Here is a 57,671-nt window from a genome sequence, read left to right on the forward strand (position 1 = left end):
GCATCGACCTGCGCTGGATCATGATGACCGGCCTTGGGTTGTTCGCCTTGTCGATGTGGGATTTCAGCCCGATCACCCATGACTGGGGAGCTAAACCACGTGGTGCTGGTGGAATCTCGGCCAGGTCGAACTTGCCCAGGGACTTGTTCTGTGCGGCTTGCTTACGCTCACCTTGCAGTACGTGAATGGTCACTGCGCCCTGATTGTCGTCGGCAGTCGAGAACACTTGCGATTTCTTGGTAGGAATCGTGGTGTTTTTCTCGATCAGCGCGGTCATTACGCCGCCCATGGTTTCGATACCCAGAGTCAGCGGGCTGACGTCGAGCAGCAGAACGTCTTTCACGTCACCAGCCAATACCGCGCCCTGGATAGCAGCACCCATGGCAACAGCTTCGTCAGGGTTGACGTCTTTACGTGCTTCTTTACCGAAGAAATCGGTTACCAGCTTCTGAACCAGTGGCATACGGGTCTGACCGCCGACCAGGATCACGTCGTTGATCGAACCAACATCGATACCGGCGTCTTTCATCGCGATGCGGCAAGGTTCGATGGTGCGCTGAACCAGGTCTTCAACCAGCGCTTCGAGCTTGGCGCGGGAGATTTTCACGTTCAAGTGCTTAGGACCGGTAGCGTCTGCAGTGATGTATGGCAGGTTCACGTCGGTCGACTGGCTCGAGGACAGTTCGATCTTGGCTTTCTCAGCGGCTTCTTTCAGGCGCTGCATGGCCAGCGGGTCACCCTTGAGGTTCATGCCGCTTTCTTTCTTGAACTCGTCAACGAGGTAGTCGATCAGACGAATGTCAAAGTCTTCACCGCCCAGGAAAGTGTCACCGTTGGTGGCCAACACTTCGAACTGGTGCTCGCCATCGACTTCAGCGATTTCGATCACGGAAACGTCGAAAGTACCGCCGCCCAAGTCGTAAACGATCACGGTGTGATCGCCTTTGGCCTTGTCCATACCGTAGGCCAGTGCGGCTGCGGTTGGTTCGTTGATGATACGTTTAACGTCCAGACCTGCGATGCGGCCAGCGTCTTTGGTGGCTTGACGCTGGCTGTCGTTGAAGTAGGCCGGAACGGTGATCACCGCTTCGGTCACTGGCTCGCCGAGGTAGTCTTCGGCGGTCTTCTTCATCTTCTTCAGAATTTCAGCCGAGATTTGTGGCGGCGCCATTTTCTGGCCATTCACTTCAACCCAGGCGTCGTTGTTGTCAGCCTTGACGATCTTGTAAGGGACCATCTGGATGTCTTTCTGTACGACTTCTTCGTCGAAACGACGACCGATCAGACGCTTCACCGCGTACAGGGTGTTATGCGGATTGGTCACTGCCTGACGCTTGGCCGACTGGCCAACCAGGATTTCACCGTCGTTGGCATAAGCGATGATCGACGGCGTGGTACGCGCGCCTTCAGCGTTTTCAATAACTTTGGCTTTGCCGTTTTCCAGCACGGAGACGCAGGAGTTGGTAGTCCCCAGGTCGATACCGATAATTTTGCCCATGTTCACTCTCCCGAAACTTTGGATTTGGATGCCGCAGTAGTGGTGGCTGACTGCGGTAGCACTTAAACGCTTGACTTCTAAATGGGGGCCTTGCGGCTAATTTCAAGCCTGCTCGTCAATCGAAGGCGAAACCGGTGCAGGTGCCTTGCTGACCACGACCATGGCCGGGCGCAGCAAGCGACCGTGAAGCTGGTAGCCCTTCTGAAACACCTTGAGCACGCTGTTTGGCTCGACGTCGGCGCTTTCCTGCATGGCCATCGCCTGATGATGCGAAGCATTGAAGGGCTCGCCTTCAGGATCGATCGCTTCCAGGTGATAGCGCTTCAGGGTGTCCTGGAACATTTTCAGGGTCAGCTCGATCCCTTCGCGCATCGGACGAATGTTTTCGTCGTCAGGGTTGGACAGCTCCAGGCCGCGCTCCAGGCTGTCGATGATCGGCAGCAGGTCGCCAGCGAACTTTTCCAGGGCGAATTTGTGAGCCTTTTCAACGTCCTGCTCGGCACGGCGGCGGACGTTCTGCAGATCGGCGGCTACACGCAAAGCCTGATCCTGCGCACCAGCCAATTGCTCTTCGAGCACTTGTACACGAGCCGCCAGGTCTTCACCCGAAGCCTCGGGGCCCTGGTTGGCGTCTAGATTTTGCGTATCCACTGTCTGTTCGTCAGCCATAGATTTCTCCTTCCAATATCGTCCGCGAGCTCAACTCGCGCTTCTGCCCCGGTATATGGGGCCGCAAAATTCAGCTTCAAGGGCTATTTGATGATTACCCCTACAAAAAACAGCTGCATTGTCATTCCTCATTGCGCTAAGGATTTTCGCAAATCAAGCAAATCGACCTAAGAGAGGGCATTGTCAGCCTGAAACAAAACACTGTATAAATAACCAGACCTAAAGCCTGGGAGCGGCCTTTATGCTGGTGCACCTGTCCGTACATAACTACGCCATCGTTGAACATCTCGATCTCGAACTCGATCGCGGGATGAGCGTGATCACAGGGGAAACCGGCGCCGGCAAGTCGATCATGCTCGACGCCCTGGGCCTGACCCTGGGCGATCGCGCCGACAGCGGCGTGGTCCGCCCGGGCGCCGACAAGGCCGATATCCTGGCCACCTTCGACCTGATCGACATCCCGGAAGCCAGCGCCTGGCTGGCCGAGCGCGACCTCGAGAACGACGGCCCGTGCATTCTGCGTCGAGTGATCACCGCTGAAGGGCGATCCCGCGGCTACATCAACGGCACTCCCTGCCCCCTCGGTGACCTGAAGGCCCTGGGCGAGTTGCTGATCGATATCCACAGCCAGCACGAACACCAATCCCTGCTCAAAACCGATACCCATCGCCGCCTGCTCGACGAATACGCCGGCGCCACAGACCTGGCCCGCCAGGTGCAATTGGCCGCCCAACGCTGGCGCCAGACCCGCCAGGAACTGGAACGCCTTTCCAACTCCGGCGACGAACAGCGCGCCCGCCATCAGTTGCTCAGCTATCAACTCGAAGAACTGGAAAACCTCGGCCTCGGCGAAACCGAGCTGGAGCAGCTGGAACAGGAACACAAGAACCTGACCAACGCCGAAACCCTGCTGGGCATTTGCCGGCAAGTGGTCGAACAATGCAGCGAAAGTGATTCCGGCAACGTACTGAACGCGCTCACCGCCAGCCTTAATCGCCTATCGAGCGTGAACAATTCGATCGGCGCCTTGGGCGAAGCCAGCAGCCTGCTGACCAGCGCGCAGATTCAGGTTGAAGAAGCTGTAGGCGAGCTGAACCGTTTCCTCGACAACTTCGACGCCGACCCGGCCCGCCTTCAATACCTGGAAGAGCGCCTCGATGCCATCTACACCCTGGCGCGCAAACACCGTATCCAGCCGACCGAGGTCGCCGAGATGCAGCAGAAGCTACTCGATGAGATCGAAACCCTGAATGCCAACGACGAATCCATCGAACGACTGAGCGATGAGCTGGCCTCCTACGCCCGCCATTACCAGGAGAAGGCGCGGGAGCTGAGCGACCTGCGGCATCAAGCCTCAAGTAGCCTGGCCAGTGCCGTAGAACAGGAAATCCAGCGTCTGGGCATGCCCGGCGGCCGCTTCACCATCGAGCTGCGCCCCAACAGCAGCGACGAACTGATGCCCAATGGACTCGAACAAGTAGAACTGCTGGTAAGCGCCAACCCGGGGCAACCATTGAAAGCCCTGGCAAAAGTGGCGTCGGGGGGCGAACTGTCGCGTATCAGCCTGGCGATTCAGGTGATCACTGCACAGACCTCCCGCGTACCGACCCTGGTGTTCGATGAAGTGGACGTGGGTATCGGCGGCCCGACCGCCGAGATTGTCGGCCAGTTGCTGCGACGCCTCGGGGAGCGTGGGCAGGTTCTGACCGTGACTCACTTGCCGCAAGTGGCGGCGCAGGGGCATCAACATCTATTTGTACACAAGGTCCGCGGTGAAGACGCCACACATACGGCCGTCTCAAAACTGAGCAAGACCGATCGCGTTGAAGAAGTGGCACGGATGCTGGGCGGCATCGACCTCACCAAGGAATCACTGGCTCACGCGAAAAAAATGGTCGTTACAGCGAGAATTTGAGAACAGCAGAAAGCACGAAGGCGACCCTGGGGTCGCCTTCGTTCGTTTCGCGAACCTGAAGTTCGCGCGACATGCTTACTTTTTCTTGCGTACGTACAGCACAAGATTGTGATCAACCATCTCGAAGCCATACTTGTCGACGATTGCTTTCTGCAGCCGCTCGATTTCTTCGTCGAAGAATTCGATCACTTCACTGGTCTCGACGTTGACCATATGGTCGTGATGCTTGCCGTCGTCCAGCTCGAAGACCGCATGGCCTCCGTCGAAGTTGTGCCGCACCACAAGGCCAGCTGCCTCGAACTGGGTCAGAACACGGTAAACCGTGGCCAGACCGACGTCCTCACCAGCCTCCATCAGCGCCTTGTAGACATCCTCGGCACTCATGTGGCGTTGCTCGGCGGAATCGAGCATTTGCAGAATTTTGACCCGTGGAAGGGTCACTTTGAGGCCGGCTTTGCGTAGTTCGCTATTTTCAACCATGGTCAGCTTTCTCGCGATGCTGCTTCGCAGCTTCTCTTAATGCGGGTATGATCGGCGTTTACGTTGTCCCAGCCAAGATAGTGGAAGTCGCCCACCGATGCAAAACACCAAGCTCTTGCTAACCAGTTTCACCTTTGTGGGACTGCTCGCACTCGCCGGTTGTTCATTCCCCGGGGTTTACAAAATCGACATCCAGCAGGGCAATGTCGTCACGCAGGACATGATAGACCAGTTACGCCCGGGAATGACCCGCCGGCAAGTACGGTTTATCATGGGTAACCCTCTGCTGACCGACACGTTCCATGCCGATCGCTGGGATTATCTCTACAGCCTGCAACCGGGTGGCGGTGAACGCCAACAGGAACGCATTAGCGTTATCTTCAACCCAAATGATCAACTTGTCAGCCTCTCTGGCGATTTCATGCCGGGCGTGAGCCGCGACGAAGCCATTCTCGGCAAGGACAGTGGCACTACCGTGACCGCGCCTGCAGAAAACGCCGAGAAACCGAAGCCAGAAAAACCGGTCAAGCCAGGTTCGTTGCTGGACCAGATCCAGAAGGACGTGGACAACGTGGAAACCGTTCCAGTCCCGACGCCAGAACCGCTGGAAACTTCGCCGCAATAATTTGCGACGCAATAAAAAACCCGGCATGTCCGGGTTTTTTATCGCCTGGCGTTTAACCGGATCACTGATTCCGGGCTTTGGCCTCGGCCGCTTTGGCTGCACGCAACCGGCGAACCTCTTTTGGATCGGCGAGCAACGGTCGGTAAATCTCGAGGCGATCCCCCGCCTGAACCGGACGATTGGCCGGCTCAGCGATCACTTTGCCAAAGATCCCAACCGGACAACTGGCCAGATCCAGCTCAGGGAATTCGCTGTTCAGGCCGGATTTGAGCAACGCATCTCGCACCGTTGCGCCCACCGGCACCGTTACGATCAGCAATACCTGACGATCAACAGCGGCATACACCACTTCAACCTTGATCACGGCCTCAACCATGCATCTGTTTCGCACGCTGGCAAAACGCGTCCATCAGCGTATTCGCCGCCTGATTGAACAAAGGCCCCAACGTCGCACGTACCAGCGGTCCCGAGTAGTCGAACGACAAGTCCAGACTGATCTTGCAGGCCTTCTCGCCCAACGGCTTGAACACCCATACACCGTGCAACTGGCTGAACGGGCCTTCCTCGAGGTTCATCTCGATCGAACGCCCGGGCACCAGGGTATTACGCGTCACGAAATGCTGACTCAGCCCCCCCTTGGCCACGCCGACGCTGGCGCGCATGAGCTCAGGAGTACTTTCCAGAACTTCGGCCGACGAGCACCACGGCAGGAATTCCGGATAGCGGGCCACATCGTTGACCAGGTCATACAGCGCTTGTGCCGGATACGGCAGCAGGGCCGAACGTTGAATGTGTGTCGTCATGTCAGCGTTACTTCCACAGCTGGGCGGCAAACACTACAAGAATGCCGATGGGCGCCACATAGCGCATCAAGAACAGGGACAGGGCGAACAGCACCGGACGGCGGATCGACAATTCGTCGCGCACCGCTTCACGCCCCATCACCCAGCCCGCAAACACCACGAAACACAAACCACCGAGTGGCAACATGATCCGCGAGGTGAAGAAATCGATCACACCGAAGAAATCCAGACCACCGGCTGCTCCCCATTGATAGAGGTGGAACATCCCGCCTTCGTTCACGAAAAACTTGGCTTGCTTCCAGATATTGAAGGAAAACACCGTGCCCAGACCGACGAACCAGCAGATGAATGCCAACCAGAAGGTAACCCAGGCACGACTGATCTTCGTGCGCTCAACCAGGTAAGCCACCATTGGCTCGAGCAGGGAAATCGCCGAACTCCAGGCCGCAATCGCTACCAGCACGAAGAACACTACGCCCATCAATTGGCCGAACGCTACGTTGCCAAAGGCAAATGGCAGGCTGACGAACATCAGGCCAGGGCCTTCGCTCGGGTTCAGGCCGGCAGCGAACACAATCGGAAACAATGCCAGACCGGCCACCAGGGAAACGAAAGTATCGAGCAGCGCCACACCGACAATGGTGCCGGAAATCGACGAGCTCTTCGGCATATAAGCACCGTAGATCATGATCGAACCGACGCCCACGCTCAGGGAGAAGAACGCGTGCCCCATGGCCGGCAGCAAGCCGTCGAGCACTTTTTCCGGGTGGAAGTCGAACATGAAATGCACGCCCTCCATGAAGTGGCCGGTGGTCATGCTGTAGCCCAGCAGGACAATCACCATCACGAACAGCAGCGGCATCATGATCCGCAGGCTGCGCTCCAGCCCGGCGACCACGCCTTTGGCGATCACCACGGCGGAGAGGAGCATGAAAATCGTGTGCCAAAGTGTCAGGCGCCATGGGTCGGCGATCACATTGCCGAAGTAGGCGCCGACCTGATCAGGTGTCGCGCCCTGGAAGTCGCCACGCCCCATGTCGATGATGTAATCCAGCGACCAGCCGCCGACCACACTATAGAAAGACAGAATCAGCAGTGCCGTGATCATCCCGGCGAACGCCCCCCAGGACCACTTCGCCGAATGCCCCGCTTCCAGCGCCAGGACCTTCAAGGCATTGGCCGGGCTCTGCCGTGCGCGCCGGCCGATCAGGGTTTCGGCCAGCATCACGGGCACACCGATCAGCGCGATACAGGCCAGGAACATCAGCACGAAGGCTCCGCCACCGTAGACGCCGACCATGTAAGGGAATTTCCAGATACTACCCAAACCCACGGCCGAACCGGTCGCGGCGAGTATGAAGACCCAGCGGCTAGCCCAACTGCCGTGGACAGAAACCTTGTCTGTCGACATCGTTATCACGCCCAAGCGTTCAAAAAAGAGGCCGCATTGTCCGGGATTCAATCAACCTGCTCAAGCACGTAGCGTCACCGTAGCCGACTCGCTTGCAACTCCCTATAATGCCGCCCCTATGGCTAAACAGAAGAAACACCCAACAGGGACCATCGCGCAGAACAAAAAGGCGCGACACGATTACTTCATCGAGCATAAGTTCGAGGCTGGTCTGGTCCTGGCCGGCTGGGAAGTAAAAAGTTTGCGGGCAAGCAAGCTACAACTGGTTGACAGTTACGTGCTGCTCAAAGATGGCGAAGCCTGGTTGCTCGGCAGCCACATTACGCCGCTGATGACTGCCAGCACCCACGTCATCGCAGATCCGACCCGCACCCGAAAATTGCTGCTCAACCGGCGGGAGCTGGAAAAGCTGGCCGCTGCCGTGCAGCAAAAAGGTTACGCCTGCGTATGCCTGTCCTGGTACTGGAGCAAGCACATGGTCAAGTGCGAGATCGCTTTAGGCAAGGGCAAGAAGGAATACGACAAGCGTGATACCGAACGCGAACGCGACGCCGGTCGTGAATTGCAGCGTGCGGTGCGAAACAAGGGCAAGGAAGAGTAATTTCCCTGCCTGATCGCGGCTTTTGTGGCGAGGGAGCTTGCTCCCGCTCGGCTGCGAAGCAGTCGTAAACGATCTGCTTAACGGTGCTGGCCTGGGGGCCGCTTCGCGCCCCAGCGGGAGCAAGCTCCCTCGCCACAGAGAAGCTGACTACATCCCCTTGCGCCGCTCCGCCCGAGCCACGCGTTGCACTTCCTGACGCACCTCTTCCAGCACTTCCTGCACATACAAAATGTGCCGACTGGAAACCTCCCGCGCCTGCTCTGCCCGTCCTTCGATAATCGCCAGATACAATTCTCTGTGCTGCGCGATCAGCATGTCGCGGGTTTCTGAACGCTGTTTGTACATGCCGCCAATGTTGGTCACCACGTTGCGCTTGAGTAGGTCGAACAGCCCACGAATGGTGTGCAGCAACACCGCGTTATGACTGGCTTCGGCGATCGCCAAGTGAAATTTTGCGTCCGCCGCGCCCTCTTCTAGCCGACTCACTTCGTCATGACGCGAATAGCAGTCCTGCAACTCGTCGAATGCCGCCGTCAGCCGCTCGCGATCCACATCAGTCGCGCGCAATGCCGCGTAGTAAGCACAGGAGGCCTCCAGCGTATGACGAAACTCCAGCAAATCGCGCTGGGCCTCGGGGTTGCTTTCCAGCAGGTGCAACAGCGGGTCACTGAACGTCGAGCCCAGGGATTCCACCACATAGTTGCCGCCGCCCTGACGACTGACCAGCAGCCCTTTGGCCGTCAGTTTCTGAATCGCTTCGCGCAACGAAGGACGTGATACGCCGAACTGCTCGGCCAGCGTGCGCTCTGCCGGCAAGCGTTCGCCAGCCTTCAATGTGCCCTCGAGGATCATCCCCTCGAGTTGCTCGACAATATCGTCAGACAAACGGCGCTGCCGAATCTGATCAAACCCCATCACTCAATTCTCCACGATCCCGGCGGCTCGCCGGGCTCTCTATTCTGGCCTATTGGCGCTGCGCCAGCACCTACCAGACGACGTTTGATCGAACAGATCAGATGCGTTCTGCACCGCTCATTCGACAAAAGTTTTAGGGCGGCAAATTGACACACCGCCTACAAGGCTTTTACCCTAGCCAACAGCGATTGTAAATTGGTATTACCAATTAACCAAGAACGCTGACCAGTGCCTGACCAACAACAATTAGGGGCCACCCCATATGCAAACCTGGCAACAGCTCTACAGCCCGCTCGGCAGTCTCGGCGTGTCCGCACTCGCGGCCGTCATCCCCATCGTATTTTTCTTCCTGGCTTTGGCCGTGTTCCGCCTCAAAGGCCACGTGGCCGGCAGCATTACCCTGGCGCTGTCGATTGCGGTGGCAATCTTCGCGTTCCAGATGCCGGTCGATATGGCCTTCGCGGCTGCCGGATATGGCTTCGCCTACGGCTTGTGGCCGATTGCCTGGATCATCGTGGCAGCGGTGTTCCTCTACAAACTGACGGTCAAGAGTGGCCAGTTCGAAGTGATCCGCAGCTCAGTGCTGTCGATCACCGACGACCAACGCCTGCAAGTGCTGCTGATCGGCTTCTGCTTCGGCGCCTTCCTGGAAGGTGCCGCCGGTTTCGGCGCACCGGTAGCGATTACCGCCGCGCTGCTGGTGGGACTGGGCTTCAACCCGCTGTACGCCGCGGGGCTGTGCCTGATCGCCAACACCGCGCCGGTAGCCTTCGGTGCCTTGGGGATTCCGATCATCGTCGCCGGGCAAGTCACCGGCATCGACGCGTTCAAGATTGGCGCCATGACCGGTCGCCAGCTGCCATTGCTGTCACTGTTCGTGCCGTTCTGGCTGGTGTTCATGATGGATGGCCTGCGCGGCGTTCGGGAAACCTGGCCGGCGGCGCTGGTAGCTGGTTTAAGCTTTGCCATCACCCAATACTTCACCTCGAACTTCATCGGCCCGGAGCTGCCGGACATCACCTCGGCGCTGGCCAGTCTGATTTCCCTGACGTTATTCCTGAAAATCTGGCAGCCGAAACGCGCCGCCGGCCAACACATCGTCGGCGCCGTCTCGGCTTCCGTGGTGGCCAGCGCCGGTGGTTTCGGCCAACCGCGCACCACCGTGGCTTCGCCTTACAGCCTGGGGGAAATTTTCAAAGCCTGGTCGCCGTTCCTGATCCTCACCGTACTGGTCACCATCTGGACGCTGAAACCGTTCAAGGCGATGTTCGCTGCGGGTGGCTCGATGTATAGCTGGGTGTTCAACTTCGCGATTCCGCATCTGGATCAAATGGTGATCAAAGTCGCACCGATCGTAACCGCCCCGACGGCGATTCCGGCGGTGTTCAAACTCGATCCGATTTCCGCAACTGGCACGGCGATTTTCTTCTCTGCGCTGATCTCGATGCTGGTGCTGAAGATCAATCTCAAAATTGGTCTTACCACTTTCAAAGAGACCGTCTACGAACTGCGCTGGCCGATTTTGTCCATCGGTATGGTGCTGGCCTTCGCCTTCGTCACCAACTATTCGGGCATGTCATCGACCATGGCTCTGGTACTGGCAGGCACAGGTGCGGCATTCCCGTTCTTCTCGCCATTCCTCGGCTGGCTCGGCGTGTTCCTGACCGGTTCCGATACTTCGTCCAATGCACTGTTCAGTTCACTGCAAGCAACCACCGCGCACCAGATCGGCGTCAACGACACCTTGCTGGTGGCGGCGAATACCAGCGGCGGCGTGACCGGCAAGATGATTTCGCCGCAATCGATCGCCGTGGCCTGTGCCGCGACCGGGTTGGTGGGCAAGGAATCGGATCTGTTCCGCTTCACCCTCAAGCACAGCCTATTCTTTGCAACGATCGTCGGCCTGATCACGTTGGCTCAGGCCTACTGGTTCACCGGCATGCTGGTGCACTAAGAACTACACGCGACACGGAAAAAACCGACGCCGGGTTACACCCCCGGCGTCAGCTATTCACAACCGGGTCTGCAAGGCTGCTGAAAGCTTCCCTCACTATATTCAGCAGCCTCAGCGGACGGATAACCGGGACCACCCGGAGACACGCCTGATGAGCGAGCTTTTTTACAACGCTGTGCCGAATGCGACCCGCGTCGCCCCGCCACTGCCCGAGCCTCGGCAATACCCCAGCGAAAAACCGTCACGGGTCTATCTGTTCGGGACTTGCGTGGTGGATCTGTTCTACCCGGAAGCCGGGATGGACGCGATCCACCTGCTGGAACGCGAAGGCATTCGTGTCGACTACCCGCAAGGGCAAAGCTGCTGCGGGCAACCGGCCTACACCTCGGGTTACACCGAACAGGCCCGGACCGTGGCGCGCTCGCAACTGGCGCTGTTTGCCGGGGATTATCCGGTGGTGGTGCCATCGGGGTCTTGCGCGGGCATGTTGCGCGAACACTACGCCGACTTGTTCAAGGACGAGCCGCAAACGCTGAAGCAGGTCCAGGCCCTGGCCGCCCGGACTTATGAACTGACCGAATTTCTGCTCTTTGTCTGCAAGGTGCAGCTCAAGGACAGCGGCGAACCGGTCAAAGTGGCGTTGCACACGTCGTGCTCGGCACGCCGTGAAATGAACACCCACCTACACGGCCGTGAGTTGTTGGCGCAGCTAAGCAACGTGGAGCGAGTCGACCACAGTCACGAAAGTGAATGCTGTGGCTTTGGTGGGACTTTCAGCGTCCGTATGCCAGATATTTCCGGCGCGATGGTGGCTGACAAGACCCGGTCGTTGAAGGAATCCGGTGCGCAAAAGGTACTCAGTGCCGACTGCGGTTGCCTGATGAACATCAATGGCTCGCTGGAGAAACAGCAGGAAGCGTTGCGCGGTCAGCATCTGGCCAGTTTCCTGTGGCAGCGTACCGGAGGTGCCCAATGAGCACTTCCACGATTATTCCTACGGTTGCCGTAGAAGAAGATTTTCGTGCCCGGGCTCACAAGGCTTTGGCTGACACGCAACTGCGAAACAACTTTCGCAGCGCGATGGATTCACTGATGAGCAAACGGGCAGCGTCCTTCAGCGATGCCTTTGAGCGAGAACATTTGCGAGCGCTGGGCAATGCTGTCCGCGCCCGTGCTTTATCCAAGTTGCCCGATTTGCTCGAGCAGCTTGAACAGAACCTGACCCGCAACGGTGTGACAGTGCACTGGGCGGAAACGGTGGACGAGGCCAATGGCATCGTCTTATCGATCATCCGCGCTCACGAGGCGCGGCAAGTGATCAAGGGCAAATCGATGGTCAGCGAAGAGATGGAAATGAATCACTTCCTCGCTGAACAGGGCATTGAATGCCTGGAATCGGACATGGGCGAGTACATCGTCCAGCTCGACCACGAGAAGCCTTCACACATTATTATGCCGGCGATCCACAAGAATGCCGGTCAGGTCGCGTCCTTGTTCCACGACAAACTTGGCGTGGAATACACCAAGGACGTTGACCAACTCATTCAGATCGGTCGCAAAGTCTTGCGACAGAAATTCTTCGAAGCAGACATCGGCGTCTCCGGCGTCAACTTCGCCGTGGCCGAAACCGGCACCTTGCTGTTGGTGGAAAACGAAGGCAACGGGCGCATGACCACCACCGTGCCGCCCGTACACATTGCCGTCACCGGCATCGAGAAAGTCGTCGAAAACCTGCGGGACGTTGTACCTCTGTTGTCACTGTTAACCCGCTCCGCTCTCGGCCAGCCGATCACCACCTACGTCAACATGATCTCCGGGCCGCGCAAGGAACATGAACTCGACGGCCCGCAGGAAGTGCACCTGGTATTGCTCGACAACGGTCGCAGCCAGGCGTTTGCCGACAGCGAATTGCGCCAGACCCTGAACTGCATCCGCTGCGGCGCCTGTATGAATCATTGCCCGGTCTATACCCGAATCGGCGGTCATGCCTATGGGGAGGTTTACCCTGGGCCTATCGGAAAAATCATCACCCCGCACATGGTCGGCCTGGCGAAAGTCCCCGACCACCCGAGTGCCTCGTCGTTATGCGGCGCTTGCGGTGAAGTCTGCCCGGTAAAAATTCCGATCCCCGCATTGTTGCGTCGCCTACGGGAAGAGAACGTCAAGGCTCCGGACAGCCCCAATCAAGTCATGCGTGGCCAGGGCAGCAAGTACTCGCGCAAAGAACGATTTATCTGGAACGCCTGGGCGAAGCTCAACAGCTCGCCAACGCTCTATCGCCTGTTCGGCTTCTTCGCCACCCGTCTGCGCGCGCTGACGCCGAGCAACGTCGGTCCGTGGACCCAGAACCACAGCGCACCGAAACCCGCCGCCCGCTCACTGCATGACATGGCCCGCGAGCATCTGGCCAAACAGGGAGACCGCTGATGAGCGCCAAGCAAAATATCCTCGCCAAATTGCGCACCAGTCTGACGGGCACAACGCCTGTGGCTGACAACTTCGATGTCGAACTGGTGACCGAGCCCTACACCTACACGCCAGAACAACGCATCCCGCAACTGCGCAAACTGATGGAAGCGGTGCACACCGAAATTCATCTGACGTCCAGAGATGGCTGGCCCGAATTGCTGGCGCAACTGCTGCAGGACCGCCAGTTGCCCAGCCTGTTGATTGCGCCGACGACACCTCACGGTCAACGCATCACTCAGCATTGGGCGAAAAATCCTGGCCTGCCCGCGCTCAAAGCCTACGACCGTCCGGTCGAGGAGTGGAAAGCCGAGTTGTTCAACGACACCCCGGCCAGCCTGACCACCACCCTCGGCGCAATCGCCGCGACAGGTAGTCTGATTCTCTGGCCGACACGGGAAGAACCGCGTCTGATGAGCCTGGTGCCACCGGTGCATTTCGCCCTGCTCAAGGCCAGTGAAATCCGCGACAACTTCTATCAGGTGCAGCAGGAGTTTGAATGGGCCCAAGGCATGCCGACCAACGCCTTGCTGGTGTCCGGCCCATCGAAGACTGCCGACATCGAGCAAGTATTGGCTTACGGTGCCCACGGCCCGAAAGACCTGGTCGTTCTGATCCTGGAGGACCAATGAGTCTACCGGCAGCTTTCCTGCGAGATGCGCAGCAACTGATTCCTCAGGCACGACGTTTCGACGATCCGCTTTCGACCTTGGCCTTCGGCACCGACGCCAGTTTCTACCGGCTGATTCCGAAACTGGTGATCCGCGTCGAGTCCGAAGATGAAGTGGTGGCGCTGCTCAAACTGGCGCAACGGGATAAAGTCCCGGTAACTTTCCGCGCCGCCGGCACCAGCCTGTCTGGCCAGGCCATCAGCGATTCGGTGCTGATCGTGCTGGGAGATAACTGGAACGGTCGCGAGATTCGTGGGCAAGGAACACAGATCCGCCTGCAACCGGGCGTGATCGGCGCCCAAGCCAACGCCTGGCTGGCACCGTTCGGACGCAAGATCGGACCAGACCCGGCATCGATCAACGCCTGCAAAATCGGTGGTATCGTCGCCAACAATGCCAGCGGCATGTGCTGCGGTACGGCGCAGAACACCTATCACACGCTGGCCGGGATTCGTTTGGTACTGACTGACGGCAGCCGTCTCGATACCGAAGATGCCGCCAGTGTGGCGGCCTTCCGAGAGAGCCACGCCGAGTTGCTCGAACAACTGGCGACTTTGGGTCGCGAGACCCGCGCAAATGCTGAACTGGCTGCGAAAATCCGCCACAAATACCGTCTGAAAAATACTACCGGGCTGTCACTCAATGCGCTGGTGGATTTCGACGAGCCTGTGGATATCTTGAGCCACTTGCTGGTGGGCTCCGAAGGCACGCTCGGATTCATCAGCGCAGTGACCTACGACACGGTGATCGACCACCCGAACAAGGCGTCGGCACTGATCGTGTTCCCGGACGTAGAAACCTGCTGCAACGCCGTCACCGTGCTGAAAAGCCAACCGGTGTCGGCGGTGGAGTTGCTGGACCGCCGCAGCCTGCGCTCGGTGCAGGACAAGCCTGGCATGCCGGCTTTCGTACAGCAACTGTCGACCAATGCCTGCGCCCTGCTGATCGAATCCCGTGCCGCTTCGTCCTCTTTGCTTCAGGAACAGCTGACGCAAATCATGGCGTCGCTGACCGGCTTCCCGGTGGAGAAGCAAGTCGACTTCACCGAAGACCCGGTGGAAAACGCCCGGCTCTGGGCGATCCGCAAGGACACCTTCCCTGCCGTCGGCGCGGTGCGCAAAACCGGCACCACGGTGATCATCGAAGACGTCACCTTCCCGGTGGAACAACTGGCCATCGGCGTCAACCGCCTGATCGAGCTGTTCGACAAACATCACTACGACGAAGCGATCCTTTTCGGACACGCCCTGGAAGGCAATCTGCACTTCGTCTTCACCCAAGGCTTCAACAGTGCGGAAGAAGTCGCACGCTACCAGGCGTTCATGGACGACGTGGCGCAATTGGTGGCCGTTGAATTCGGTGGTTCGCTGAAGGCTGAACACGGCACCGGTCGTAACATGGCGCCCTTCGTCGAACTGGAATGGGGCAGCGATGCTTATCAGTTGATGTGGCAGCTCAAACGCCTGCTCGACCCTAACGGCATTCTCAACCCGGACGTGGTGCTCAGCGACGATCCACAGATCCACCTCAAGCACCTGAAACCGTTGCCGGCCGCCGATGAGATTGTGGATAAGTGCATCGAGTGCGGCTTCTGCGAACCGGTCTGCCCGTCGAAAGGCCTGACGTTGAGCCCACGCCAGCGCATCGTGATCTGGCGAGATATCCAGGCCAAGAAGCGCGCAGGCGTCGACACCACCGAACTCGAAGCCGCTTACGAATACCAAGGCATCGACACCTGCGCCGCCACTGGCCTGTGTGCGCAACGTTGCCCTGTAGGAATCAACACCGGTGAGCTGGTGAAAAAGCTCCGTGGCCGTAAGGCAACCCATACGAAAACCGCTAACTGGATTGAAGGAAATTTCGCCACCGCGTTGCAAGGCGCGCGCTTCACCCTGCACGTTGCCAACGGTGCGCGGATGCTGTTGGGAGCGCCACGCCTGGCAAAACTTTCGGCATCGCTGACGCGGTTGTCCAAGGGTCAGGTTCCGCAATGGACCAACGCCATGCCGCAGCCGGAAAGAGCCATCCGTTTCAGCCCGACCGTGTCGGACGAGCGGCCTCGGGTAGTGTACCTGGCGGCCTGCGTGTCGCGGGTCATGGGCCCGGCAGCGGGTGATAAAGAGCAAATGTCGTTGTACGAAAAAACCCGTGGTCTGTTGGAAAAGGCCGGTTATCAGGTGGTCTTCCCGGACAATCAGGACAACCTCTGCTGCGGCCAACCATTCGCCTCCAAAGGCTACGTCGAACAGGCCGAACACAAACGCCAGGAACTGATCGGCGCACTGCTGCACGCCAGTCGTGGCGGGCTCGATCCAATCTACTGCGACACCAGCCCCTGCACCTTGCGGCTGGTTCAGGACCTGGGCGACGTGCGACTGGACTTGTACGACCCCGTGCGCTTCATCCGCACTCACTTGATGGATCGTCTCGATTTCACCCCTCAGGAAGCGCCGATCGCGGTGCATGTCACGTGCAGCACTCAGCATCTCGGCGAGAGCCAGGCGTTGATCGATCTTGCGCGCAAGTGCAGTAAAAACGTGGTCATCCCGGAAGGCATTCACTGCTGCGGTTTTGCCGGCGACAAGGGCTTCACCACCCCGGAACTGAATGCCCATTCGTTACGCACGCTCAAGGACGCGGTACAGCAATGCAGCGAAGGGATTTCCACCAGCCGCACCTGTGAGATTGGTCTGACGCAACACGGCGGAATTGATTATCACGGGCTGGTTTATCTGGTGGATCGGGTCACCCAGGCCAGAGTGGTCTGACACCGAGGCACCAAAAGAAGGGGGCAATAACGCCTAATGCACAATCCCTGTGGGAGCGGGCTTGCTCGCGAAGACGGCGACACATTCAACATTGATGTCGCCTGGCACACCGCTTTCGCGGGCAAGCCCGCTCCCACAGGTTCCGCGTCTTAACTGACTGGTATCAGGCGTTTTTTGTCCCTTTTTCGTACCCGTCCCCCGGAAAAATCTTTCACCCATCGCAAGCGAAAATAGAACCCTTGCACGCCATCACAGTCCATTTGTTAAGCCCCAATCAGCGTGGCCCATCCCCACCCCCGTTCCAGGAGATACCCATGAAGCGTTCCGCCCTGGCTGGACTGCTCATCACTGCAACAATGCTGGCCTCCTCCGCATACGCCTCAAACGATAGCGATCAATGCGTAATGAAGCTCCAGGAAGTCAACAGCAAGCTGTCCAGCACTACCACGCTGGACGCTGCCACCAAAGGTGTCGTGATCACCAAAGCCGAACAAGCCAAGGCCGCCCACGCCGCCAACAATGACAAAGAGTGTGTTTCCCTGACGCAGCAGGCGCTTCAGGACATTCAAAGCCACGCGCACGGTCAGTAGGGCCTGACCAGAGCCAATCCAGCGTTGGCCCTGACACGCAAGCACGGACAGAAGGTCGACTCGCCGCGCGCATTGGCGTACACTGCGCTTGCCTGCTGGTTACACACAGCAGGTTCGGGGCCGTTTAGGATTCGACGCCGGTTGCGAAACTTTAGGTGCATGCCGAGTTGGTAACAGAACTCGTAAATCCACTGTTGCAACTTTCTATAGTTGCCAATGACGAAACCTACGGGGAATACGCTCTCGCTGCGTAAGCAGCCTTAGCCCTTCCCTCCTGGTACCTTCGGGTCCAGCAATCATCAGGGGATGTCTGTAAACCCAAAGTGATTGTCATATAGAACAGAATCGCCGTGCAGTACGTTGTGGACGAAGCGGCTAAAACTTACACAACTCGCCCAAAGCACCCTGCCCGTCGGGTCGCTGAGGGTTAACTTAATAGACACGGCTACGCATGTAGTACCGACAGCGGAGTACTGGCGGACGGGGGTTCAAATCCCCCCGGCTCCACCAACTTTACATCTAAAGACGTCCACGGACGTCTTTTTTTGTACCTGAAATCCAGCAAAATCAAGGATTTAAGCGCTACGGGGCTCCGTAGAGGTTTTCTGAGTTCCAGCCGTTTGGGTATTCCAAATGGTATTCCAAGCCATCCGGTGCTATTTTTTGGAATACCAAAACGGTGTCAGAGGTAGCTCTCATGCCTGCTCCAGCCCTCCGCCTCTCCGACCGCCAGCTCAGGGCAGTCAAGGCAAAAGACAAAGATTACGTCCTCAGCGATGGAGACGGCCTCCAGCTCCGGGTCAGGAGCAACGGCTCGATGTTGTGGAACTTCAACTACCGCGAACCGGTAACCAAAAATCGTATCAATATGGGGCTGGGCACGTACCCAGAGCTCTCACTAGCAAACGCCAGGAAAAGAGTGGTGGAAGCGCGCGAGCTGCTTGCACAAGGCATTGACCCAAAGGTGCGACGCAATGCACAGGACGAAGCCAAACGAGCGGAGACGGAACACACGTTCGAGAACGTGGCCACCGCCTGGTTCGAGCTGAAGAAGGACTCCGTCACGCCAGCGTACGCCGAGGACATTTGGCGATCGCTCACGCTGCACGTATTTCCAGACCTGAAAACAACGCCGCTCTCGAAAATTACCGCACCGATGGTCATCGAACTGCTTCGCCCAATCGAGGCCAAAGGCAGCCTCGAGACAGTGAAGCGACTGAGCCAACGGCTCAACGAGATCATGACTTACGGGGTGAACTCCGGGCTGATTTTCTCTAACCCTCTCAGTGGCATTCGGGCGGTCTTCAAGAAGCCCAAAAAAGAAAACATGGCCGCGCTACGACCAGACGAGCTGTCCGAGCTCATGATCGAAATCGCGAACGCCAGCATCAAGCGAACGACCCGCTGTCTGATCGAATGGCAGCTGCACACCATGACCCGTCCTGCCGAAGCGGCGACCACCCGATGGGCAGACATCGACTTCGACAGACGCATCTGGACCATCCCACCGGAGCGGATGAAGAAGCGCCGCCCGCACAGCATCCCGTTGACCGATCAAGCACTCGCACTGCTGAAGACGCTCAAGTCCCACAGCGGCCATCGGGAATACGTGTTTCCGGCAGACAGAGATCCACGCACCCACGCCAATAGCCAGACCGCCAACATGGCGTTGAAACGCATGGGCTTCCAGGACCGCTTGGTCAGCCACGGCATGCGCTCCATGGCCAGCACCATCCTGAACGAGCATGGGTGGGATCCGGAGCTGATCGAAGTCGCGCTGGCGCATGTCGACAAGGACGAAGTCCGAAGTGCCTACAACCGAGCAGACTACATCGAACGCCGGCGTCCGATGATGGCTTGGTGGAGTGAGCACATCCAGAAAGCGGCCACCGGCAACCTGTCAGCATCTGCGATCAATCAAACCAGGGACCACAACGTCGTGCCGATACGGTGAGCGCTCACCGGACGCCGCCAGTAACCGAGAATGACTCCCCATATGGAGTGATGGTTGATTTGGCGACAGCGGCGACACCGGCGACAACCCGCGTAATACCTGGTCTGCAGCATGGCGACAGAAGTGGCGACTGTCGCCGCTGCAAACCTAGCTCTTTGGGCTTTCTCGGCCAAGCCCACGCGAGCGGGAAGGCTCCGCATTCCCACTCGCATGGGCTCTGCGTAATTGCATCTCACTTGACCACCTAATTGCATTGCCACTGACCAGTCATTTACATTCGCGCTGACCAGCCGTTTGCAGTTGATGGGGGTCAGCGGGTGCCACACAGCGCGAGTGCGTCAGCCAAGCAATGAAGGACTGCAACCGACCGATTCTGTTGAAAAAGTAGCTCCCCTGTCTGGCCTGCGGCAAAATCTCTGCATTGGCCAGCAGGGAAGCACGCAGCATGATGGGACAGTTATCGAGTGGCCAGGAACGGCTGTTTTACTCGTTCAACCTTGAAGATCACATCCCCGCCAATCACCTTCTGCGTAGCATTGATCGGTGTCTCGATCTGAGCGACTTGCGCCATTACCTCGCCGATTTTTACAGCCCGATTGGGCGTCCGTTGATTGATCCCGAACTGATGATCCGCATGCTGATCGTGGGCTATTGCTACGGCATTCGCTCAGAGCGGCGGCTGTGCGAAGAGGCCCATTTGAACCTGGCGTATCGCTGGTTCTGCCGGTTGAGCCTTGAAGATGAAGTCCCCAATCACTCGACCTTTTCCAAAAATAGACACGGCCGTTTTCGGGACAGCGATCTGTTTCGCTGGTTGTTCAATGAAGTGCTGCGTCGCTGCATGGACGCCGGGTTGGTCAAGGGCGAAGGCTTTGCCGTGGACGCCAGCATCATCAAGGCGGATGCCAGCCGGCAGCGCGGTGTACCGGGTGATGAAAAGGTCAACTGGAGCGATCCAGCCCTGAGCACCCGCGCCGTGCGCGAGTACCTTGAAGCCCTCGATGAAGAGGCTCTGGCCGAAACGCTACCGAAGCGCCTATCGCTGACTGATCCTCAAGCCCGCTGGACCGCAGCTCCAGGTGGCCCAGCGTTCTAGGCTTACTCCACGAATTATCTCATCGATACCGAGCACGGCGTGATCATGGATGTGGAACCCACACCGGGTCATCGAACCGCAGAAGTCGAGAGCACCAAGACGATGATTGATCGGATCGAAGCGCAGTTCGACATCAAGCCGGAACGCCTCATTGGCGACACCGCTTACGGTACAGCGCCGATGCTGGCCTGGATGATGGAGGAAAAAGACATCGAACCGCATGTGCCGGTATGGGACAAAACCGAGCGCAAGAACGACAGTTTCTCGAGCAACGATTTCCACTGGAATGAAGAGACTGAGGAATACCGCTGCCCCGCCGGTAACGAATTACGCAGCGAATGGCGTGCCTTCAAGAACGAGCGTTCGCACGTCACAAAAGCCAGCACCATCATCTTCCGATCCAGACAGACCTACTGCGCGACATGTCCGATGAAAGCCAAGTGCTGCCCGAACACTCCGATTCGCAAGTCCGCAGCGTCCCTGAAGCCGCTCGTGATGTGGCTCGACGCATCGCAGCGACGCCGGAGTACGTGCGCTCTCGCCACGAACGTAAGAAGGTCGAAATGTTGTTTGCCCACCTCAAGCGCATCCTGAAACTGGATCGCTTGCGACTACGTGGCATGAGTGGCGCGTCCGATGAGTTCACGCTGGCGGCCGCGGTACAGAACCTGCGACGTCTGGCCAAACTTGCATCTCCAGGGCCACCTTCTACGGATAGGTGCGCCTGCACGAAGCAAAAAACCTCAAACTAACCCATTAACAGAGCAGCAAAGGTCAACGAAGGGCCGAGAAACCACTCAATGTGGTGAGTAGGTTCTCCGGGTGGTGGTCGCGCCTGAGTTCAGGTGAGCTGAAAATCCGACTTTTTCAACAGAATCGGCCAATTTCAGCCTGTCGAGCCCAGCGCACTCTCCTAAGGGCTTAGTGCCGACTAACGGGGCAGGGAGTGCAGCCGGGTCTCCTCTTTTACTAGGACGTCCGGCATGGACCTGCCTAATATGCGAAGACGCCATTATTGTTTTCTGGCGAACAAGGATTGATCAGGTGCACGATTGAACTTCGGGTTGAATACGGAATGGCGGTGTTCCGGATCATTGCCATCCCCATTCTCACTTGCGCAGTGTCACTCACATAATCATTTTCGGTGCCCACTAAGGTTCGTTTTCCAGATTGGAATTGGGTTATTTGCCATATTGTCTTGCCCAGACTATTCGGCAGGTTCGAATATCCTACTGGTTTGGATTAGTTATTTTTCTGAGGTTTTTAATCTAGTTCGAAATAAACAATACACGTGATAATTGAAGGCGTCAGTGACCATTAAAAGCTAAAGCCGGTCTAAGTCATTAATCGCTGGTCGCCGGTATAAAAGGCGATTCATGTCCTTAGGGGCGCCAGGGTCTCGCCCGATAGCCGCACCCTGCAAATGGAGAGAGGTGGGGGTAGGTCAATCGTCAGACACCTCACGTTTTGCTGCTTGGCGACACCGCCAACGTGTTTCCGTAAAAGTCATCTTTACCCACGGCGTACTGGCGTCTATGATTGCTCATTTGGGGAAGGGATTTCGATGAGCATTCAGATTTTTACGCAAGAATATGATGCAGTAATTAAAAGCGTCGTACTAACTGGGCAAACCACTTACGGGTATGCCATTGATCATATTTTTCCTTTGATAAATCGTTTTGCTGCGCAACGCAAAATTCAGAATCCAGCATTCTATGATCGGTTGCGTAATGACTTGCTTAAAGGCTGTTTAATGCCTGCTATTACTCTCGCGCTGGTGGATCCAGACACTTCTGTATTTGATTCAGTACAGAATTCAGAAAACTACGCCAATGAGAATATCGACAAAGGATATGTCCTGGATGGTATGCAGCGGTTGAATACGCTTAATAGCATTAAGGATGACGAAAATTTTCCGGCCGATAAAGCGCTTTACCTAAGCGTTGTCATTTCCGGCAATAAAGATATGCTCTTGTATCGGATGATCACTCTAAATAACGGGCAGCGCCCGATGACTCCTCGACATCAGATTGAAGTGCTCACTGAAGAGTTGTTTGATTTCGAAGCTTTGGATATCGAAGTGCAGTCAGAAAAAGATAGAGGCGAAAAAATCAAGCGAGGAGCCTTCAATCTGGCGGATATTTCCAAAGGTTATTTGGCGTTCTTTACAAATAGCGTTCACAATGAAAACAATAAAATCATCAGCGAAAAAATGGATGAGATCATTGTTGGTAATATCATGGCTACTGCGGTTGTTGAGAACGGGCTTGAGTTTCAGCAGGTGCTCGAGTTAGTGGACAAATTTTCGGCGAACGAAAGTGCGAAGAGCTGGCTAAAAACTCAGAATAATTTCATTGGGTTTTGTGTAGGGGTGAAGTCGTCATATGACGCGCTTACGGAAATTAGCGCTGAAGAGTTTGGTGAAGCTGTCGAAAAGTTTGATGTTGCGTTTAAGTCGATTGATGCGGCAAAAGTAAACCTTGGCAAGTATCGTCGTGAGCTGAGCAAGAAGTATATTGAGAATATCAGTGAACTCAAGGACTCGAGTGATATTGAGCTACTTTCGTATTTCTCGGACGAGACAACAGCGTAGATGAAGACTATTAGCTACGAGTTTTCTGAGTGCGTTGGCTCTCCACTTACGGCTGAATCTCCATTTTTTATTCATCCAGGTGTTGCTGAGTTCCCTGTGATATTTCGTGTTTTGTCGGGAAGTTGTCAAGTCACAAACTTGAACACCGATGAAAGTAGAGTTATTTCAAAGAACTACTTCTACAGTGATGCTCGGCAGAATGATACCGGTGATCTGTCCTTTCTAAATGAGTTTGATGAAGATCTGAGCCTGACTGATTATGAGCGTCTAATAAAAAAGACGGCTTGGACTAATCGTAAGTTCTATAAGCCTTTCTTAAATGAGTTGGCCAGTTGTATTTATCATGAGCAAAACGAACGCCATACAGCTTCTTTCGTGCATTTGTATCGGGCGTACGAGCATCTTTCATATGCTTTTCCGATGATCTATGCGTCGCGGACTCAGGATTACGTTGGTACGTTTGAAAATCTCAGAAAATGGATGAGTCATGATTCAGACGGGAATGTTGGCGAGCTAAAGTTCCATAAGAATTTTATAGTGAGCCTTTTTAAGGATCTTCCTGAACTATCGCGAACCATCGACGTGGAAATTACCACAAGGCAGGAATATAGGGAGCCAATTTTTACGGCTCTAGCGGTGAAAGTTGCCGGTTGGAATGCACCAGATAAATACACGGCCGCGACAATTCGGCCTGATAGACTGGCTATTCCATTCCTTGAGTATCATAGTTTCTTTGTTACACTTAGAAATAGGTTTTTCCATTACTCAAACTCTCGATCCGATAATATTGGGCTCGAGGATATTGTGGACTCTGATTTATTGTTCTCCTTTGTAAATAAGGTGACGCTAAATTACATTGCTACAATATTCCATGGTGTAATGAAACACCAGATTGCTTCGCTTGATTGACTAGTTATATGCCGGCTTTTTTAGAATTCGAAGTCGGCAAATTTAACTATGTGTTGAGGGTGCTAATGATTGTTCTTGGATTTAGTTGGCCAGATTGACGAGCCTGCCCACAGTTTATGATACTGCGCCTTTATGGGTTTTTTAGTCGAGCATTGCTTTCGATGGGAAAAGAACCGGTAGGTGTCGGTCCTGGGCTCTCTACTAGAAGGGGCGGCAGTCATGTGACGTATTTTTTATCGGATGCCACCGCCTTGGAGCATTCTACCTTGAACAACGACATTTAAAATATTAAAATTCGGCTATATTAAGCACTCAGTAGAGTTTAAATAACGGCATTCAAACTTGACTGAGGAGGCGCCCCCTCTTCATCAATGGAGTAAAGTGGAAACTGATCGGGCATCACAAGAGGCGATGGCCTATACAGAATTTTTTCGCCAAGAACTTCTTGATAATAGTAGTTGTTCGCCGGAGACATATAGTCCACAAATAAGTCGAGAGTCGAAATTAATTCAAGTATATCCTTGCTCCACCCCGACTTGATCATGTCGAGTATTTTTTGGTGACCAGGATCTTCGATGTCCTCAAGGTGTCCGAAATGCCCATCGACTAGACCCTTAATACTCCGAACAGCGCGCCGATAATCTTTCGCAAAACAATTAGATTTTGAAAAATGCAGGATCCAACGCTCTACAGCCTCGCTTCGATTTAGACTTATTTCACCTTTGATCGAATCATCCCCATGCTTGTTCTTATCAGATACACCAATGCCAAAGGTGCAATACTTGTCTTTCATTGGTTTATCTTTGTAGTAGGAGGACAGGAATAAGGCTTCACCGTGGTTGCCTTCAACTTCGCCAACAAAACCGATGGTCTCTTCATCGTTTGAAATCAATATAAACAAATCAGAGTTCTTTAACGTTTCATCCAGGCTCAATCCGGGGGTTATGGTTGTTGGGTAAGCCCTCACTCCCCTAGGTAGAAGCATCAAAACTCTTGTTTTGTTATAGTTTCTTTGGGCAAAATGAGACTCAGAATCATTTCCCACCTTAAAGATGTTCATCTTGGTTATGTTGAAGTCTTTGATTTCGTACTCGCTCAATACGTTCGCACATAGTTCTTTGAAGTATGAGATTCCAGTTTTTGTTTTAAGGAAGTCAACCATGACATATTCAAATGCATGATTTAAGACTGTTTTTTCCATTTTTCCGAAGAAGCCACTTTCTCTAAGTGCGCCCTTATAGTCTTGCAAGCTTGAACTATAACCCCAATTAAAAGGAAGGTTTTTCTGATAGCGCACAGTTTTCAATATCGCGCAGTAAAAAGATGCCCAATAAGAGGCAGTATCCCCAATGATGCCTCTCGCAGCTTGAGGTAATAGTACGGTAGTGTCAGTATTCAATTCCCACCTCGCCTTCCTACATTTAGCTTATAGTTTCTTTGAAGAAACGGTTTGCTGACTAACGCTAGGCCCGACGTCAGCTATTCGTATTGCATTTATACGTTTAGCGAAGTTTCGTAAAAGCCGTGATGTCTACCGATGAATTCGGCAGCAGCCTAGGACACGCTACTTATTTGCCATCACGCTGTCTACCGCTACTAATAGCCTGTAGCCGCCTGGGCTGACCGTCACCTCCTGGCCGTTCTCCGCCGGTCGTCACTACGGCGTGTGCTGGTCAGGTCGAATGCAATTCGACTGGTCAGTGACAATGCAAATGGTCAAGTCCATGCGACTACGCAGGCTCACATTAAAAACCGACGAACGACCACCCGACCATGGAAAACCACCGGGCTCCAAGGTCTTCCAGCGCTACCAATTAGCGCAACAGTCGCCCCAAAAATACTGTTGACCACGAGCAGAACGAGCGCTAAACCAGAACCGTACCAGCGCTGTCCTCGACAGCACCCAGGTAGCCAGAACCTTTGAGGCTACGCCACAGCGTGGTGGTTCACCCCAAGTGCGATTAGCGTCCGGCGGCTCGCACGGTCACAGCGATGTGATGGATGCCTACTTCTCAACTTTGCCCACTGCGGCAACTCAGGCCTTCTCCTGGCTGCTCTGCAGCAACTTATCCGCTTGGCCATTTCACTGCACCAACCTGCGCGTGTCTCTTTGCCCCCTAAAGAGACACGCGCATATCACACTGCTGCAGCCCTGCTCGCACGGGCCTTTGCGGCGTTCCCCCTCGTGACAATCGGCGTGACAAACACCGAATGCTCACTCACCACAGCGATGCCGAAGATGGTGCCGCAGCCCAAAAAATGGACTGCACCTGACTGACAGTCAGGCATGCCCCGGTCATCACATCACTGCCTTCACCTGACTCAGGATCTCGCGGCACCGGTCTCGTCAGCCAGTGCAGCCTCCACCCGCCCACTTCTACAGAAGTGTTCAGGAGGCCAGATCATGAGATGCCCAAGCTCTCGGCCGTAAGGAGCCGCCAGTCCCGCGTTAGTGGACCAACCTCACAGGTCGCAGGGGCCTTGATCCCTGGCAACACTCAACAACCGTGGCGGGATGAGTGAGGACGAAGTCGACAATTTCAGGAGAAGTGCGATGCAACTGTGCGAAGCGTTTGAGCCACCACAACCATTGCTGGAATACCAGCAGGCGCCACTGCCCTACCCGGTCGAAGCACTCGGGGAACTGTTGGGCCCTGCGGTCGAACGACTGGCCGAGGTGATCGGCGTGCCCTGCGCCATGGCCGCGCAATCGGTACTGGCTACCACGGCCTTGGTGAGCCAAGGCCATGCCAATGCCCAACTCGACGGTCGAACCTATCCGCTGTCCCTCTACCTACTGACGGTGGCATCCTCGGGTGATCGCAAAAGCGCGGTGGATCACCTGGCTCTGAAGGCGGCGCGCGACTGGGAACGACAGCAGTGGACCCTGTATGAGGAAAAGCTCAAAGCCTATCGCGCCGCTACCAGCCTCATGGCCAAACCCAAAACCTCAAAGACAACCTCCGGGGCAGAAGGCGGCGAGCTGTCCGAACCGGTACCGCCGAGACTGATCATTGCCGAGCCCACTATCGAGGCCCTGGTCAAAAGCCTGTGCCATGGCTTACCCAGCATGGGCTTGTTCAATGATGAAGGTGGCCAATTCTTGGGTAGCAGCACCATGAGCAAAGAGAATCTGCTCAAGGCCATCACCACCTTGTCGATGCTGTGGGAGGGCAGCCCGATCGACCGGGCCCGCTCCACGACCGGAGAAAGCCTACGTGCCTATGATCGCCGCCTCAGCCTGCATCTGATGCTGCAGCCCTACCTGGCCAACCAGATTTTCAAAGACCCGGTGATCAATGGCCAAGGCATCCTGGGCCGTTGCCTGATCAGTTGGCCCGAGCGCCTGGCCGGCCAACGGCTCTACAAGGCGATCGACCTGACCCGAGATGCCAAAGTCCAGCGCTACCAACAGCGGATCACCGCCCTGCTGCAAAAGCCCTGGTCGCTTCACAAGGATGGCTCGCTCAATCCCGCCACGCTGGAGCTGACTCCCCGCGCCCGTCGTGCCTGGATTGATATTCACGACACCATCGAATGTCAGTCTGGCGAGTTCGGCGAGCTGGCCGGCGTCCAGCCTGTCGCGAGCAAGGCCGCGGCGAATGTACTGCGTATCGCGGGCGTGCTGGCCATGGTTGAAGAGGCCAGTGCGTTGGACGAAGCACACATCCAGCGCGCCTCCACGCTGATGGATTACTACCTGGCCGAAATTCAGCGCCTGACCGAACAGGTGCCGGTCAATAGTCGACGCGAGGAAGCGGATCGGCTGCTGCGCTGGCTGATGCAGAAAGGCTGGACCCACTTCACCATCCGCGACGTTAATCGCAACGGTCCTCGTTTTGCCCGCAAGAGCGCTGACCATACCGCCTCTTTATTCGTCGATCTGATCACTCATCGCTGGCTGAGCAGCTGCGACGGCAAAACTTTCGAGGTGCGCCATGTTTCGCCTCAATGACGCGGTGCGCCGCTATCAGGCGCAACATCAATCGCCACCTGAATCGCGGCGTGTCGCCGCGTCTGTCGCCACCTTGTCGCCACGCGCCAGGCCAGAAACGACGCGGGTTGTCGCCACTGTCGCCGCTGTCGCCACACCACCCTTGGACCCTATCCTTCTCGCCCGGCTGATCGAGCAACTGCGTGAGGAAGGGGCACTGCTGCAACACCACGAGAACACCCTCCTGATCCGCCCGACGCACTGGCGGCAGATGGAAAGGCTCAGCCCTCACTGGAAAGCCTTGCTGCTCTTTCTACAAACAAACGAAAACGGTGACGACGATGACCTTGATCAGTCGACGTGATGGTCGCAACTTTGGCTATGGCCGCCAGCTGAGCTATGCCGGCTCACAAGCGCTAAAGGATTTGTTTGCCGGCGGCCACTTCGCCACGGTCAAAGCGCATAGCGATCGCTGGCATGCATTCGTTCGTTGGTGTCGATCAGAGGACGGCCCAGGTTACAACGATGCGCGCAAGATTGATCGACAGACGCTACAAGACTACGCCACGTATCTGCGCCAGCAGATCCAGCAAGGTGAACTCTGCATCGCCACCGCGCAGAACCGCCTGAGCAGCGTCAACCGCACCCTCGCTGCGCTGCGCGGTGATCAGGACGTGAGAATCGCCAGCCCGAGCCAGGCGTTGGGACAGAAGCGCTCGACCGTACGCACCCGCGCGCCGGATGGCCAAGACCACCAACAGGTGCGGCGAGTACTCGAGGAACTTGGCGAACAGCAACACGAGCGGGTGGCCGCGATTATCCGTTTGGCCCGAGAAACCGGCATGCGCCTGCGCGAAGCGATCCTGGCCGACCTACCACGCTTGCACCGCGAAGCCGAACACTTCGGCCGCATCAACATCCAGGACGGCACCAAAGGGGGCCGCTCAGGGGCATCAGCGCCACGATGGGTCGCGGTAAATGAAGCGGTGAAAGCGGCGCTGCAGTTTGCTCGTAAGGTATCGCCGCCCCGCAGCCGCAACTTGCTGGCCCGCGACGAAAGCTACGCCGCGTTCCTGCATCAGACCGTGCTCCCCGCCCGTGAAACACTGCATAAGCACGGGCTGAAGGGTTTCCATGAACTGCGAGCGGCCTACGCCTGCGAACGTTACGAGCAGCTCACTGGACACGCCGCACCGGTCAATGGTGGACAGTGCTATCGCATTGACCGCTACCTTGATCAACAGGCGCGGCAGCAGATCAGCCTTGAACTCGGGCATAACCGGATTGATGTAGTGTCGGCCTACATTGGAGGTCGGGTATGACCAAGCCCTTCGATATGGCGCTATTCCTGAGCGGCGTACTGAATGGCTCAAAGGTCACGCAGCAACGCCACCTACGGCAAGCCCGAATCATGCAAGCTGCCATTCAACAACGATGGCAGCGAGACAATCCCTGGACCTGGCAGCTCAAGCATGTGCGCTGGTTTCTCACTCAGCACCTGAAAGACCATTCAGACGCCACCCGGCATTATTACCGGCTCACCGCCCTATTGATCTGGAAAAGAATAGGGACTGACCGAGAAATGCTGATCTAACGCTCGAGTTTTGGGCAGGTAGCTTTCCAGTCTCGTTTGTTCGCCTTCATGTATCTCAGAGTAGATATTCCCTTCCATATTGACATAGCACGTCCAAGAAGAGCGTATTCACCGCTGAATGCTTGGCTGGCCAACGGGCTACACGGTTGGCATCCTTGAGATCGCGCTCAATTCCATGGGAAACCAAAACTATTCAGATCCGAGGTCGAGTAGATACCGAACCTAACTGTAGCTCTGCCATGATAGAAAATACATCTTCACCTAAATACTCCGCCCTTACAGTAAACACTGTTAGACCCACACCGTTATTAGCTCTACCATAGTTCTTGCTACTAAATTCCGACGCCGGGAATACTAAGAATGCAGTAGAAACAGAAAAGGCTTCAGCATGGGCAAGCACCTGATACACATCCGACTGACTTGGCCCTGAAATCTCCAAAGCTTTATACTTAACATCGCCTACAGCAAGCGGAAGACGTTCTTTATTCTGCAAAACAACGTCTGGCTCACATCTATAATTAGATATTTCTGGAAAAATTTTTACACCACAGCCTTTACCACGCACAGCATAAGCACCGCTCAGATTAAAGCGCTTTAAAATTGCCACCTCGAATAAATACTCCATATCAATGAACATTGAAGAAGTTTGAAAATCAGCATTATCCAGACCGAACAAACCACCCCCAACAAAAATAGGAAATGCCAGTTCAAGGGTATTTTTCAGCTCAGTACCAAAACGTTCCTCTCGAATAGCTTCTGTAATACAATCCACTCGAGAACTCACACTCATCCTTGAGTACTGAGCATATTTAACATCACGAAAAATCAAATATAAAGTTCTGGCTCTTACTAAGACCTCACGCATAAATGATTTGTGACGCGCAAAAACCTCAATTACGACCAAGCAGTATGCAATTATTCTATTCTGAATAATATCTGGCGTTAATACAAATGAGCTGACACAAACAGTTGAGGGATCACCGCGCGAGATGTGCTTAATACTTTTGGCGAAGTCTATTCGCCCTGATGGGCGACTGGTAGGATATGAACAAACCTCATAGTTCTTCACTCGCCCACGGCCCAGATATATCTCCACCGAATCCAGGAAAGAATTGGCAATATGAAAAAATATAGCACCATCGGCACTACTACTTGTGGATGCTTTAGGGATTTTATACCTAGCGCTAGACAACTCTTCAAATAGACCACGAAGAGTTCCGGCAGCCTTTTCAATGATTTCTATAACCCATGAATTTTCGAGACTAGCAGCCCCTAAATAATGCGAAGGATTTAGCTCAAATCTATTTCTTCCGCGCATAACCACGTTTAAAATTTTAAGTTCAATCAGCGAGTTAAATGAGGGCTGACGCTGGAGGACTTGAAAGTCTTCAGCACTTATCTCCTGAGGTTTCCTTTCAGTTAATATGATTCGGCGTGCTGCCGTATGTCCACCACTAAACCACCAATCTGACATATTTCCATTTGCCCGCATCAGCACCACACTCCGGCTGCAATCTCATCAGATCGTCGTCAAGACTATAACTATTCGCCTTCTTGCATTTTAAATTTCGAGACATCATCTGCAACAAGTCTGATCATGCGATACACCTCATCAGCGAGAGGATGTGGCGGAAGTGATGGTCGCTTTACCAAGAATTTTATTTGCTGATCCCATAGCGCTTGAAGCTCACCAATCTCGGTTATATCTTTAAAAACTGCATGCCCAAAAGGAAGGGAAATCGAATCACCCTCAGCCCCATACTTACACAACTCTGAAAAATTCCTTACAAGTGATTCCTTAAACACTTCCTCGAGATTAGTCGTAGGAGAAATCATCGAATCTAATAATTGAGCATCAGGCGGGATATTCTTGATACGAAGCCGCCTTATTACCGCGTCATCTAAATCTAGAGCGCTCCGATCGAGCGGGTTATACGTCACAATAAATACCAAATTTGAAGCTAATGCGATTTGGCGGCCTGAGGGAAGAACAAACGGTTGATTTCTATACTCAATAAAAGTTAATAGCTCCCCCAAGACCGCGGCAATATTGGCCCGGGTAAACTCCTCAATTAAAAGAACATATTTATTCTGAGGATCACGGCGTGCCTGCTGATTCACCTGAAGCAAAACCCCATCTTGAAGCTCAAAGCCACCAGCAACTGGGCGATAACCTTCTATAAAATCTTCATACGAAAATCCGGGGTGAAACTGTACCGTTTTTACAAGCAACTCATGCCCCGTTAGTTCTATAGCAGCCTGAGTAGCTACATATGACTTGCCCGTCCCAGGAACTCCGGCCAAAGCGATTATAGAAGACGAGCCGTTGGTTTGAGCCATTGACACTATATCTTTGACGAGCTGTTTAATTATCATCATAATTATTTACACACAGAGGTCTGAGAATGCCATAGCAAAAGACTTGCTCGATTTAAAAATATCCTTCGCAGGCATTTTCAGTCTTTCAGGTGATTGGCCTCTCAGCCGGCACATTTCATTTCTAAGCAGAGGATGGATTCTGCGGGTAGAGTTTGCTTCCGTCTGTAGCACGAGACCTCCTCCACCGCAGAGAAGGAACCAAGGATTCAGAGCTTTGCGCTGGGAACTTGCTTGAACTGTCCCAAAATCTTCATTTTTATACCAGCGCTGACCGATACTAGCCACATCGTTATGAAAGCGTGATTGTTTAATCTTTATCGCCATTTCCGCCATCAAAGCCTCATGAGGGTAGTCCCACTCAATCATCACTCCTATCGCGCGATTTAGCTCTTCTGGAGAAATATAATTATCGATACTATCTATAAGCATCAATATTGCGCGATACTCCGGAACAGCCATAAGCCCCGGAAGCAGGAGTTTCCCCGCAAGATGTATATTGTTGTTATTAGCAATAGAAGGCACGCCATTTCTGCTACTCAGAAAGCGCAACAAGGTTTTTCCAGTACGAGTCAAGTGAACAGACTCATCCTCCACAAAAGCTAAACCTCCAAGCGCCATAACCTCTACTGTGTTCCTTATTGTTCTATCAGTAGACGCTTTTTTTGATTTACCCTGTAAAGGGATACTACTTGAATCTTCAGTCGCCTCTACGGAGTTTTCCGCCTCGGCCAAGCTTTCTTCAGCGCTTACTAAATCAATGCTCGCTTGCCCATCAAAACTTGATAAAGTCTCAAAAAACAAGTCGGAACTATAACTTTCCCCAGCGCATAAACCCATCGCGGCCAAATTTGGTGCAAGGTTTGGCCACAATGACAAATTCGCCCTCAGTGCATCACGCCACTCCATTTAATACACTCTCTATTTAATTTAATATAGCAGGGGAAAGTAAATTGATATCAATAAAGTCGTTTTCAATAGCGTTGATTTGATTAATTAAGTGCACGCCTATCTCATAAGCTAAAGTCGGCGGAACAGCGTTTCCTACTTGATGAGCAACGTCAACCGTCCCGCCTTCAAATACGAAATCGTCGGGAAAGGATTGAATCCGCGCAGCCTCTCTCATACTTATGTTTCGATTTTCGACTGGGTGAGCAAATCTCCCACGCGTAAAGCTATTACACTTAGTGGTTATCGTCCCAGAAGGTTTGTCCCAATCAAGTCGACCATAGACCCCACGATGCCCTGCTGTTTCAACCGAAACCGAATGACAAGGGAGACGAAGATGCACTGGAATATCGCTTCGCCCTCCACCTGGGGGAACATGCGATATTCGCTCTCTGTTCAGTTCAGAAATATTATCCGGCACATGATTCGGTATTGTCTTACCCAGTTCTGACCGAGGTTCTGGAAGCCCCCCGATGGCATCTTCGACCGTCTTCCAAGTAGCTTGCTGATACTTTCCATCCGGCAAAGAAAGTGGCTTAGAGAAGTCCTTTCTAGTACCAAGTATAAAGAGTCGCTTCCGTACTTGAGCGACACCGAAGTCAGCAGCATTTAAAACTTTTGCTTCAATACTATATCCTGCCACTTCAGCCATTTCGACTATTTTATTATAATGCAGGGCGTTTCTGGGGGAAGCTAACGCAGCTACATTCTCCATCAAAAAGATTTTAGGTCTCAAGTCTGAAACTATTCGTATAAACTCGAAAACCAAGTCGTTTCTTGCGTCATTCGCGCTGCCCCGTCTCTGTACAGAAAAGCCTTGGCAAGGTGGGCCACCTGCGAATAGCGTTACGCCTTCATAATTATCGAGCAACTCACGACCGACACTTTTGGCGTCCAGTACATCGGCATGATTACCTAAATTGCGTCTATACGTCTTTATTGCACGCTCGTTACTATCGAACGCAAAGCTAATATTAAATCCGGCTTTATTCAGTCCAAGTGACAGACCGCCAGCCCCGCAAAACGCATCAACTGCGGTCAATGCTTCTCGTATTTTAATTGGTCTGATATTTGTCACTTGGATCTCGACGTTTATATGCGAAAATAGAGCTAGAAAATGAGTTTTTAATTGGCGCTAGTATTTCCTTTTTACTAGGAATACCTTGAGCGATATCATTTTTCTGACCATCTTTTTTTACGATCAAGCTACGCATTATAAATCCCGCAAGCGCGTAAGAAAAAACAGGTGGAACTGCATTCCCTATCTGAAGAAATTTCTCATCGAAAGCTCCTTCAAAAAAATAACTTAATGGAAACCCTTGGAGTAGAGCGGCTTCTCGAACTGTAAGCCCCCTATTTTGCTCAGGATGAGAAAAGCGCCCGCTTGCAGGATTTCGAGCCGAAGCAGTAATTGTAACGGCTGGCTTATCCCAGGATAAACGGCCGTATACATCTCGATATCCATCAACTTTGTCCAAACATTTTGGACCAATACCCTGAGGCCTATTCCCACCGTCGACAGGAACTTTCTTTATAATTTCAACAGTTGATAATCTATGTGACGCGCAGAAATGCATTTCATCTTCAGACCGTGCGCCAGGGAGCACAGGAGGGAGCGCTCCTATAGCTTCGCGCACAGTTACATATTCATTTGGTGCGTGAGTTGCTGCTATTGAAGGTAGCGCTGTACGAGATGCGATTACCAATGTCCGAAAGCGTTCTTGTGGAACACCAAACTCGGCCAAATTATGAACTTTGGCGGAAACATGCATTCCATCCGATTCAAAAATCTTTAGCATAGGTTCGAAAAATGGCCAATTTTTCTTGGTCATGACTTCCGGCACATTTTCGAAAATTACTACATCAGGCTTGAATGCAAGGGCAATTATTGCGAAATCGTTAACCAATCCATTCCGATTATCGTCACCATTCCTTTGTTTTTTTGAATGAGCGGAGAAGCCTTGGCAAGGTGGCCCCCCGATAATAATCAACGGCAAAGATGGATCGACTTCAAAACTATCAACGAAAGCTCTCAGCGTCTTTCCACAAGATGCAATCACACCTAAGTCAGCTTTAACTGTTTTCGCCCCAATATTCTTCTTGTACGTCTCCAAACTCGCCTGATTAAAATCGACACCACCTAAAATTGAAAACTCGGAGGCTAACGACTTGAATGACGCAAAGCCCCATGATAATCCACCCGCACCACAAAAGAGGTCAATTACCTGGACTTTATCCTTCATATTTCTGCCTTCTAATATTCAAGTATGGATTCTATACGTGGGTGATCTTTTAGTTACCTCACCAGAGCCGCATGCGGAAACACCTACAGCACCCGGTTCGAAAACCGAATCTAGATAATTTTTTACTAGCTTCGCAACCAACGTACTTTTTTTACAGCCGTGCTCATCACAATACTGGCTTAGCCTCGCATGATCAGCTTCAGCCAATAGCACAGTTAACCTTTCAACTCCCGCCATAGCAGCCTCCGACCGTATGCATGCTGAATATAGCAAAGTGCGCACTTGTGCGCATAAATCCACACGATTGTCTCCAATTTGATCTGTATTAGCAAGAAATAAAGACACATTTCACGATAGTTTCGCTGCCAAACGAAACAAGGTTGCAAAACCATTCTCAGCCAGTACGAAGCAGATTGGGGAAAATTACGTACAGCTCCAAAATCGAATATTTCCCCGGAGGCTGATGTAGCTTTGCTGCGTTGTACTGGACGGTGCCCTTGAAACTAAATTGCCTTAAATAGATCAGCGCTTCGACCACAAAACTACTGTATATAAGCACAGCTATCGAGCATCGTCATCAAATTTTTTGCATCCAGCTCGCACAGGCGGAGGCTGGTGGATGCCTTCGCCTCACCCATCCTATTTATGCAGCTATGGAGACACTCAATGGACTCGGGTCTTGAACCAATCCTTGGTAACCTCCAGTGATATGGTTCTGCTTCTGGAGGCGGTTTGTCACGACACACGCCGGCTTACTCGGTAGCCGTTTTCTAAATGCAGGATTGCCCCGCCCAAACAAATCGACCAGCGCTGCAGGAAAAAACCAGCTCACCATCGCGAAAACAGGGGGATCGAATGAGGATCTGAGCGCGTGCTATCGACCGGCACCAGGTGCAGATATTGGCGTTGATCAAGGAGCACTATGAATCGACGGGGACTTAAAAAGACTACCCGGAGTGGCCCAGCTATTCCCGAATTTCGCCCGGTCCCACATGACCAGAAGCATCACTGGGGTGGAGCCGGGCGAGGTTCGGGAAATTGACGACGTAATCTCACACTACGCATGCCACCGAGATGCCTGCTTCGGGCAGTTCATTGCCTATCATGTTACGAAGCGTGCTGGTCACTCCCGATGCAATCGGTGGTCGGATCGAATGCAAACTGGTGGTCAAGTGGAGTGCAGTATTCCAATTGGTATTCCAACCAAAAATAAAATAAAAAGTTAATATTATAAATCAATAATTTACAAAACGAATTCAAATTACCCCGGCCCACCACTTCATCATCTAAAGACGTCCACGGACGTCTTTTTTGTGCCTGAAATCCAGTAATACGGGGGGATTCAGCACTACGGTTCAATGATGCGCGGCAGATTGATCGACAGACCTCGCTGGACCACCCGATACATCTGCGCCAGCAAGTTGAACAGGGTGAGCTTGCCAGCGTCAGCGTCAATCTGGACCTGCGGCGTACTGCGGGTCTGATCCCCCCACAGCCAATAGCCGTCGCTCGTTTCCAAATATGCAGCGCCTTTGGCTCTTGCCTTCAGCCAAACGCTGATCCGTTTCAGACAGGATTGCACTGTCGCTCATCACACAGGTAGTATTGAGAACGATTCACACTAACATCTGGAAAGCCGACCAGTGCAATCTCCTCCGTCCAGTAAGCTGGGATTCTTTTTCAGCGATCATCATCGTTGGCTGCTGCAGCATATTCATCGGCACCTGCGCAATCACGCGGACGCAGAGGACACCGCCGCCGATACTTTTTGCCAGATGCTGGTGGCTCGTGTCGATCCCGACAGCATCGAACAACCTCGTGCTTACCTTTCGACCATTGCTCGCCGGCTGATCTTTGACCGTCATCGCCGGCGCAAGTTGGAGCTGGCCTACCTTGAGCGCTTGTCCGTTCTGCCCGAAGCGCTGGCCCCCTCCCCCGAAGAGCAGCTGCAGTTGATCGAAGCCCTGGTGGCCATCGACCGGGCTATCGACGGCTTGCCGATGGTCGTCAAGGCTACTTTCCTCTATAGCCAACTGGATGGTCTGAGCTATGTCGCGATTGCGCAGAAGCTGGGGCTGTCGGAGCGCACTGTCAGTCGTTACATGAAACAGGCATTGCGTCAGTGCTATCTGTGCGAAATATCGCCATGAGTAAGCCGCGCCGGGACCCCATCAGTGAGCAGGCCATCGACTGGATGGTAAAGCTTCGCGCCGGTACGCCCGATGTTGCACTGCAGGAACGTTTCAACGCGTGGCTGGCGATGGATCGTGCGCACAGCCAGGCCTGGACAAAATTGCAGGACCGTCTCGGCGGTTCGTTCAACACGGTTCGCGCGCTGGATCGACGCTTGCCCGGTCAGGCCAGCGAAGCCCGCCAAGTGCTCTTGCAGCCTCATGGTTCGCGCCGCGACGCCCTGCGCGTGATCGCCGGCCTGGGCCTGCTCGGAGGCGGTGTGTGGCTAGGCGCCAGGAGCCAGCTGGGTGACGCGCTGCTGGCTGATCTGCACACCGGGCGCGGCGAGCGTCAAAACTTTAATCTGGTCGACGGCAGTAGCCTGAGCTTAAACGCCAACAGCGCGGTGGATCTGTGCTTCGATGACAAGCAACGGCTGGTGATCCTGCGTCACGGTGAACTGGTGATTGAGGTGGCGCCCGATCCCCGCCGTCCGTTGCGCGTGCGCACCGCTGAAGGTGAAGTGCGCGCGCTGGGTACCCGGTTTCTCGTTGCCCAGGAGCAAGATGCCAGCCGACTGGTGGTGTTACAGCATTCGGTCGAAGCACGGTTGTTCGACGGCACAGTGCAAGTTGTGCAAGAAGGTCAGTCGGCTCTGCTGCACGCCCGGCAAATTGCCCTCGTTAGCGGCGATCAGCGCCAGCGGGCCGACTGGTTGAGCGGGAGGCTGAATGTGCTGGACGAATCCCTTGAGCAAGTGGTCGACGCCCTACGCCCTTACAGTCGCGGTTTTGTGCGCGTGGCTCCCGAGGTTCGAGGCTTGCGCGTCCAGGGTGTGTTCCCGCTTGACGATCCCAACCGGGCGTTCAGTGCTCTGGCAGAAACCCTGCCTATACGGGTGCATCGCTACAGCCCTTGGCTGACGCTGATTGGCTCGAAGTAAAGCGGTGAATTTTTTTTGAAAACAGATCTTATTTGTGTCCGGTTCTCCTTTCTCATCCCACCTATCTCCTGACACTTCCATACAAACAGGAGAATGTTGTGTTTAACACATGGCCCCACGCCCTTTCCGTCGCCGTTGCCCTGGCAACCCTGGCGAGCCCTGCCCTGGCGCAAAACTTGACCTTCAATCTGCCGGCCGGTCCACTCGCCAACACGCTTAATGCGATCGCCGGCCAGAGCGGGCAAATCATCTCGCTGGAGCCATCGCTGGTGCAGGGCAAACAGGCGCCATCGGTGATCGGCCAGATGTCGGCCGAGCAAGCGATGCAGAGGGCACTGTCGGGCAGCGACTTGCAGTTACGCGTGACGGATCAAGGCAACTTCAGCATTGAACCAGCCCCGGAGAACAGCGCGGCACTGCAATTGGGTGTCACCAACATCGTTGAACGCAGCACCGACCCCACTACCGAAGGCTCGGGTTCCTATGCCGCGCGGGCAGTGACCATCGGCAAAGGCACCCACACCCTCAAGGAAATTCCGCAGTCGGTCACTGTGATGACCCGCAAGCAAATGGACGATCAGGATATCGTCGATCTCAAGGATGCGGCCAACAAGACCACCGGACTGGTCGGCGCCCAAGGCGTCGGCAGAGGTTTGATCCTCTCTTCGCGCGGTTTCCAGATCGATGACTGGCAGTACGACGGTGTGCCGATCCCACGCAACACTTACGCGCTGGGCAACTGGGCCACGCAGGACTTGATTTTCTTCGATCGCATGGAAGTGCTGCGCGGTGCATCGGGCTTACTGCAAGGTACCGGCAGCCCGGGTGGCGCGGTCAATCTGGTGCGCAAGCGCGGTCAGGCCGTACCGAAAGTTACCCTTACCGGCAAGGCTGGCTCCTGGGATCACTACGCTCTGCAACTGGACGCCGGCGGGCCGTTGAACCAGAGTGGCACCATCCGTGGACGTTTCGTTGCCGACCAGGACGACACCCACTCGTTTGTCGATTCCGAATGGTACAAAACCACCTCACTGTACGGCGCGCTGGACTTTGATCTGAGCGAAGCCACTACCTTGGGCGTGGCGGTCAGCCAGTCCGACGGAGAATCGCGCTCGAATGTCCGCGGCTTCCCGCGTTACTCCGACGGTAAACCCATCGACCTGTCGCGCAGCACCTACACCGGGGCGAAGTGGAACCATTCGGAGATTGATGTCACCACGCTCTACACCGATCTGGAACACCGTTTCAACGACGACTGGGCCTTCAAGGTCGGCGCCGTGCGCATGACTGAAACCAACAAGGCGAAGAGCCAGCGGGTGCAAACCAGCGGCAGTGGCATCAATCCCGATGGCAGCGGTGTGCAATACGCGGACTTCGTGACGGACCTGGACTCCACCAAAGTCGCTCTGGACATGAACCTCACCGGCAAGTTCGAAGCCTTGTCCATGCCGCAGGAAATCATGGTTGGCGGCAACTATTCCAAATATACCTCGGACGACAAATACGCCCGAACCTTCAACAACAGCACCGACAATATCTTCGACATTGATCACGACCGTCCCGACATCAGCTACGAGGGTTTGATCGATTCCGGTGGCCGTGGAGTTCCCAGCCAATACGACATCCGCCAGAAAGGCCTGTACGGCAGTTGGCGGGTCAAGCCGAACGAGCGGCTGACCCTGGTGCTCGGCTCCCGGGTCAGCTGGTACGACTACAGCTACAAATCGTCTACCGAAACCTTGTCTGGCAGTACCGTCAATCCTGAGAGCACCGCCAACGAAACCGGGGAAGTCACACCCTACGCCGGTATCGTCTATGACCTGAGCCGCGAATGGGCGGTCTATGCCAGTTACACCGACGTATTTACACCGCAGACCGAACGCGATACAGCGGGTTCAGTCATTAAACCGATTATCGGTAGTAACTACGAGATTGGTCTCAAGGGCGAGTTGATGGATGGTCGGATCAATACATCCCTGGCCCTGTTCCGTTACGATCAGGAGAACCGTGCTGTTCTCGATAGGCAGGGTGAGCAAATCTGCAACGGTTGGTATTGCTCGACGGCATCGGGGAAAGTGCGCAGCCAAGGCCTCGACGCCGAAATCAGCGGTGAAGTGATCGACAATCTGCAACTGTTTGCCGGCTATACGTACAACACCACCAAATACCTGAAAGACCCGGACAACGAGGGCAAGGTCTTCAGTTGGTGGACGCCGAAACACATGCTGCGCGTCTGGGGCAACTACCAGTTCAGCGGGGACTGGAACCGTGTCAGTACTGGCCTGGGCTTCACCGCCCAAACCCACACGCTGGGTTACGATCACTCCGTCAACGTACCGGGTTACACCGTGTGGAATGCCCGTGTCGGCTACCAGCTCACGTCGGAAATCGAGCTGGCGATGAACGCCAACAACCTGTTTGACAAGACGTACTTCACTGCGGCCTACAACCAGATCAATGGCAACAACAACTACGGTGATCCGCGCAACGTGATGTTCAGCGTGAAGTACACCCCGACGTTCTAACACTGAGTAACGTAATTCGATCCCGATCTCACGGTTCCAAGCCAGCCGGAATCCGTTTCCGGCAAGAGGGCATTAGCTGACGTTTGGTCAGGCACACTTTGCAACCACGTTGACGAGGGGTGCGCAGCGGTCGGGACTGTTCCTCGTCGGCAACCTGCATTTCTCAAACCGCCATCTAGTCATAACGAAGCCATTTCGATTGCTGTCCGTTGCCACGGCAGGTGTACCCCATTTGCCGACTTTATTCGTAACGCGAAGTCAGAGCAAAAAAACGCGTTTACAGTGAAGTTTTGACCGAGGCGACCAAGCAACAAAACCTCGTGATGATGCAGGCCGAGGCAAAGCAAGCCTGATAGACATGCATAGAATCAAAGAGAAGCCCGGCCAGATGCCGGGCTTCTTATTTCCCGTATACGCTCGGTATCCCCTTTCAGGGCGATCTTCATTGCGGCTGGACGGCTGGACGATAAAGCACGTTACTCACTTCGATGTAGCTCAATAGCGCCTGCGTCCGCCTCTCCCGACTCTCCTTTCCAACCTAGGTCTTAATTGCAGCTTTTGCTGGAGGCAAACTAACCACGTCCTAGGAAATTTCCCTCAAGTTGTGGCGAACTCCATGAACTGGCGAGTAACGATCCGAGAAGATAACCTTCTGTCTTCGCTGCAACCCGGCGGACGGTTTTGACAGGCCGAAAAGCGTAGGGATCCCTAACTTTCGGAGTTCCTCCATGAAAAAGAACAACCCAAATCCCCTTGAAAACCCAGACCTTTCGGAATCTGAAACCCTCGACCTGACCCAACTCTCCAAAGCCACCCAACGCGCCGTCAGCGCCCGCTTGCGCAACCCGAAACAGCCCGATCCCGTGAGCCATATTTTCACCATCCTCCCCGACGTCGACACACCCACCCTGCTCGGTCACGCCAGCGAAACCCTGGCCTCCATGAATGTCATGACCACCGATCTGGCCGACCAGCTCGAAGGCTCGCATCGCAACGTGGCATTGGCGATTCAGCAACTGGCCGTGCTGGCTGAGATGTTGATCAACCGAGCGCTGGATAACCTCGATTCGCCCACGCCGGCGGTCACGCCCGTCTGCCACTGAGTGATCACGCTCGTTGATCGAATGGAGGTTTTGTCATGGATCGATACATGCCGGTCACCGGCATCGACTGCACCATTGCGTCGCTGCTGATCGACACCGAAGCGCCGCTGGACGTGCTGCATGAAACGGCGGCCTACCGCATCCGCACGGCGACTCAATTGCTGGAGAGTTTCGCTGTGAACGAAGGCGTTCACAGCAAGCTGGCGCGGGTGTTGGTGACTTCGCTACGCGATGGCTGCGATTTGCTGGATGTGGTTGGGCGAAGGTTACAGATGCAGGTTTCGGCGTTATAACGAAACCCGCATGTTACCCCAACACAAAAAGGCACCTGACGAACATATCGCAGGTGCCTTTTTTGGATTGTGCGGTATTAGATGATTCAACAGTAGGTTTCATGATCTGTAACTTACTGTCGACTCAATGGACGCAGAGTCGCCACGCTTTCGGCCTTGTGCAAAAAAAGGATTTCTCTGACAGATTAGAACCACGTCATCCTGGGAAATTTCCCGCAACCTGTAGCGACTTCCATGAACTGGCGAACAACGTTTCCGGCAGATAGTCTTCACGCTTCGCTGTAAACCCTGCGGACGGTTTGACAAGCCCGAAATAGCGTAAGGATCCCTAACCTCATGGAACGCCCTTATGAAAAAAATCACCCTGCATTTAGTTGAAAATACGGCCACTTCAAAGCCTGAAACCCTCGACCCAACCCAACGCCCCCAAGCCACCGAGCGCGCCAACGCCCGCCGGCGCAACCCGAACAGGAACATCTTCAGCGTCCGCCCCGACGTCGACACGCTCACCCTGCTCACTCATGCCAGCGAAACCCTGGCGTCCCTCAACGTCATGACTCTGGACTTTGCCAACCGACTTGATGGGCCACAGCGCAATGTGGCGCTGGCGCTTCAGCAGTTGACGATGCTGACCGAGCTTCTGGTCAACCGAGCGCGGGATAACCTTGATCCGAACGCTTCGGTGCCGGCGGGCAAGCCTCCCGTTTTTCACTGAGTGATCGAGCGACGACTACAAACGCAGATTTCGGCGTAGAAAAGCAAAATGGGCGGCCTCATTGAGGTCGCCCATTTTGGCTGATGCCGTCGTTGCTACATCATTTTCATTTCGAACAGCGCACCAAGTTCTTCAAGAGTCGGCATGGCTGCCGGAATGACAGCAAATTCGCAATCCAGAGCACCTAACACGCGCGCATAAGCACTCAGGCTCACGGAAAGAGTGCCCTTCTCTACAGCGATGACTTTCTGCCGAGTCAGCCCTGCGAGTTCGGCCAGATTTGAAGGCCTTCCATCCACATGAATTTTTCTTCACCCCACCGCCTCTCCCCAACCTGTACATTGCCCTCGCTCATTCAAGAAACTAAGGTTTGCCCGCGCTCCCGCGGGCTTTTTTTTTGTCTGCGGTTTTGTTGGCGGTTAGTTTAAGTAGCCCGCGCAGGGGAAACCTTCGGCAGTTCCTGCCGGCATTTCAATCGATACAAATACGTATCCTGCTCCCCATGCTGCTGCGAACACCGCGCCTGATAACACTTCCTGATCAAGCCAAAACCGGTCGCTTCAGCCAGCCGTTGGCTCGCCACATTGGCCACGTCTATGGTCAGGTAAAACGTGAAACCGGGCAGGCTTTTGATCAATTCTTCGAGCGCCGTGCGTATGTAACCTTTGCCCGAATACTCGGTATTGGCCCAGTAGCCGACGACGTAGCGGTTGCGGCGCCGGGGCTTCAAACCAATGCAGCCGATGATCGTGTGCGCCGCATCGTCGACGATAAACAGCCGCCGCTCACCTGTTTCGCTTTTGAATTCATCGACTGCCCGTGCGAGGAACGATCGGGCCTCGTCCTCCGTGGTGTAGGGTTTGGCCCAGGGCAGAAATTCGGAATGGGTGGTAAAACTGGCGTTAAGCGCATGTTGCAACGCTTTACACCATTCGGGGTCGGGGGCACTCAATCTCAATGTATGAGTGCCCACCGTCAGCGAAAGCTCCATTGCATCTTCCTTGAATTCAAACTCCGTAGCGTCAAACAGTAGCAGTGCCAGGAAGGACACTGCTACTCAGGAATTCAACGGCCCCCGGCCTAAATCTCCGCGTTGGCGGGTGAACTTGTAAACGGCTCAACGACAGGTCGCTCAGCCTGCTGTCGCACCGGCAGCTCCAGCCGCGCCCGCCCATAAAACGCCAACGCCGTCAGCAAACATGCCAGCCATACAAAGATTCCGGCCCAGAAGGTGTGGGACATGTAGTGCCAACCCTGTAGAACCCGCGTCGTGCCGTAGACGAAACCGAGCAGCAGCGAGCCGTACATCAGCGCTTTGGAATACCGCCAGCGGTAGCGACGCGCCACGAAGTACAGCGCGAGCATGGTGAAGCCGCCCGACGCATGTCCACCCGGCCAGCAGCGACCATCGCCTGCGACTTTCAGCAGGTCGAAATTCTGGTACCACTCCTTGTGTTCGATTTTCCCGGCGTACTGGGTCGTTTCGACCGGGCAATACACACTGGTGTGGCCTTTGAGGTAGTGGATAACGCCAGTGCTGATGGAAAACGCGAACACCACATAGAGGAAGTCCCGACGGTGTTTACTGGCGAACCGAAGTATCGGCGCGACTTTGATTTTTTCCAGGAGCGTGATGATCTTCGAATGTTTTTCAGCCTTCAGTCGCGGCCAGAGAAACGACAGCAAAGCGCCAATCATCGCGACCTCACCAGTCCAGTTCGGGATGATCCGCGCCCATTTATGAGTGATTTTTTCGAACAGATGGACATGCTGTAACGGAAACAACCGTGTGGCCGGATCATAGAAAAGATCGCTGAAGGCGATGTCTATCTTGGTCATGTCAAACAACAGGAACACCACGACCGCGCAGGCCAGCGGAATACCGAAGTTCACCCAGTAAAAGCGGTAACGGGAAGCAGTCAGCATCGTACGTCCTGATCCAGAGGGATGATGGTGAGGCTCATTCAGTGGTCACCGAATGCCAGTCGGAGGCTTCAATGAAACCGAGCATGCGCGGCGGCTGAGACTTTTTGGCGGAGATAAACAGAGAAGCGCCATAACCCAAGGTCTCGGTCGATAACTTGAGATCTTTTTCGAGTTGCGCCATGCATTCGCTGTGGGTCACCAGAATCAGGTTGCGTCCGGCCACCTTGTGCGCCAAGGCATCGCGCAGCATGTTGTCTCTGCAGTGGACCAACCAGTCTTCGCCGACGCCGACCTTGTTGAACATGTAACCGGCGGTTTGCGCCGTGCGCATCACTGGGCTGTTGTAGATGTCGGCCCGATCCAGCCCCAGATGCTCGAACTGCGCGCCGACACTCACCGCCACGCTACGGGAGCGATCGGTGATGCCGTCATTGCCGCTCAGGCAGGCAGCCGTGGAGTGATCACAACGCTCGACGTGGCGCACCAGCACGATCATGTCGCCTTTGGCCCACCCGGTCGCCAACGCCCGGGCACCCGCCACATTGCCATGGGCCAGGTCAGGGACGGCGGCGGGTCGCAACAGCCACACGGTCAGCGGAATAACCAACAAGGCAGATGCCAGCACGACTGCGGCGTTTCGATAACGGGCCAAACGGCTCAGATCGATCGAGCGTTTTATCCCGAACAGACTCAGTCTCAATTCCACATCAAGCCACCTCGCCGGCATGCACCACTGTCATTCGTTGCCGCGAGGGTAAAGAGGCGCGCGTCGGCAGCCGGTGAAACCCGTGTGAAAACCTTGTTACAAACTTTGCCTGACAAAAACCTTTCAGCTCCCGGGATTGCTGCCGATACAGACCTGCTACCCCCCTTGCTGGCTCTTAAAACAACAATCTTCCAGCCAACCGACGATCAAGAAGCACAACGTTCCTGGAGGAATATTGATGAATAGCTGGTTCGGTAATATCAGCGTGAACCTGAAACTGGGCCTGGGATTCGGCCTGGTCCTGGCACTGACCTGCGTACTCGCCCTGACTGGCTGGACGAGCCTGGGCGGGTTGATTGACCGCAGCAACTGGATGAGCGACATCACTCAGCTCAACGCCGGCCTGACCAAGCTGCGTGTGGTTCGACTGCAATACATGCTGACCAACGGTGACGAAACCGCCGCACAGAATGTGCAGACCACCCTCGACGGCTTCATCGCTCAGCAACAAGCGTTGCTGTCGAGTTTCAAGAGCCCGGAAAACGTCAAGTTGCTCAAAGAGCAGAGCGCGACCATCAGCGCTTACCAGATATCCCTGAACAAAATGCGCAGCGCCTACCGCACCGGTAACAGCGCCCGCGACGCCATGGGCACCAATGCTGAAACCGCCAGCAAGTTGATCGAAGCGATCAGTACCCGCGTCCAGCAAATGCCCCTGAGCGACCAACGCTTCGAACAGTTCCAGGCCATCACCGCGGCCAAGGAAGCGTTCATCCTGGCTCGCTACGAAGTGCGTGGCTACACGGCCAGCACCAACGCCGAGACTGAGCAAAAAGCCGTCGCCCAACTGGACACAGCCATCGCCAGCCTGAAACAGCTCGACGTGTATTTCAGCGAGACCCAGCAAGACGCGCTGCGCCAGCTGGAAACCGCGCTAAGCAACTACCGCAGTGCCTTGCAAGCGTATAAAGCCGCCAACACCGATGCGGTGCAGGCGCGCAAGGAAATGACTGACCAGGGCGCCACCATCGTGACCCTGAGTGACCACCTGTATCAGATCCAGCTCGACCGCCGCGACGCCGAAAGCGCCCAGGCCCGCACGCTGCAACTGATCAGCACCTTGCTGGCCTTGCTGGTGGGCGTCATTGCCGCCGTGATCATCACCCGTCAGATCACCGGCCCGTTGCGCGATACCCTGGCCGTGGTCGAGCGCATCGCCAGCGGCGACCTGTCCCAGGACGTCAAAGTGACCCGCCGCGACGAACTCGGCGTGCTGCAGCAAGGCATCGCACGCATGGGCGTGACCCTGCGCGATTTGATCAGCGGTATCCGCGATGGTGTCACTCAGATCGCCAGCGCCGCCGAAGAACTGTCAGCCGTGACCGAGCAAACCAGCGCCGGGGTCAACAGCCAGAAAATCGAGACCGATCAAGTGGCCACCGCCATGCACGAGATGACTGCCACGGTGCAGGAAGTCGCGCGCAACGCTGAAGAAGCGTCCCAAGCTGCAGCCGCCGCTGATGGCGAAGCGCGCGAAGGCGATAAAGTGGTCAACGAAGCCATCGCCCAGATCGAACGCCTGGCCAGCGAAGTGGCGCGCTCCACCGAAGCCATGAGCGTGCTGCAGCAGGAAAGCGACAAGATCGGCAGCGTCATGGACGTGATCAAGGCCGTGGCCGAACAGACCAACCTGCTGGCACTCAACGCCGCCATCGAAGCAGCTCGTGCCGGTGAAGCCGGTCGTGGTTTTGCCGTGGTGGCCGACGAAGTTCGCGGCCTGGCCCAGCGCACGCAGAAATCCACCGAAGAAATCGAAGGCCTGGTGGCCGGCTTGCAGAACGGCACTCAACAAGTGTCGGCGGTCATGAACAACAGCCGCGCCCTGACCGACAGCAGCGTGGCGCTGACGCGCAAGGCTGGCGTGTCACTGGAAAACATCACCCGAACGGTGTCCAACATCCAGTCGATGAACCAACAGATCGCTGCCGCTGCGGAGCAACAAAGCGCCGTGGCCGAAGAGATCAGCCGCAGCATCATCAACGTACGCGACGTGTCTGAACAGACCGCCGCCGCCAGCGACGAAACCGCTGCGTCCAGTGTTGAGCTGGCACGGTTGGGTAATCAGTTGCAGATGATGGTGAGTCACTTCCGGGTGTAATGCCTGCGCCCCTGCCCCGTCAGTGCCGGTACTGGCGGGGATCTCGGGGACGTCCGGTCATACCGTGTTTCAAAATCCTACAGCGTCCCCTCCCTCTTCCCCTGCCAAGCGGCGAAAGTTCCGGTCCCTGCTCCATGGAGCGGCTGACAGCGCATCCCCATGCCACATCGTAGTGTCGTCAGCTCTATCAAAGGAGCTCATCGGCATGGACGACAACCCCTTACTCAAGTCACTGATCGGGGCCCACGGCACCGAGCAAACAAAAGCAGCACTTGAACAGTTTTTTAAAGACACGCTGAAACTCACCTCAGTGTTCGATATCACTCGCCTCACCGAAGCCGAATTCAAGGATCGCTTCAGTACTGCAATCCAAAACAGCGCGCTCAAAGATCACGCGTCCAGCATTGACACAAAAACGCTCTACGACAACGTCAAATGCCTCGCAGCCCAGATCAGCCAACTGTATCGGGAGCAGCAGACTTCAGACGGAAAAGCTCAGCACCAGTGGCACCCACACGGCATTCGTGCTGTTGAGAAACAGGGGCCGACCTACACCAATCTGTTCCAGGAGAACTGGGACGACGCCTGCAAGGTCGATTCGATCGCCGCCATCGATTCGCCTGTCGCCTATCTCAGGGCGCTATACCTGTTTGCCCTGCAACTGGAATCCAGCGCCTCGGAATCGGCGCCTGAAAAAAACAACCGAATACTGTTGAACAAACGGCGCCCCGATCTGGCAAAGCTCTCGATTGATCAGCAAAGCACTTTCACTGCGCAACCGATGCTCAAGATTGTCAATGACATACTGGACAAAAGTATTCAGGCAGGGCTGGAGTCCACCGACGACAAAGGCAAATCGACCTATGAAGTGCTGGCGCAAACGCGCTACCCCTTCGCCCTTCCGTATGAGTTTTACCACCATCAGTGCCTGTTGGGTTTTGGCGCAAAAAAAACGGCCCTGGGAGAGCTGAACTACCTCGTCAGCGACAATCTTCCCGTCACCCAGAGCATCAATACGCGCTATGGCAGTGTGCTGAGCGCCTCCTCTGCTGAAGCTCAAATGCTGATGTCCGGGCTTGGCCCAAAACGGCAGGCACTGCTGACAGATACGGCGAACGCTAATCTCCCCCCCGAGGAACAGAACTACTGGAAAGAAATCTACGGCACCACGTCAACTTCCGACCTGAATAAAATAAACATCTTTCTGGAGCGAACCGAACTTAAAGCCGAACAAATGGAGGCATTGCTGGTGCAAGGCAAATATGCACCACGCACATCGCCTCACTACTCATTGTCGGCGCCTTATTCCCAGCCCTATGGAGCCCGTTACGTAAACGGTTCGGTCGCTTGCAACGCCAGCATCATGTTTCTGGGTAGAGGCGAAAGGCCTGGGACAATCGCTAACGCGACCGAGGAACGACTCGAACGCTTGCATCGAATGATCCGCCTTCAACGCTGGCTCGATATCCCGTTCACCGAACTGGACACGCTGATCTGCAGCGCTTTTGAATCGCAACGGCCACTCAATACATCAATGCAGCTCGATCGCCATGTCATGCGTGCCCTCGGGGTCTATCGCTATCTGAACCGCCGGTACTCCCTCAGGGCCGAGGAGTTCGGGGCGCTGCTGCACCAGATATCACCCTATGCCTGCGGCGATCACACCGCCCTGTTTGATCAACTGTTCAACCAGGCCCGGCTGTTCGATACACCATTGATACTCGATGGTCGCGCCTTCAAGGCGGATGACTCGGATCCTGTCTCGCACACCATTCTCCAGCACTTGAGCGCCTGCCTTGGCCTGCCTTTGACCGAGGACTCGCTCTTGCGGGTCGTCAAAAACACGGAGAAATTCCTTGGCTCGCTCAAGTGTGACTTGCCCACACTCTCATCGATTTATCGACAGGCACGCATTGCCCGAATGTTCGGCCTTTCGATTGCCGAAAGTTCGACGCTGGCAAGTTTGCTGGGCGGGGAATCCATTTTCAGATGCCTGGCGAGTGGCGACTCAGGTATGCGCCTCCTTCGAATAAAAGCCAGCAAGGACGTTGAAAATGCCGAGCTGACCGTACGCTTTCATCTGTCGACACAAGGAGATGCGCAAAATCCTGACCTGCTTTTCGGGTCAACCTTGCGGTTGAACACTTCACGGTTCGCCAACAAAGACACAATCAATGAGTTCCGCGTCCTGATTACCCCGACTCAAGCCGGGGATCTTCCCTTTATCAGCATCAGCCAGATCCCGACCGTTAGCGCAAATGAAGAAACGTCTCTGGAAGAGGCTGTCATCCAGTTCAACGGTGGCACCCTTGATGAACTCCTGTGCCGAAAATCTCTGTTTGTTCAGCTGATCACAACACGGCGCAATAACAACGACATAACGACTACCTACCCGACTGTCACCCTGACAGAAGAGGAACACCAGGGGCTTGATGCATTCAACCTGCTCGATGTGCTGATGCAAATGGACTGGATTACCCGCTGGATCAAGGAATCGGTCTACGACATCCCCAAACTGCAACAACTTCTTGAACCGACGACCGGCAACGATCTTGCCTCGGGAGATTTGCAGCAGCACCTCACCAAACTGCGCGGCGAAACGCTCCAGTGCGCAGTAACACCACAAGAATTGGCAGCATTGTCATTGCCGGAAAAAATAAGCTGGCGCACAAAGCTGGCTCCAACCCTGCTCGATGCAACAGGCCTGGTGAAAGATTTCGCATCAGCAATCAATGACGATGTTCCACAGAAGCTGGCCGCTGAGCTGGACAACGTAGTCGATGCGTTAAAGCTGGATGCAAATTCCAGCAAAAACCTGAAGCTCCAGGCCGACTGCAAGCAGAAACTCAAACGCCTTCTACTACTGGCCCATGATCGACAGCAACATCTGATCGAGAAGTTTTTGCAGGAAACCACCCTGCTGCCCATGAATTGTGCAAAGGGGGTATTGGTATGGGCGCAAACCTCTGTACACCAAATCCTCGTCGCTGCTCTGCAAACAGAGGATTCACTCAACCTTCACAAAATACTGCGTCCGGTTTTGCGCCACGCCGAGGCTGCTGTCCGGCTGCAATTAAGCAATAGGGCTTTTCGCATGTTCCTGCACCGCCCGCACTTGCTGGATAAGCCGAACACAGCACTGACACTGACGCTCAGCAACCTGTACCTGCTCGATCGTTTCAACCATTGCAGGGTGACCTACCAGCAGACAGAAGAAAGCCTTCTGAGCTACCTGGAATTCGCCAACGACTCCGCTTCCACAACACCCGCCATCAATGACCGCCTGGCCCAACTGCTGAACTGGACGACGACTGAGGTCACCGTACTGACCGCGCAGCTGGATCTTGCGAAGGCCCGAACAATGAAGGACATCGATTGGGTCATGCGCTGCCACAAAACCTGCAAAGCCACAGGGCTTAGCGCAACTGCCCTGCTCAATGCCACGGCGCTCAAAAACGAGAGCCCGGCCACGGCCTGGAAAACAGTCGGTGAAGCGGTCATGGCGGCCAGTCACTAATGCCACTGCATGCTCAAGGAATGAACATGTCTGCAACCATTGAAAAACAATTGAACGAAAGCCTGCGTGATGCGCAGCTCGGGCTCTATCTTTCAGCGATCGTTCCTCAAGACGAGACACTGAAAGCCCTGAAAATCGCAGAGCACCTCAAAACGGCCAATGACCTGTATCACTACTGGCTGCTTGACGTGCGGGTCTCCCAGGAGGTGCCCACCACCCCGGTGGCCTGCGCCACTGCCAGCCTGCAGCAATATATCAACAGCATTCTGACCAACATGGAACCGGGATATCACACGGCACAGATTCCGTCCGATCAGGTCGAAACCTGGCGCACCGTCATGCATCGGTATTCGACCTGGGTAACCAATCAGCGGTTGCATTATTTCCCTGCGGTCTATCTTGACCCGACCCTTCGCAAGACAAAAACCGACAGTTTCCAGCAACTGGAAAACGACATCAACCAGAACCAACTGACAACCGAGTCGGTTCAAACTGCGGTACTGGCCTATCTGGCAAGGCTTGAAGAAGTGGCCAATCTGACCACGATCAATGGCTATATCGACGGGGATGATTTTGCCAACAGCACCTATTACTTCATCGCCAAATCCACCATCGCCAACACCTACTACTGGCGTTCGCTGGACATGGCGTGCCGCCCTTCGGTCACAGGTGTTTCCAGTGCTAAATACGATGCCCCCGAACCACAGGCCTGGTCGGACTGGAAACGCGCCAACCTGCCGATCTCCGAAAGTGCCATCGAACACACTATTCGCCCGGTTGTGTTCAACAATCGCCTATACGTGATTTGGGCCGAATGCATCTTCCAGGACAAGGCAGCTGTAACCAGGCCAGCGCACAGCCAAAACGACAGAATCAACCCGCTGTTCCGTTTGAACCTCTGCTACAAAAAATACGACGAAAGCTGGAGCACACCGCAGACCTGCCTGCAGGGTTACGGTTCGCACAATTTGCTTCACGACCTGACCTCGAGCGAGCTCAGGGAAAAAACACGAACCATTGCCATTCATGAAAAGTCGGGGACTACGGACTCACTTTTCATTGCACTCTATGTTGATGGCAAGCACAACCAAGAGACGTCCGGCTTGTCTCACCTGGTTTCGATGTCAGCCAATATAGATAAAGACTCGAAAACCACGCAGGTGCTTAAACTCACACCCAATGACTTGAAAAATTCAGGAGACTCGGAGGCATCACAGGTTGTATTGGTACGAAGGCGGTCTTTCGGCACGGAAAAGAATCTTCAATTCAAGCACTCGACCACAGACAAGACACTGTCCCCACCCAAAATCAGCTCACGTAAGGACACGGCCTCAGGCACAGCAGAGTTCATCGACTTTGCAGGCTCAACAATCGAATTCAGTGACGACAGAAACAGTTCGGATGGGAAGCGTGCGCCCATCCGAATGAACATCACGTTCGCCAAACACTTGATCGGGCGCGCCGAGTCGAGCATGGACACGTTGTTGAGCTGGGATTCCCAGCACTTGCCGGAGCCATCTTTAAAAGAAGGAGACGCGGCAGAACCAATGGATTTCTACGGCGCCTATGGTCGCTACTTTGTCGAGTTGTTCCTGTACCTTCCATGGCTGGTAGCGCACCGCTTCAAGGCTGAGCGCCAATACAGCGAAGCCGAACGCTGGCTGCATTACCTGTTCAATCCCGGCCGCAAAAATGTCACTGGCATGAACCCCGACTACTGGAATGCGGTGCCGTTGATCAGCTCCACCATTCCAGCCCCCGGTCAAACCACCTACGCCATCCAGGGCCCACAAGATCCGCATCAAATTGCCCTCAGTCATCCGGTGCACTTTCGCAAAGCGTTATACCTGCTCCATGTCGATATCCTGCTCAACCGCGGTGACACGGCGTTCCGAACGCTAACCCCAGAGGGCCTGACGGAAGCGAAATCATGGTACATCCGCGCCCTGGACCTGATGGCCCCCCGTCCGGACCTCAAACAAACCGATCCCTGGACTACTGTCACGCTGGAAAAATTCAGTAGCGAGACCAACGAAGGACTGCGAACGTTTGAACAACAACTTGGCAAAGACAGAAAAAACCAATCCGCTTCCTCCGCAGTAGTACCGCAAATATGTGTGCGTCCTTATGCGTCCCCTCCCTCGGTCCATGCCATTGATACACCCCATTTGCGTTTACCCTTCAACCCGGTACTGATCACGCGCTGGGAGAAACTGGAAAGCCGTCTGCATAACCTCAGGCACAATCTCGACATCGTCGGCCGTCCATTGACGCTCCCACTCTTCGCTCCCCCCATGGCACCCGGCGACCTGCTCGGCTCCAATCCCCCACGCGCCGCGGAGCCCGGCATCACCCAGCACCTGGGCTCAGAGATTCCGGCGTACCGTTTCAGTGCCCTGTATGCCCATGCCATGAGCGCGGTCGACACGGTGATTCAATTCGGCACAACCCTACTGTCGTACATCGAACGCAGCGAGCAGGCCAGTTATCAAGAGCTTCAGCAGCACCATGTCTGGGACATCGCCAACATGGCAGTAGACCTGCAGACCCAGGCCCTGAAGATCGACGAGAAAAACCGGGCAGCCTTGCTGGCCAGTAAAGCGATCGTCGAATGCCGGCAGGATTACTACAGTCAGCGGGTCAACGAGGTTATCAATCCGGAAGAAGTGGCAGCTGCCGTTTCACATCTGACGGGGCGCATCGCAGAAGCAAGCGCCCACGCGGCCCAGGCACTCGGTCAAGGCCTGAAAGTCGCGCCCAACATTTTTGGCCTGGCAGACGGCGGTCATCGTCTGGAGGGGGTGCCCTTCGCCATGATGGCCGGGGCTCAAGGCGTGGCGGCCGCCGCTCATGGCGCTGGTGAGGCCCTCGAACGGGCCGCGCAATACCGTCGTCGCCATCAGGAGTGGACGCTCGCCCGCGACCAGGCAAAGCTGGAGATCGAACAGATTGATGCACAACTGGCGCTGGAGGCCGAAAGAGAGACCGCCTCGCGACTGCTGTTACGACAGACTCAAACGTCCCTGACCCAAGCCCAGGCCTCCTACGACTTTCTTAGCAAGCGTTTTACCAACGTGCAGCTTTACCAGTGGTTCACCTATCAACTCTCAAGCTTCTACTACCAGGTGTATGACTCGACCTTTTCACTGTGCCAGTTCACCGAACTGAGTTGGCGTTACGAGATGTTCGACTACACCACACAACCGTTCTTCCAGCACCAGACCTGGAACAGCACCTATCGTGGGCTCGGCCCTGGCGAGCGTATGAAGTTGAATTTGCTCAAGATGAAGAACGCTTATCTTCTGGGCAACGAACGCGAGCTGGAAATCCGCAAGACCGTGTCGTTACGTCAGCTCAAGGCGAAGGAGGAGAGTAAGGACACGCTCCCGACATCGATCAATAAACCCTGGGAAGACACGCCCGGAGCAGACGGCACGGCGACAACCGACGGGACCAAGTCGGAGCTTGTAAAGACCGGCTCATGCGAGTTTGAACTGACGCAGTCCCTGTTCGACAACGACTACCCCGGCCACTGTCTGCGCCGGATCAAGAGCATCAGCATTTCCCTGCCGGCCGTCCTGGGCCCTTATGAAGACATCCGTGCCACGCTGACCCAGACTGGCAGCGAAGTCGTCATGCCGGGTACCGACAAGCCCACCATTAAAAGTCTGCGGGCCAATCAGCAAATAGCGCTCTCGACGGGCGTCGACGATAACGGCCTGTTCACCCTGAGTTTCCAGGACGAACGTTACCTGCCTTTCGAATACACGGGCGCGATTTCGAAGTGGAAGCTGTCGTTTCCCAATCATGCCGCTCAAAAGTCCATGCTCGAATCGCTCACCGACATCATCGTGCACGTGAGCTACACGGCCAGAGCAGGCGGAGGTTCGCAATGAGCGAACAAATAGCATTGCCTGTTATCGCGCCGTCACTACCCAAGGGTGGCGGTGCCATCCAGAGCATTGGCAAAGGATGGGGTGCCATCGGCGCCCACGGTGCAGCCTCTTATGAGATTGCCTTGCCGATTTCACCGGGTCGCGGCTTTGCACCCTCCTTGTCACTCAGCTACGGCAGTTCGGTCGGCAACAGTATGTTTGGCATCGGCTGGGGGGTGTCATTGCCCACTGTTGCGCGACGCACCAGCAAGGGTGTACCAGCCTATGCCGAGGATGACGAGATTGTCGGCCCCAGCGGTGTTGTGTGGCTGCCCGAGCGCGATCAAAAGGGCGTCATCACCTCAACCCGCGTCGATCGTTACAACGGGCAGGAACTGGGTACAACCTATACTGTTGTGCGCCACTTCCCGAGAATCGAAAGCAGCTTCGACCGGATTGAACATTGGTCCTCGGAGAGCGACAAACCGGGTTTTTGGTTGGTGCACGGTGCCGATGGCAGCCTTCATCTGTACGGAAAAAATCCGGCATCGCGTCGTGCCGATCCCCAGGACACGAGCCGTGTAGGCGAATGGTTGCTAGAGGAGAGTCTGAACCCGCACGGCGAGCACATCCTTTACCAGTACAAGGCAGAAGATGACCGCAACGGCGCCAAGGCCCAGCGTTACTTGAGCCATGTGAGCTACGGCAACTTCAAGGCCGATGCAAACCTTTACTTATGGCAAGCAGACCGGCCGAAGCCTGTGCAATGGCATTTCGAGTTGGTATTCGACTACGGCGAACGGAGTACCGAATACGAACACAAACCTCTATATGAAGGCCAACAGTGGCAAACCCGTAGCGACGCGTTTTCCAGTTTCGCCTACGGTTTTGAGTTACGTACCGAACGCCTGTGCCGCCAGATTCTGATGTTTCACCGCTTTCCCGATGAGTTGGGCACCGCCCCCGCTCTGGTCCGACGCCTGCTGCTCGATTACCGACAGACGCCTCTGGGTTACCACCATCTGAGCGCGGCCCATGACCAGGCGTTTGGCAACTCGACAACCGCCGATAACCGTCCCCCCGTTGAATTCAGCTACATCGAGTTCAAGCTCCTGCCTGATACCCACGCCTGGCAGCGCTTTCAGAACATGCCGGGGCTCAACGACGGCCAAGGTTATCAACTGGTGGACTTGTACGGCGAGGGCCTGCCGGGCGTGCTCTATCGAGGTAACGCAGGCTGGTATTACCGCGAACCCATGCGAGCCAGAGCCAAAAGCAATGAAGTGGCTTACGATCAGTGGCGAGCGTTACCCAACATTCCCGTTGCCGACACTGCAAAACCTGTGCGCCAGTCGCTGAGCGACCTCACGGGCGATGGTCGGCTGGACTGGATCATTGCTCAGCCGGGGCTGAGTGGTTTTTTCTCCCTCGGCCCCGACCGGGAGTGGTCGGATTTCGCCACGTTCAATGCCTTCCCCGTGGAGTTTTTCAATCCGCAAGGGCAGTTGGCCGATCTGATGGGCGAAGGGCTCAGCGATCTGACGCTGATAGGCCCACGTAGTGTTCGCCTGTACGCCAATCAACGGCAGAACGGTTTTGCAACCGCCCGCGAAGTGACTCGTAAAGAGGATGAAGACGCCCTTCCTGTACTCACCTCTTCGTCCTCCGAACTGGTGGCCTTCAGCGATATCCTGGGCAGTGGTCAACAGCACCTGATACGTATTCGTCACAACGAGGTGAAGTGCTGGCCAAACTTGGGTCGTGGACGCTTCGGTAAAGGCATCGTGCTGGGCTCTCCTGGCCTTGCATACGAAACATTCGACGCCTCGCGAATCCGTCTGGCGGACCTGGACGGCTCTGGCGCCGCCGACCTGATTTATCTTGAAGCGGATCAGGCGCGGATCTTCATGAACCGCAGCGGCAATGGTTTCGCCCCTTCAGTGGCCCTGCCATGGCCGGAAGGTGTGCGCTACGACCGTTTCTGCCAGGTGAGCATCGCCGACTTGCAAGGACTCGGCTGTTCCAGCCTGATTCTGAGCGTGCCGCACATGACACCCCGTCATTGGCGCTACGACTTCGTCAGTGCAAAACCGTATTTACTCACGGGGACCAACAACAATATGGGCGCCGCCGGCAGCATCAGCTACCGCAGCTCGGCGCAGGAATGGCTGGATGAAAAAGCGGAGAAAATCAAAGCCGACAAGCCCCGCACCTGTCATGTGCCAATGGCCCAGCATCTGGTATCGAAACAGACCCAACTCGACGAGATTACCGGCAATCGTCTGACTAAGAGCTTCTCTTACCGCCAAGGCTACTACGACGGCATCGAGCGGGAATTTCGCGGCTTCGGCCTGTTGCTGCAAACCGACAGTGAAACCAACCCCGATGATGCCGATTCGCAAGGTTTCACCACGCCATGCCAGACAAAGAGCTGGTTCCACACCGGACAAGCAGTGGATCTGCCTCGTACCGATTATCACCATGCTGACAAAGAAGCCGGGGCGCTGGGCAAGGCACTGCTTTGCCAATACCAGCCAGAGCTGAAGAACGACACACGCATCACGTCCCCAGACACGGCAACAACCCTCGAAATGGCCCGCGCCCTGAGCGGTCACTTACTGCGCAGCGAGATCTTCGGAGTCGATAAACGCCTGAAGACCAGAACGCTATATTCGGTTCAGGAAAACCGCTATCGGGTACGTTTGCTACAAACACCTGAGGGTAA

Annotated in this window: 45 protein-coding genes, 1 other RNA gene and 2 pseudogenes (1 of these 48 running past the window's edge); 30 read left to right on the forward strand and 18 right to left on the reverse strand. The window is 55.1% G+C overall.

Features of this window, described 5'->3' with window-relative positions:
• Both dnaK and grpE read right to left on the reverse strand, forming a co-directional pair.
• The coding region (gene dnaK / locus ACQKPC_RS18155) for a molecular chaperone DnaK (protein ID WP_427625784.1) at positions 1-1,498 on the reverse strand (1,498 nt) is incomplete at its 3' end.
• A 102-nt stretch (positions 1,499-1,600) separates the two neighbouring features.
• A complete protein-coding gene (gene grpE, locus ACQKPC_RS18160) occupies positions 1,601-2,167 on the reverse strand; it encodes a nucleotide exchange factor GrpE (protein ID WP_007900531.1) in 567 nt (188 codons plus the stop codon).
• 241 nt (positions 2,168-2,408) lie between these two features.
• Between grpE and recN the strand changes: the two genes are divergently transcribed.
• On the forward strand, positions 2,409-4,082 hold the full coding sequence (gene recN, locus ACQKPC_RS18165) for a DNA repair protein RecN (RefSeq protein WP_427625785.1): 1,674 nt from the start codon (positions 2,409-2,411) through the stop codon (positions 4,080-4,082).
• A gap of 75 nt (positions 4,083-4,157) precedes the next feature.
• On the opposite strand, the gene fur is transcribed toward recN, so the two are convergent.
• On the reverse strand, positions 4,158-4,562 hold the full coding sequence (fur, locus tag ACQKPC_RS18170; RefSeq protein ID WP_003197684.1) for a ferric iron uptake transcriptional regulator: 405 nt from the start codon (positions 4,560-4,562) through the stop codon (positions 4,158-4,160).
• Positions 4,563-4,659: 97 nt separating this feature from the next.
• On the opposite strand from fur, the gene ACQKPC_RS18175 reads away from it, so the two are divergent.
• On the forward strand, positions 4,660-5,187 hold the full coding sequence (locus tag ACQKPC_RS18175; protein ID WP_008005485.1) for an outer membrane protein assembly factor BamE: 528 nt from the start codon (positions 4,660-4,662) through the stop codon (positions 5,185-5,187).
• Between the two features lie 61 nt (positions 5,188-5,248).
• Here ACQKPC_RS18175 and ACQKPC_RS18180 read toward each other — a convergent pair whose 3' ends face one another.
• From ACQKPC_RS18180 to ACQKPC_RS18190, 3 genes are read right to left on the reverse strand one after another with little or no spacing between them, the layout of a single operon-like run.
• The gene (locus tag ACQKPC_RS18180) at positions 5,249-5,563 is read right to left on the reverse strand and encodes an RnfH family protein (RefSeq protein WP_427625786.1); all 315 of its coding nucleotides are present in this window, start codon (positions 5,561-5,563) and stop codon (positions 5,249-5,251) included.
• A complete protein-coding gene (locus ACQKPC_RS18185) occupies positions 5,556-5,990 on the reverse strand; it encodes a type II toxin-antitoxin system RatA family toxin (protein ID WP_030128093.1) in 435 nt (144 codons plus the stop codon). The genes ACQKPC_RS18180 and ACQKPC_RS18185 overlap by 8 nt, the downstream gene beginning before the upstream one ends.
• A gap of 7 nt (positions 5,991-5,997) precedes the next feature.
• Complete coding sequence (locus ACQKPC_RS18190; protein WP_008067189.1) at positions 5,998-7,401, reverse strand: sodium-dependent transporter; 1,404 nt, start codon at positions 7,399-7,401, stop codon at positions 5,998-6,000.
• Between the two features lie 118 nt (positions 7,402-7,519).
• On the opposite strand from ACQKPC_RS18190, the gene smpB reads away from it, so the two are divergent.
• The gene (gene smpB / locus ACQKPC_RS18195; protein WP_109627898.1) at positions 7,520-8,002 is read left to right on the forward strand and encodes an SsrA-binding protein SmpB; all 483 of its coding nucleotides are present in this window, start codon (positions 7,520-7,522) and stop codon (positions 8,000-8,002) included.
• 147 nt (positions 8,003-8,149) lie between these two features.
• Here the strand turns inward: smpB and ACQKPC_RS18200 are convergent, their stop codons facing one another.
• Positions 8,150-8,917 carry an FCD domain-containing protein gene (locus tag ACQKPC_RS18200; protein ID WP_427625787.1) on the reverse strand — a complete coding sequence of 256 codons (768 nt, stop codon included), beginning with the start codon at positions 8,915-8,917 and terminating at the stop codon, positions 8,150-8,152.
• 262 nt (positions 8,918-9,179) lie between these two features.
• Here ACQKPC_RS18200 and ACQKPC_RS18205 point away from each other — a divergent pair, with 262 nt between their 5' ends.
• The 11 genes and pseudogenes from ACQKPC_RS18205 to ACQKPC_RS18255 all read left to right on the forward strand — a co-directional run bounded on the left by ACQKPC_RS18205 (position 9,180) and on the right by ACQKPC_RS18255 (position 23,918).
• Positions 9,180-10,871, forward strand: coding sequence for a lactate permease LctP family transporter (locus tag ACQKPC_RS18205; protein ID WP_427625788.1), 1,692 nt, complete (start codon positions 9,180-9,182; stop codon positions 10,869-10,871).
• A 151-nt stretch (positions 10,872-11,022) separates the two neighbouring features.
• Complete coding sequence (locus ACQKPC_RS18210) at positions 11,023-11,847, forward strand: (Fe-S)-binding protein (protein ID WP_427625789.1); 825 nt, start codon at positions 11,023-11,025, stop codon at positions 11,845-11,847.
• A complete protein-coding gene (locus ACQKPC_RS18215) occupies positions 11,844-13,298 on the forward strand; it encodes a LutB/LldF family L-lactate oxidation iron-sulfur protein (RefSeq protein ID WP_427625790.1) in 1,455 nt (484 codons plus the stop codon). Before ACQKPC_RS18210 ends, ACQKPC_RS18215 begins: the two co-directional genes overlap by 4 nt.
• Positions 13,298-13,969 carry a LutC/YkgG family protein gene (locus tag ACQKPC_RS18220; protein ID WP_427625791.1) on the forward strand — a complete coding sequence of 224 codons (672 nt, stop codon included), beginning with the start codon at positions 13,298-13,300 and terminating at the stop codon, positions 13,967-13,969. The genes ACQKPC_RS18215 and ACQKPC_RS18220 overlap by 1 nt, the downstream gene beginning before the upstream one ends.
• The gene (locus ACQKPC_RS18225) at positions 13,966-16,776 is read left to right on the forward strand and encodes an FAD-binding and (Fe-S)-binding domain-containing protein (protein WP_427625792.1); all 2,811 of its coding nucleotides are present in this window, start codon (positions 13,966-13,968) and stop codon (positions 16,774-16,776) included. The genes ACQKPC_RS18220 and ACQKPC_RS18225 overlap by 4 nt, the downstream gene beginning before the upstream one ends.
• A gap of 314 nt (positions 16,777-17,090) precedes the next feature.
• Positions 17,091-17,366 carry a hypothetical protein gene (locus tag ACQKPC_RS18230; protein ID WP_427625793.1) on the forward strand — a complete coding sequence of 92 codons (276 nt, stop codon included), beginning with the start codon at positions 17,091-17,093 and terminating at the stop codon, positions 17,364-17,366.
• A 116-nt stretch (positions 17,367-17,482) separates the two neighbouring features.
• Positions 17,483-17,876: a transfer-messenger RNA gene (ssrA, locus tag ACQKPC_RS18235) on the forward strand.
• Between the two features lie 187 nt (positions 17,877-18,063).
• Positions 18,064-19,320 (forward strand): integrase domain-containing protein, encoded by a 1,257-nt coding sequence (locus tag ACQKPC_RS18240; RefSeq protein ID WP_427625794.1) that lies wholly within the window; start codon positions 18,064-18,066, stop codon positions 19,318-19,320.
• 445 nt (positions 19,321-19,765) lie between these two features.
• Positions 19,766-21,168: pseudogene (locus ACQKPC_RS18245) on the forward strand (transposase).
• 812 nt (positions 21,169-21,980) lie between these two features.
• Complete coding sequence (locus tag ACQKPC_RS18250) at positions 21,981-23,009, forward strand: hypothetical protein (RefSeq protein WP_427625795.1); 1,029 nt, start codon at positions 21,981-21,983, stop codon at positions 23,007-23,009.
• A complete protein-coding gene (locus tag ACQKPC_RS18255) occupies positions 23,010-23,918 on the forward strand; it encodes a hypothetical protein (protein ID WP_427625796.1) in 909 nt (302 codons plus the stop codon).
• A 322-nt stretch (positions 23,919-24,240) separates the two neighbouring features.
• Here the strand turns inward: ACQKPC_RS18255 and ACQKPC_RS18260 are convergent, their stop codons facing one another.
• Positions 24,241-25,317, reverse strand: coding sequence for a hypothetical protein (locus ACQKPC_RS18260; protein ID WP_427625797.1), 1,077 nt, complete (start codon positions 25,315-25,317; stop codon positions 24,241-24,243).
• Between the two features lie 1,155 nt (positions 25,318-26,472).
• Between ACQKPC_RS18260 and ACQKPC_RS18265 the strand changes: the two genes are divergently transcribed.
• The 4 genes from ACQKPC_RS18265 to ACQKPC_RS18280 are packed head-to-tail and all read left to right on the forward strand — an operon-like array spanning position 26,473 to position 29,446.
• On the forward strand, positions 26,473-27,873 hold the full coding sequence (locus ACQKPC_RS18265) for a YfjI family protein (protein ID WP_427625798.1): 1,401 nt from the start codon (positions 26,473-26,475) through the stop codon (positions 27,871-27,873).
• A complete protein-coding gene (locus ACQKPC_RS18270) occupies positions 27,857-28,216 on the forward strand; it encodes a hypothetical protein (protein ID WP_427625799.1) in 360 nt (119 codons plus the stop codon). Before ACQKPC_RS18265 ends, ACQKPC_RS18270 begins: the two co-directional genes overlap by 17 nt.
• Positions 28,194-29,174, forward strand: a complete 981-nt coding sequence (locus tag ACQKPC_RS18275; protein ID WP_427625800.1) for an integrase domain-containing protein — start codon at positions 28,194-28,196, stop codon at positions 29,172-29,174. Before ACQKPC_RS18270 ends, ACQKPC_RS18275 begins: the two co-directional genes overlap by 23 nt.
• The gene (locus tag ACQKPC_RS18280; protein WP_427625801.1) at positions 29,171-29,446 is read left to right on the forward strand and encodes a hypothetical protein; all 276 of its coding nucleotides are present in this window, start codon (positions 29,171-29,173) and stop codon (positions 29,444-29,446) included. Before ACQKPC_RS18275 ends, ACQKPC_RS18280 begins: the two co-directional genes overlap by 4 nt.
• A 193-nt stretch (positions 29,447-29,639) precedes the next feature.
• Here ACQKPC_RS18280 and ACQKPC_RS18285 read toward each other — a convergent pair whose 3' ends face one another.
• From ACQKPC_RS18285 to ACQKPC_RS18310, 6 genes are all read right to left on the reverse strand, one after another.
• Positions 29,640-30,938 (reverse strand): 5-methylcytosine restriction system specificity protein McrC, encoded by a 1,299-nt coding sequence (locus ACQKPC_RS18285; protein ID WP_427625802.1) that lies wholly within the window; start codon positions 30,936-30,938, stop codon positions 29,640-29,642.
• Positions 30,939-30,988: 50 nt separating this feature from the next.
• Positions 30,989-31,786, reverse strand: coding sequence for an AAA family ATPase (locus ACQKPC_RS18290; protein WP_427625803.1), 798 nt, complete (start codon positions 31,784-31,786; stop codon positions 30,989-30,991).
• A gap of 45 nt (positions 31,787-31,831) precedes the next feature.
• Positions 31,832-32,731 carry a hypothetical protein gene (locus ACQKPC_RS18295; RefSeq protein WP_427625804.1) on the reverse strand — a complete coding sequence of 300 codons (900 nt, stop codon included), beginning with the start codon at positions 32,729-32,731 and terminating at the stop codon, positions 31,832-31,834.
• 16 nt (positions 32,732-32,747) lie between these two features.
• On the reverse strand, positions 32,748-33,848 hold the full coding sequence (locus ACQKPC_RS18300; protein WP_427625805.1) for a DNA cytosine methyltransferase: 1,101 nt from the start codon (positions 33,846-33,848) through the stop codon (positions 32,748-32,750).
• Positions 33,826-35,013 (reverse strand): DNA cytosine methyltransferase, encoded by a 1,188-nt coding sequence (locus tag ACQKPC_RS18305; RefSeq protein WP_427625806.1) that lies wholly within the window; start codon positions 35,011-35,013, stop codon positions 33,826-33,828. Before ACQKPC_RS18305 ends, ACQKPC_RS18300 begins: the two co-directional genes overlap by 23 nt.
• Positions 35,014-36,361: 1,348 nt before the next feature.
• Positions 36,362-36,532 carry a hypothetical protein gene (locus ACQKPC_RS18310; protein ID WP_427625807.1) on the reverse strand — a complete coding sequence of 57 codons (171 nt, stop codon included), beginning with the start codon at positions 36,530-36,532 and terminating at the stop codon, positions 36,362-36,364.
• Positions 36,533-36,656: 124 nt separating this feature from the next.
• Between ACQKPC_RS18310 and ACQKPC_RS18315 the strand changes: the two genes are divergently transcribed.
• The 6 genes from ACQKPC_RS18315 (at position 36,657) to ACQKPC_RS18340 (ending at position 42,764) form a co-directional block, all read left to right on the forward strand.
• Positions 36,657-37,163 (forward strand): sigma-70 family RNA polymerase sigma factor, encoded by a 507-nt coding sequence (locus ACQKPC_RS18315; protein WP_427625808.1) that lies wholly within the window; start codon positions 36,657-36,659, stop codon positions 37,161-37,163.
• On the forward strand, positions 37,160-38,128 hold the full coding sequence (locus tag ACQKPC_RS18320) for a FecR domain-containing protein (RefSeq protein ID WP_427625809.1): 969 nt from the start codon (positions 37,160-37,162) through the stop codon (positions 38,126-38,128). Before ACQKPC_RS18315 ends, ACQKPC_RS18320 begins: the two co-directional genes overlap by 4 nt.
• 98 nt (positions 38,129-38,226) lie before the next feature.
• Positions 38,227-40,653, forward strand: a complete 2,427-nt coding sequence (locus ACQKPC_RS18325; protein ID WP_427625810.1) for a TonB-dependent siderophore receptor — start codon at positions 38,227-38,229, stop codon at positions 40,651-40,653.
• A gap of 728 nt (positions 40,654-41,381) precedes the next feature.
• A complete protein-coding gene (locus tag ACQKPC_RS18330; protein ID WP_427625811.1) occupies positions 41,382-41,756 on the forward strand; it encodes a DUF6124 family protein in 375 nt (124 codons plus the stop codon).
• A gap of 35 nt (positions 41,757-41,791) precedes the next feature.
• Positions 41,792-42,049, forward strand: coding sequence for a hypothetical protein (locus ACQKPC_RS18335; RefSeq protein ID WP_427625812.1), 258 nt, complete (start codon positions 41,792-41,794; stop codon positions 42,047-42,049).
• Positions 42,050-42,398: 349 nt separating this feature from the next.
• Entirely contained in the window at positions 42,399-42,764 is a 366-nt protein-coding gene (locus tag ACQKPC_RS18340) for a DUF6124 family protein (protein WP_427625813.1), read from the forward strand.
• A gap of 95 nt (positions 42,765-42,859) precedes the next feature.
• Here the strand turns inward: ACQKPC_RS18340 and ACQKPC_RS18345 are convergent, their stop codons facing one another.
• The 4 genes from ACQKPC_RS18345 to ACQKPC_RS18360 form a co-directional block, all read right to left on the reverse strand.
• Complete coding sequence (locus tag ACQKPC_RS18345) at positions 42,860-43,063, reverse strand: helix-turn-helix domain-containing protein (RefSeq protein ID WP_427625814.1); 204 nt, start codon at positions 43,061-43,063, stop codon at positions 42,860-42,862.
• Positions 43,064-43,188: 125 nt separating this feature from the next.
• Positions 43,189-43,755 (reverse strand): GNAT family N-acetyltransferase, encoded by a 567-nt coding sequence (locus ACQKPC_RS18350; RefSeq protein ID WP_427625815.1) that lies wholly within the window; start codon positions 43,753-43,755, stop codon positions 43,189-43,191.
• An 89-nt stretch (positions 43,756-43,844) separates the two neighbouring features.
• Positions 43,845-44,690: a phosphatase PAP2 family protein gene (locus ACQKPC_RS18355; RefSeq protein ID WP_427625816.1), complete on the reverse strand. Its 846-nt coding sequence runs from the start codon at positions 44,688-44,690 to the stop codon at positions 43,845-43,847.
• 34 nt (positions 44,691-44,724) lie between these two features.
• Positions 44,725-45,396, reverse strand: a complete 672-nt coding sequence (locus tag ACQKPC_RS18360; RefSeq protein ID WP_427625817.1) for a histidine phosphatase family protein — start codon at positions 45,394-45,396, stop codon at positions 44,725-44,727.
• An 84-nt stretch (positions 45,397-45,480) separates the two neighbouring features.
• On the opposite strand from ACQKPC_RS18360, the gene ACQKPC_RS18365 reads away from it, so the two are divergent.
• The 6 genes and pseudogenes from ACQKPC_RS18365 to ACQKPC_RS18390 all read left to right on the forward strand — a co-directional run.
• The gene (locus ACQKPC_RS18365; protein WP_427625818.1) at positions 45,481-45,642 is read left to right on the forward strand and encodes a hypothetical protein; all 162 of its coding nucleotides are present in this window, start codon (positions 45,481-45,483) and stop codon (positions 45,640-45,642) included.
• 127 nt (positions 45,643-45,769) lie between these two features.
• Positions 45,770-46,696 (forward strand): annotated as a pseudogene (locus ACQKPC_RS18370) (methyl-accepting chemotaxis protein); the annotation flags it as partial.
• Positions 46,697-46,840: 144 nt separating this feature from the next.
• Positions 46,841-47,554, forward strand: coding sequence for a methyl-accepting chemotaxis protein (locus ACQKPC_RS18375; RefSeq protein ID WP_427625847.1), 714 nt, complete (start codon positions 46,841-46,843; stop codon positions 47,552-47,554).
• Between the two features lie 205 nt (positions 47,555-47,759).
• Complete coding sequence (locus tag ACQKPC_RS18380) at positions 47,760-51,071, forward strand: Tc toxin subunit A (RefSeq protein ID WP_427625819.1); 3,312 nt, start codon at positions 47,760-47,762, stop codon at positions 51,069-51,071.
• Between the two features lie 26 nt (positions 51,072-51,097).
• On the forward strand, positions 51,098-54,967 hold the full coding sequence (locus tag ACQKPC_RS18385) for a neuraminidase-like domain-containing protein (RefSeq protein WP_427625820.1): 3,870 nt from the start codon (positions 51,098-51,100) through the stop codon (positions 54,965-54,967).
• Positions 54,964-57,671, forward strand: the 5' portion of a protein-coding gene (locus ACQKPC_RS18390) for a SpvB/TcaC N-terminal domain-containing protein (RefSeq protein ID WP_427625821.1). Its footprint extends 1,795 nt past the window's final position; 2,708 of the gene's 4,503 nt are visible here — the first part of the coding sequence; the start codon lies at positions 54,964-54,966; its stop codon lies off the right edge, out of view. The genes ACQKPC_RS18385 and ACQKPC_RS18390 overlap by 4 nt, the downstream gene beginning before the upstream one ends.

This window comes from Pseudomonas sp. NPDC089918 (genome assembly GCF_050280605.1).
GTDB lineage: Bacteria > Pseudomonadota > Gammaproteobacteria > Pseudomonadales > Pseudomonadaceae > Aquipseudomonas.

Excerpts from the sequence above, each read along its gene's own strand:
- grpE (WP_007900531.1), bottom strand. The coding sequence starts at position 2,167 with ATGGCTGACGAACAGACAGTGGATACGCAAAATCTAGACGCCAACCAG.
- recN (WP_427625785.1), top strand. The coding sequence starts at position 2,409 with ATGCTGGTGCACCTGTCCGTACATAACTACGCCATCGTTGAACATCTC.
- fur (WP_003197684.1), bottom strand. The coding sequence starts at position 4,562 with ATGGTTGAAAATAGCGAACTACGCAAAGCCGGCCTCAAAGTGACCCTT.
- ACQKPC_RS18175 (WP_008005485.1), top strand. The coding sequence starts at position 4,660 with ATGCAAAACACCAAGCTCTTGCTAACCAGTTTCACCTTTGTGGGACTG.
- ACQKPC_RS18180 (WP_427625786.1), bottom strand. The coding sequence starts at position 5,563 with ATGGTTGAGGCCGTGATCAAGGTTGAAGTGGTGTATGCCGCTGTTGAT.
- ACQKPC_RS18185 (WP_030128093.1), bottom strand. The coding sequence starts at position 5,990 with ATGACGACACACATTCAACGTTCGGCCCTGCTGCCGTATCCGGCACAA.
- ACQKPC_RS18190 (WP_008067189.1), bottom strand. The coding sequence starts at position 7,401 with ATGTCGACAGACAAGGTTTCTGTCCACGGCAGTTGGGCTAGCCGCTGG.
- smpB (WP_109627898.1), top strand. The coding sequence starts at position 7,520 with ATGGCTAAACAGAAGAAACACCCAACAGGGACCATCGCGCAGAACAAA.
- ACQKPC_RS18200 (WP_427625787.1), bottom strand. The coding sequence starts at position 8,917 with ATGGGGTTTGATCAGATTCGGCAGCGCCGTTTGTCTGACGATATTGTC.
- ACQKPC_RS18205 (WP_427625788.1), top strand. The coding sequence starts at position 9,180 with ATGCAAACCTGGCAACAGCTCTACAGCCCGCTCGGCAGTCTCGGCGTG.
- ACQKPC_RS18210 (WP_427625789.1), top strand. The coding sequence starts at position 11,023 with ATGAGCGAGCTTTTTTACAACGCTGTGCCGAATGCGACCCGCGTCGCC.
- ACQKPC_RS18215 (WP_427625790.1), top strand. The coding sequence starts at position 11,844 with ATGAGCACTTCCACGATTATTCCTACGGTTGCCGTAGAAGAAGATTTT.
- ACQKPC_RS18220 (WP_427625791.1), top strand. The coding sequence starts at position 13,298 with ATGAGCGCCAAGCAAAATATCCTCGCCAAATTGCGCACCAGTCTGACG.
- ACQKPC_RS18225 (WP_427625792.1), top strand. The coding sequence starts at position 13,966 with ATGAGTCTACCGGCAGCTTTCCTGCGAGATGCGCAGCAACTGATTCCT.
- ACQKPC_RS18230 (WP_427625793.1), top strand. The coding sequence starts at position 17,091 with ATGAAGCGTTCCGCCCTGGCTGGACTGCTCATCACTGCAACAATGCTG.
- ACQKPC_RS18240 (WP_427625794.1), top strand. The coding sequence starts at position 18,064 with ATGCCTGCTCCAGCCCTCCGCCTCTCCGACCGCCAGCTCAGGGCAGTC.
- ACQKPC_RS18250 (WP_427625795.1), top strand. The coding sequence starts at position 21,981 with ATGAGCATTCAGATTTTTACGCAAGAATATGATGCAGTAATTAAAAGC.
- ACQKPC_RS18255 (WP_427625796.1), top strand. The coding sequence starts at position 23,010 with ATGAAGACTATTAGCTACGAGTTTTCTGAGTGCGTTGGCTCTCCACTT.
- ACQKPC_RS18265 (WP_427625798.1), top strand. The coding sequence starts at position 26,473 with ATGCAACTGTGCGAAGCGTTTGAGCCACCACAACCATTGCTGGAATAC.
- ACQKPC_RS18270 (WP_427625799.1), top strand. The coding sequence starts at position 27,857 with ATGTTTCGCCTCAATGACGCGGTGCGCCGCTATCAGGCGCAACATCAA.
- ACQKPC_RS18275 (WP_427625800.1), top strand. The coding sequence starts at position 28,194 with ATGACCTTGATCAGTCGACGTGATGGTCGCAACTTTGGCTATGGCCGC.
- ACQKPC_RS18280 (WP_427625801.1), top strand. The coding sequence starts at position 29,171 with ATGACCAAGCCCTTCGATATGGCGCTATTCCTGAGCGGCGTACTGAAT.
- ACQKPC_RS18285 (WP_427625802.1), bottom strand. The coding sequence starts at position 30,938 with ATGCGGGCAAATGGAAATATGTCAGATTGGTGGTTTAGTGGTGGACAT.
- ACQKPC_RS18290 (WP_427625803.1), bottom strand. The coding sequence starts at position 31,786 with ATGGCTCAAACCAACGGCTCGTCTTCTATAATCGCTTTGGCCGGAGTT.
- ACQKPC_RS18295 (WP_427625804.1), bottom strand. The coding sequence starts at position 32,731 with ATGGAGTGGCGTGATGCACTGAGGGCGAATTTGTCATTGTGGCCAAAC.
- ACQKPC_RS18305 (WP_427625806.1), bottom strand. The coding sequence starts at position 35,013 with ATGAAGGATAAAGTCCAGGTAATTGACCTCTTTTGTGGTGCGGGTGGA.
- ACQKPC_RS18320 (WP_427625809.1), top strand. The coding sequence starts at position 37,160 with ATGAGTAAGCCGCGCCGGGACCCCATCAGTGAGCAGGCCATCGACTGG.
- ACQKPC_RS18330 (WP_427625811.1), top strand. The coding sequence starts at position 41,382 with ATGAAAAAGAACAACCCAAATCCCCTTGAAAACCCAGACCTTTCGGAA.
- ACQKPC_RS18335 (WP_427625812.1), top strand. The coding sequence starts at position 41,792 with ATGGATCGATACATGCCGGTCACCGGCATCGACTGCACCATTGCGTCG.
- ACQKPC_RS18340 (WP_427625813.1), top strand. The coding sequence starts at position 42,399 with ATGAAAAAAATCACCCTGCATTTAGTTGAAAATACGGCCACTTCAAAG.
- ACQKPC_RS18350 (WP_427625815.1), bottom strand. The coding sequence starts at position 43,755 with ATGGAGCTTTCGCTGACGGTGGGCACTCATACATTGAGATTGAGTGCC.
- ACQKPC_RS18355 (WP_427625816.1), bottom strand. The coding sequence starts at position 44,690 with ATGCTGACTGCTTCCCGTTACCGCTTTTACTGGGTGAACTTCGGTATT.
- ACQKPC_RS18375 (WP_427625847.1), top strand. The coding sequence starts at position 46,841 with ATGCACGAGATGACTGCCACGGTGCAGGAAGTCGCGCGCAACGCTGAA.
- ACQKPC_RS18380 (WP_427625819.1), top strand. The coding sequence starts at position 47,760 with ATGGACGACAACCCCTTACTCAAGTCACTGATCGGGGCCCACGGCACC.
- ACQKPC_RS18385 (WP_427625820.1), top strand. The coding sequence starts at position 51,098 with ATGTCTGCAACCATTGAAAAACAATTGAACGAAAGCCTGCGTGATGCG.